The organism is Delftia tsuruhatensis, assembly GCF_903815225.1.
In the GTDB taxonomy this organism is placed as follows: Bacteria; Pseudomonadota; Gammaproteobacteria; order Burkholderiales; family Burkholderiaceae_C; genus Comamonas; species Comamonas tsuruhatensis_A.
This window is the reverse complement of sequence record NZ_LR813084.1, coordinates 4,408,713-4,464,809: the sequence shown is the minus strand read 5'-3', so window position 1 is coordinate 4,464,809 and position 56,097 is coordinate 4,408,713. Positions and strand designations below refer to the sequence as shown.

Here is a 56,097-nt window from a genome sequence, read left to right as displayed (position 1 = left end):
GACGGCTTGCGGGTCTTGCTTGAGCAGCAGCATCGTGGCCAGGGAGGATGCGGTCTCGATGGGGTGGCACGCCAGGCTCAGGCCCGCCTGCGCCAACTCGCGCTCCAGCAGATGTCGCAAGGGCATGCTGCCGGGGTAGAGCACCCAATGCGATTCGACCAGTTGCTCCAGCGTGACCTGCGGGGCCTGTGCGAGGGGGTGGTGCATGCCCACGGCAATGGCCACGTCTTCGTCCAGCAGCGGCTCGTAGTCGAAGTGCTCGGGGTGGCTTGAGACGCTGGTGCGGCACAGCGCCAGATCCAGGGTGCCCTGGTTGACCTGGTTCAGCAATTCGATGCTGATGCTCTCGCGCACATGGACCAGGATGGCGGGCTGCAATTGCCGCAGCTGGGCCAATGCCCCCATCAGCACCGAGTGCAGCGCGCCGGTGATGCAGCCGATGGCCAGGCGCCCGCCGCTGCCGCGCAGCACGCCGTCCATTTCCTCGCGCAGGTTGCCCAGGTCCGCGTGCATCAGCCTTGCGTAGCGGGTGATGCAGCGGCCCATTTCGTTGGGCTGCACGCCGTGGGGCGTGCGCACGAACAGCGCGGTGCCGAAGGTCGATTCGACCTCCTGCAAGGCCTTGGTCAGGCCCGGCTGCGTCATCGCCAGGCGTTGCGAGGCCTTGTGCAGGGAGCCGCATTCCTCCAGGGCCACCAGCAGGCTGAGCTGCCGAAACTTCAGGCGGGAAGCGATGGAGGCAAGACTGGGGAGCATGGCGATTCCCGTTGGTTATGGCGTGATCAACAGGTCTCACTATGCAGTAGCGGGGGCGCTGCCCACAATTTCAGGCATACCCATGCGGGAGGGATGCGGCACAGAAGGCGTTTCCTGGCGTGGGCTGTTCTCATTCCAACCAGGAGAGCTGAATGAAGTTGCTGCGCTACGGACTGGCGGGCCGCGAAAAGCCCGGTCTCATGGACACGGACGGACGCCTGAGGGACCTGTCCGCCCATGTGCCCGATATCGACGGCACGGTGCTGGACCCCGCAAGCCTGGACAGGCTCAGGGCGCTCGATGCCTCGAAGCTGCCGCTGGTCGAAGGCAGGCCGCGCCTGGGTGCCTGCGTGGCCGGCATCGGAAAGTTCGTTTGCATCGGGCTGAACTACGCGGACCACGCGGCCGAATCCGGCATGCCCGTGCCGGCGGAGCCGGTGGTCTTCGGCAAGTGGACGTCGGCCGTCGTCGGGCCGAACGACGATGTCGTGCTGCCGCGCGGCTCCATGAAGACGGACTGGGAGGTCGAGCTCGGCGTGGTCATCGGCACGGCCGCGCGCTATGTGGGCGAGGAGCAGGCCATGTCCCACGTGGCCGGCTATTGCGTGGTCAACGACGTGTCGGAGCGCAGCTACCAGCTTGAACGCGGCGGCACCTGGGACAAGGGCAAGGGCTGCGACACCTTCGGCCCCACCGGCCCCTGGCTGGTCACGGCCGATGAGGTGCCCGACCCGCATGCGCTGGGCCTGTGGCTGGAGGTGGACGGGCGCCGCTACCAGGATGGCAGCACGGCCACCATGATTTTTCGGATACCGCAGTTGATCGCCTATCTGAGCCGCTTCATGACCCTGCGGCCCGGGGATGTGATTTCCACCGGCACGCCGCCCGGCGTGGGCATGGGGTGCAAGCCCGAGCCGGTGTTTCTGCGGCCCGGACAGACCATGCGCCTGGGCATTGACGGGCTGGGCGTGCAGCAGCAGCGTGTCGTCGCGCATGGGGAGGCTTCGCATGGCCAGCCATCCGCTTGAAGGGCGAACCGCTGTCGTGACAGGCGGCGCGCAGGGCATCGGCCTGGCCGTGGCCAGGCGCCTGCTGGCCGAAGGCGCGCGGGTGTGTCTGTGGGACCAGGATGGCGATGCGCTTGCCGCGGCCACCCGGTCCCTGCAGGGCCTGGCCGTGCAGGCCGTGCATACCGTGCGGGTGGACGTCACGGACCTGCCGCAGGTCGAGCAGGCGGTGGCCGCCACGCAGGCGGGGTGCGGGCCCATCGATATTCTTGTGCATGGCGCCGGCATCGCCGGTGCCAATGCGACGGTGGCTGATTACTGCCCCGCCGAGTGGCGCCGGGTGATCGAGGTCAACCTGACCGGGGCCTTCCATGTCAATCGCGCCGTGGTCGCAGGCATGGCGGCGCGCAACTACGGGCGCATCGTCAACATCGCGTCGATCGCGGGCAAGGAGGGCAACCCGAACGCCGCCGCGTACAGCGCCGCGAAGGCCGGCGTCATTGCCTTGACGAAAAGCCTGGGCAAGGAGACAGCCCACCAGAACATCGCCGTGAACGCCATCACGCCCGCCGCCGCGCGCACGCGGATCTTCGAGCAGATGTCCGCATCGCACATCGAATACATGCTGTCGAAGATTCCGCGCGGGCGGTTTCTGGAGGTGCAGGAGGTCGCCTCCATGGTGGCCTGGCTGGTGTCCGAGGAAAACTCGTTCACGACTGCGGCGGTGTTCGACCTGTCGGGCGGCAGGGCGACCTATTGACCAGGCACTGAACCCGGCACTGGGCCGGGCACGGAGGAGGCAGACCATGACAATGACACGACGCGCGGCCCTCGTATCCGCATCCGCATCGGCCTGTGTGCTGGCCGCCACGGGCTGGCCCCGGGGCGCGCAGGCCGCCGGCGACTACCCTTCCAAGGCGATCGAGCTGATCGTTCCCGTGGCGGCGGGTGGCGGCACCGACCTGGTCGGCCGGGCCTTTGCCGAGGCCGCCAAGAAATACCTGCCCCAGCAGCCCATGCTGGTCATCAACCGGCCCGGGGCCAGTGGCGCGATCGGCATGTCGGAGCTGATCCAGGCCAGGCCCGATGGCTACAAGATCGGCATCATCATCTGCGAGATCACGATCATCCCCCACCTGGGTATCACCCGGTACACGGCCGCCGACCTGCGCCCGGTCGCGGGCCTGAATGCCGATCCTTCCGCCGTGACCGTGCGGGCCGATGCGCCCTGGCAGTCGATCCACGAGTTCCTGGCGCACGCCCGCCAGCAAAGCCATCCCGTCACCATCGGCAATGCGGGCATGGGGTCGATCTGGCACATGGCTGCGGCGGCCTTTGCCGAAAAAGCCGATGTGCCTGTCAACCATGTCCCGTTCCTGGGCGCCGCACCTGCCGTGGTGGCTTTGCTGGGAGGGCATGTGGATGCGATCGCCGTCAGCCCTGGCGAGGTCGCGCAGCATGTGGCGGCGGGAAAGCTGCGCACGCTGGCGGTGATGGCCGATCAGCGGGTCGGCGGCATGTTCGGGAAGGTGCCGACGCTGCGCGAAAGCGGCATCGATCTGTCCATCGGCGTGTGGCGCGGGCTGGCCGTGCCCCGGTCCACACCGGCCGAGGTCGTCGCCCGGCTCGGAGAGGTGGCGCGCAAGGCCGCCGATGACGCGGTGTTCCGCGATGCGCTCGGCAAGGCCCATCTGGGCTGGGCCTACATGGATGCCGCTGCGTTCCAGGCGGTCATCGACAGGGATGCCGCGTTCTACGCGGCGCTGGTGCCCAGGCTGGGCCTGGGGCCGCGCTGAATGTGATCTGTATCAGGCGCCGGGCTGCTGCCCGGGCTGGGCCGATTCCTCGGCATCGGCGTCGGCATCGGGGGCGGGCTGCTCGGCCGCCCGACCGTCCTCGGCCAGCGCCTGGCGCACGCCGGCCTTCTCGCCCGCCGTGGCGAACTTGCTGTACTTGCCAACGATGCCCACCAGCGCCCCATAGATGCGCGGATTGCCCGCCAGGCATTCCTTCTGCTCCAGGAAGTCGGCCTCACCCGTGAAATTGCCGACCAGGCCACCGGCCTCGGTCACCAGCAGGCTGCCGGCGGCCACGTCCCAGATCTGCAGCCCGCTTTCAAAGAAGCCATCGGCAAAGCCGGCTGCCACGTAGGCCAGGTCCAGCGCGGCGGCGCCGGGGCGGCGAACGCCGGCGGTTTCCTGCATCACGTCGCCCAGCATGTTCATGTACTGCTTGAAGTTGTCGCCACGGCGGAAGGGGAAGCCCGTGGAGATCAGGCTGTCCTTGAGCTGGATGCGCTTGGACACGCGGATGCGGCGGTCGTTCAGGTAGGCGCCACGGCCGCGCGTGGCCGTGAACAGGTCGTTGCGCGAGGGGTCATAGACCACGGCATGCTCGACCTTGCCCTTGAAGGCCAGCGCGATGCTCACGCAGTACACGGGGAAGCCGTGGATGAAGTTGGTGGTGCCGTCCAGCGGATCGATGATCCAGACGTAGTCGGAGTTCTTGGCGCCGAATTCCTTGCCCGATTCCTCGGCCAGGATGCCGTGGCCGGGGTAGGCGCCCAGCAGCGTCTCGATGATGGCCTGCTCGGCCGCCTTGTCCACCTCGGTCACGAAGTCGTTGACCTGCTTCTGTGCGACGCGCACGGATTCCACGTCCAGGGCCGCGCGGTTGATGATGGCGCCGGCGGCGCGTGCGGCCTTGATGGCCACGTTGAGCATGGGATGCAGGTTGGTCGACATAGATTGTGAAGCGTGGGCGGGGCAGCGGCTGCGCATGCGGTTGTGCCGCAGTGGCGAATAGCAGGCTGTTTGACGCGGATAAGAACGGAAAAAGCCGCGTCCGGCGATGCGGGGCGGCGACAATAGCGCGCAATTTTAACCGGCTTGCCCGATTTGTGCTGCGCGACCCGTTCCACCCTGGGGACTCTGCCCGGCGCGCGCCGGCTGCCAAGCCCGCCATGCCATGAAAACCCGATTCGTACTGATAGAGACCAGCCACGCCGGCAACGTCGGCGCCGCCGCCCGCGCCCTGAAGACCATGGGCTTCGACGACCTGGTGCTGGTGCGCCCGCGCTGGCCCAACGTGCTGCGCAAGGAAGAGACCATACAGCGCGCCAGCGGCGCCCTGGACGTGCTGGGCAATGCCCGCGTGGTCGAGACGCTGGAAGAAGCGCTGGACGGCATCAGCCACCTGTGCGCCACGGCCATGACGCCGCGCGACTTCGGCCCGCCCACGCGCACGCCGCGCCAGCATTTCGAGTTGCTGCTCAGCGGAGCGCTGGATGTGCCGGCTGCGCCCGATGAAGCCGCGCTGCCTTCGGATGCACCGGCTCCGCGCTGCAACCAGTCGGGCGTGGCCTTCCTGTTCGGCTGCGAGCGCTTCGGCATGAGCAACGAGGATGTCTATCGCAGCGATGTGGCGCTGTCGATTCCGTCCAATCCGCAGTTCGGCTCGCTGAACCTGGGGGCGGCCATCCAGGTCGTGGCCTATGAGTGGCGCCAGGCGCTGGGCGGCTTTCCCGTGGTGGAGCACACGCCCGCGCCGCAGCGCGCCGACGCGGCCCAGGTGGCCGGCATGCTGGGCCATTGGGAGCAGGCGCTGGCGCACATCGGCTTCCTCGATCCGGCAGCGCCCAAGAAGCTCATGCCGCGCCTGAACCAGCTTTTCAATCGCTCGCAACTGACCACCGAGGAAATCCACATCCTGCGCGGTGTCGCGAAGGCCATGCTGCAGAGCACCCCACCGAACCGCTAGACTGAGCGGTCTTGTCAACAATAACCAGCCCCTAGATGCTTGACCGCCTGCGCTCCGATATCCAGTGCATCCTCGACCGCGACCCCGCGGCACGCAGCACCTGGGAGGTCATCACCTGTTATCCGGGGCTGCATGCGATCTGGCTGCAGCGCCCGGCGCACTGGTGCTGGAACCATGGCCTCAAGTGGCTGGGGCGCTTCATCTCGCACATCGGCCGCTGGCTGACGGGCATCGAGATCCACCCCGGCGCCGTCATCGGCGAGCGCGTCTTCATCGACCATGGCATGGGCGTCGTCATCGGCGAGACGGCCGTGGTGGGCGACGGCTGCACCATCTACCACGGCGTGACCCTGGGCGGCACCTCGCTGTACAAGGGTGCCAAGCGCCATCCCACGCTGGGCCGCGACGTGGTGGTCAGCGCGGGCGCCAAGGTGCTGGGCGGCTTCGAGGTGGGCGACGGCGCCAAGATCGGCAGCAATGCCGTGGTCATCAAGCCCGTGCCTGCGGGCGCCACGGCCGTGGGCATTCCCGCGCGCATCATTCCCAGCAAGAACGGCCACAGCGCGGATGTGACCGAGCAGGAGCAGGCCGTTGCCGGGGCCGATGCCATCAAGGTGCCGGCTGCCGCCGCGCCCCAGCCGTTCACGGCCTATGGCATCACCCAGGAGGTGGACCCCGTGGCCCAGGCCATGCGCAGCCTCAGCGAAGGCGCGTCGGCCCACGAGCAGCAGATCGCGCTGCTGTGGGAGGCGATCGCCAAGCTCTCGGCCGGCAGCAAGGTGGGCGACTGCGTGCCCTGCGAGTCCGAGCGTCCGCAGGCCTTCCAGAAGGACAGGATCGACCAGATCCTGGGCAAGTGAGCCCGCAGCGAAGACGATTCTTTCAGGAGACAGAAGCCAGCATGAACGTTGAACAGGCCTTGCATGCGCGCCGCTCCGTGCGCGCCTTCCTGCCCCGGGTGCCCGATGCGGCCCTGGTGCGCAGTCTGATGGAACAGGCGGCCCAGGCGGCCTCGGGCGGCAACCTCCAGCCCTGGCGCGTGCTGGCGCTGACGGGCGAGCCGCTGCAGCAGTTGCTGGATGCCGTCGCAGCCGCCCAGCCCGACGACGCCCGGCCGGGCCTGTCCTACCCGCCCAACCTGTGGGAGCCCTACCGCAGCCGGCGCTTCGCCAACGGCGAGGAGCTGTACCAGTCGCTGGGCATCCCGCGCGAGGACAAGCCCGCGCGCCTGGAGCAACTGGCACGCAACGGCCGCTTCTTCGGCGCGCCCGTGGGCCTGATCGTGGCCGTGGACGAGCGCATGGGCCTGCCGCAGTGGACGGACCTGGGCATCTACCTGCAGTCCTTCATGCTGCTGGCCTGTGCCCATGGCCTGGCCACCTGCGCCCAGGGCTTCTGGCGCCGCTACAACGAGGCCGTGACCCGGGCGCTGCCCCTGCCCGAGGGCTACCACGTGGCCTTCGGCATCGCGCTGGGCTACGAGGACAGGAGCGCGCCCATCAACGGCTGGCGCGCCACGCGCGCACCGCTGGCCGAGTGGGGCGAGCTGCGCGGCTTCGCCTGAAGGCTGGCGCTGGCATCGGGCAAACCCGTAGCCGGGCGACGGCCTGCCATCGCCTATACTGGCCGCTGCTCCGGGGTGTGCTGATGCACTGAGATGCCAACCGGTCCATGCGCTGCATGGGCCAGGCGGCGAACCCGACGAACTTGATCCGGTTCATACCGGCGGAAGAAGAGCGGGACCCTGAAGCAGGGCCGAAACCAGAGGAAGACGTCCGCAGCCCCCGGCTCGCGGACACGGGCCGCAAGGCCCATCGTCCCTGCGCATCGGCCCTTGCCACCCAAGGATGCTCGCGCACCTTGGCGTGCGCGGCCATCAGGGGCCAAGGCCGACAGGCCCTGGCAGGCCCACACCGGCATCGGTGCGCGGCCGTGGCAAAGCCCAAGGAGTGTCCGGTTCCCGGAGCGTTGACAAGCAACGCTTTGACTGCAAGGAACCGACATGAACGCTCCCGATCCGATCTTCACCCCCGCCGCAGGCGCGGCTCCCGACGCGCAGCGCTTCGCCGAACTGCTGGCACAATCGCGCCAGCCCTTCCCGTCATCCACCAAGAGCTATCTGCAGGGCGCGCTGCACAGCGACCTGCGCGTGCCCGTGCGCGACATCCAGCTGACCAATGGCGAGCAGGTCAGCGTCTACGACACCTCGGGTCCCTACACCGACCCGAGCGTGGCCATCGACGTGCGCAGCGGCCTGCCGGGCGTGCGCAACGCCTGGATCGAGGCGCGCGGCGACAGCGAGTACTACGCCGGCCGCCTGCGCCAGGCCCTGGACGATGGCGGCAAGCGCGGCGAGGAGGACGAGCGCGTGGCCCGCCTGCGCGCCGAGGCCGCATCGCTGCAACGCCAGCCCCGCCGCGCGAAAAGCGGCGGCAACGTCACCCAGATGCACTACGCCAGGAAGGGCATCATCACGCCCGAGATGGAATACGTGGCCCTGCGCGAGAACGGCCGCCGCGAATGGATGGCCGAGTACCAGAAGGACGCCGCGCGCGAGCTGCGCCTGGCCGGCAACAGCCTGGGCGCGGCCATCCCCAGGATCATCACGCCCGAGTTCGTGCGCGACGAAGTGGCGCGCGGCCGCGCCATCATCCCGGCCAACATCAACCACCCCGAGATCGAGCCCATGGCCATCGGGCGCAACTTCAAGGTCAAGATCAACGCCAACATCGGCAACTCGGCCGTGACCTCCAGCATCGAGGAAGAGGTGGAAAAGCTGGTCTGGGCCATCCGCTGGGGCGCGGACAACGTCATGGACCTGTCCACGGGCAAGAACATCCACACCACGCGCGACTGGATCATCCGCAACTCGCCCGTGCCCATCGGCACCGTGCCCATCTACCAGGCGCTGGAGAAGGTCGGCGGCATCGCCGAGGACCTGACCTGGGAGATCTTCCGCGACACGCTGATCGAGCAGGCCGAGCAGGGCGTGGACTACTTCACCATCCACGCCGGGGTGCGCCTGGCCTACATCCACCTCACGGCCCAGCGCCGCACGGGCATCGTCTCGCGCGGTGGCTCCATCATGGCCAAGTGGTGCATGGCCCACCACCGCGAAAGCTTCCTGTACGAGCATTTCGAGGACATCTGCGACATCATGAAGCAGTACGACGTCAGCTTCTCGCTGGGCGACGGCCTGCGCCCCGGCTGCGCATCGGACGCCAATGACGAGGCCCAGTTCGCCGAACTGCAGACCCTGGGCGAGTTGACCCAGCTGGCCTGGAAGCACGACGTGCAGACCATGATCGAAGGCCCTGGCCACGTGCCCATGCACATGATCCAGGCCAACATGACCGAGCAGCTCAAGCACTGCCACGAGGCGCCGTTCTACACCTTGGGCCCGCTGACCATCGACATCGCCCCCGGCTACGACCACATCGCCAGCGCCATCGGCGCGGCCATGATCGGCTGGTTCGGCACGGCCATGCTGTGCTACGTCACGCCCAAGGAACACCTGGGCCTGCCCGACCGCGACGACGTCAAGCAGGGCATCATCGCCTACAAGATCGCCGCCCACGCCGCCGACGTCGCCAAGGGCCACCCCGGCGCCCGCGCCCGCGACGACGCGCTCAGCCAGGCGCGCTTCGACTTCCGCTGGGAAGACCAGTTCAACCTGGGCCTGGACCCCGACACTGCGCGCGCCTTCCACGACGAGACCCTGCCCAAGGACAGCGCCAAGGTCGCCCACTTCTGCTCCATGTGCGGCCCCAAGTTCTGCTCCATGAAGATCACCCAGGAAGTGCGCGAATTCGCCGCCGCCAAGGGTATTTCCGAACAGGACGGCATTGCCGCCGGAATGCAGGCCAAGGCCCAGGAATTCAATCGTGCGGGGGGAGAGTTCTATATACCGATTGCCAGCGATACCACGGCGCGCTGAAAGACCGCCCGATTGAGGCAGGAAATACCGGCAAGGCCGGTGTTTCTTCTATAGTCGATCCAGCCTTGGATTGACTCCCGGACACCGCAGGCGTTGATGCGCCTGCGGTGTTTCTGCTTGGGACAAATCCGAAATTTCGAGGGAATACAACAGAAAATCAGACCAGTCCTATGGGAGACTTCTTCGCGCATTCAACGTCCGACACGTCAAAGGGCAATTGGCAAAGCCTGCCGGATCACCTGAAAGGCGTGGGCGCGCTGGCCCGGCAGTTCGCCGACGCCTTTGGCGCAGGCGCGCTGGCCGAGGTGCAGGGGTGGCTGCATGACCTGGGCAAGTACACGCAGCCGTATCAGCTGCGCCTGCAGGGCAGCAGCGTGCGCGTGGACCATTCCACCTGGGGTGCGCGCATCGCGGCCAGGCACTATCCCGGCATAGGGCATTTGCTGGCCTACGGCATTGCAGGCCACCACGCGGGACTGGCCAATGGCGATGGAGAGGGCGAGCGCACGGCATTGCGCCAGCGTCTGGATGACGGCTATGAATTGCCCGCACTCGATGCCGCCTGGGAGGCTGATATCGCGCTGCCGCCGCAGCTCGCCATGCCGGACCTGAAGATCCACAGCCGTGAGCGCAGGAATTTCCAATTGGCATTCGCCACGCGCATGCTGTTTTCCTGCCTGGTCGATGCGGATTTCCTGGATACCGAGCGCTTCTATGGGAAGACCGAGAGCGGTGCCGATCACCGAAGTGGTGGTGAGCCAGCGCCCAGTCTGCAGGCGCTGCGGTCCCAACTGGACGCGTATCTGGCGGGCTTGCCATCCGGTGGGAGCGTCAACGCCACTCGCGCAGGCATCCTGCAGCATGTGCGCGGGCAGGCCGATCTGGCCCCAGGACTGTTCTCGTTGACCGTGCCCACGGGCGGGGGCAAGACGCTGGCCTCGCTGGCCTTTGCGCTGGACCATGCGATACGCCATGGCCTGCGCCGCGTGATCTTCGTGATCCCCTTCACCAGCATCGTGGAGCAGAACGCCGCCGTGTTCCGCAAGGCGCTGGGCCCGCTGGGCGATGCCGCCGTGCTGGAACACCACAGCGCCTTCGTGCCGTCCGAGCCGCCGCGCGACGATCCCGAAAAATACCAGTCGCAAAAGAAGCTGCAGCTGGCCATGGAGAACTGGGACGCGCCCATCGTCGTCACCACGGCCGTGCAGTTCTTCGAAAGCCTGTTTGCCGCCAAACCCTCGCAGTGCCGCAAGCTGCACCGCATCGCGGGCAGCGTGGTGGTGCTGGACGAAGCGCAGACCATGCCGCTCAAGCTGCTGCGGCCCTGTGTGGCGGCCATTGACGAGCTGGCACGCAACTACCGCAGCAGCTTGGTGCTGTGCACGGCCACGCAGCCGGCGCTGGCGGCTCCTGCGTTCGAAGGGGGCTTGCAGCAGGTGCGTGAACTGGCGCCAGCGCCCGAGCAACTGTTCAAGCAACTGGAGCGCGTGCGCGTGCGGCATCTGGGTGTGCTGGACGACGAGGCACTGGCCGAACACATGCGCTCGCGCGAGCAGGTGCTGTGCATCGTCAACAACCGCCGCCATGCGCGGGCCGTCTTCCAGGCCATGGCCGATCTGCCTGGGGCACGCCATCTGACCACGCTCATGTGTGCCAGGCACCGCAGCGCCGTGCTGGCCGAGGTGCGGCAACTGCTCAAGGATGGAAAGCCCTGCCGCCTTGTCTCGACGAGCCTGATCGAGGCCGGCGTGGATGTGGACTTTCCCACGGTGCTGCGTGCCGAGGCGGGCCTGGACTCCATCGCCCGCGGGCGCGTGGATTGAAACCGAGACCTGCTGCTGTCGATTGCTCGATCAGCAGTCGCGCCCTTCGCGGGCGCGCGGATTGAAACGCGGTTCTGACTTATTTTGAGATTCAGGAGTATTTTTTGAGAATTTGAAAAAATGAAATGATATTTATTGAAATGCTGCTGATTTGATAAATGTTGGTAACTTTTTCTTGATGGCTATTGATTTCGTGATTCTTATAGGGAAAATAATTTTTCAGGGGATAGATGCATGGCACGGCATCCTGTATGGACAACCTCGCCAGCAGGAGCTGCCCGCCATGCAGGCGCCGTCTGCCGCACTTTCAGATTCCAAGAAGGTATGGAAGTTTTCTTTTGCTTGATGTAGCATGAAACATCACAAGAGATGTTGCGACAATTTGGTTAGACTAGAAAATTTGAATTGATAATTGAATTCTGATTTTCAAGTAAATTGAAAATTTCACCTATTTGAAAACATGAAAATATGAATGGTATGGAAATTGAATCATCGCAAAAAAATAGGCCGTGGCGCATAGGTATTTTTGGAACCTTTGATGTTCAAAATTATGGTGATCTTCTTTTTCCAATAATCGCGAAGCTGGAGCTTTCGCTGCGGCTGGGGGCGGTGGAAGTGATTCCATTTTCCTATCATGCCAAGTCATCGCAGGATTGGCCATATGATGTCGTTTCTCTCGCCGACCTGCCTCGCATGGCGGGCGAGCTTGATGCCATTCTCATCGGTGGTGGCTTCATAGTTCGTTTTGACAAGTTCGTAGCACCAGGATATGTGCCAGCGGAAGATTGGATTCACCATCCCACTGGATATTGGTTGGCTCCTGCATTGATAGGTATCCAGCATGGAATTCCTGTCATATGGAATGCGCCGGGCATGCATTGCAACGACATCCCATTGTGGAGTCATCCATTGCTTTCGGTGATGTTGAAGTACAGTACCTATGTATCGGTTCGCGATGAACCGAGCAAGAAGGCGCTGGAGAAATTTCTGAATCCTGATCGTGTGAAAATGGTTCCTGATACGGCGTTCTCGTTGGGACGGTTCATCCCCCAGCATGCTGCCACCGAAAAGGCCAGGCTCATACGAGAGCAGTTGGGCTTGAAGAAGCCTTATGTAGTCATCCAGGCGACCCAGAACCTGGAAAGATTCACCGATCACATCCGAAGATTCCGTGATGAGCAGCCTGATGTCAGTTTTCTTCTTCTGCGTCTGGGTCCGGTGCTGTGTGATCATGAATCGTTCATCGATCGGGAATTGCCCGATACCTACAGCTTGCCTGAATGGCCATCTCCAATGGTTCTCGCGGCACTGATCGCGGAGTCGGAAGGTGTTGCCGGTCATAGCTATCATCTTGCAATCACTGCGTTGTGCGCAGGTGTTCCGGTTTTCACTCCAAGCGATCTTTCTATCGGAAAGTTTACTGCGCTGTCAAAGTTCGAAACGGTGTATCCATTGTCCACCTTGGCGGTTGATGATCCTCTATGGCTGAAAAACCGGCTTGGCAGAAAAATGCCACTGGATTTGATGGCCGGTGCCGAAAATGAATTGAGGCAGCATTGGGACCATGTGGCAGATTGTGTTGGGGTTCGTCATCCTCAGTCTATAGCTGCGATGAACGAGTTCATGATGTCATTGCCATTCCTGCTCGAGGGTTCCCATGGCGAATGAGAAAAAGACTGTTCGTGAGAAAAAAGCATTGATTCGATGCTGGATCGATAAATACTCGAGAGACGCCTTGAGAATCGGCAAGTCAGCTGCCAGAATTCAAGCCAACGCTATGGAACCCCATGAAAAGTAATACGGATGAGCAAAGAGCACTTCCATCTTCTGCAAGTATGCTGGATGTGAAATCTGACGAGATTGGAAACTCTCAGACGTCCAGGGGTGAAATTGCTGTCTTGCAGCAGAAAATTGAACAGCTTGAGAAAGAGTTGAAGCTCAGCAAAGATGTCGTTGCATCGCGTGACATGGGCATCGCCTGGCTCCGGAGTGAAGTTGATGCAGTAAAGCAGATGCTTGAACAGCGAAGGAGAAGTTTTCGATACCTCTTGGTTGATGGGCTGTACCTGATTGCGGAGCGCTCTCATCTGGCTCGGACGCTGGGAAATATGTTGCTACCCCATCGTTTGAAAAACCGGTTGTATTCAAATTCTCTCAATGGTCAGCGGGCAAGCCAGCAGCATGTCATTCATCACGAAAAAAGAGACGAGCAGCGGTTGCTGCCCGGGGTTTGCAACGGAAGAATGGATATAGTTTGCCTGGCCAACATTGAATGGTCTGCGCGCTATCAAAGGCCGCAGCATATGATGTCTCAATTTGCTGCCAATGGTCATCGTGTATTTTATATTGTACGATCCATAAATCCGGAGCAGGGCAGGCCTTACGTCATGCGACAAGTAGCTCCAAACGTCTATGAAGTAGGTCTGGGTTTTTTTTGTCATGAGGATTTCTATAAGAATGGAATGTCTCATGAAAATTTTCTTGCTGTCAACGGATCGTTTTCACGGTTGTCGTCGGATGCCGGAATCAGGGAGGCTCTGATTGTAGTTCATCTGTCCTACTGGACGAAGTTGGCAGTGGATCTTCAAGAGAAAAGATTTTGGCGCCTGCAGTATGACTGCATGGATGAGTGGGAAGATTTCCCAGATATCGGTCAGCAGCTTCTGATGGAGGAGGAAATCCTTATCGACAAGGCTGATCTGGTGACGGTTACTGCATCCATCCTGGAGAGAAAATGGGCGGCCAAGAGCAGAAAATGTGCCTTGGTTAGAAATGGGGTGGATTTTGAATTTTTCTCATCCAATTGTGTGAAAAATGAATTGCTTGCCCATTTGAAGAGGCCGGTCATAGGATTCTATGGGGCCTTGGCGCCTTGGATAGATTTCGCTCTGCTGAATTATCTGGCGACACGGCGTCCGGAATGGGATTTTGTTTTGGTGGGAGATTGTTTTGTCAAAGACGTCGAAGGCATTGATAGGCTGCCTAATGTGCATTTGTTGGGGAAGAAGGCCTACGATCATATGCCCCGTTACCTGCATGGATTTGATGTCTGCCTGATTCCATTCAAGTTGAACAAGGTCACTCACGCGGTGGACCCTGTCAAGTTCTATGAATACATCAGCGTGGGTAAGCCGGTTGTCAGTGTTCCATTGGAAGAGATGGCGATCTACGAGGACTATGTCTACTTTGCTGCGGAATATGGCGACTTTCTGTCCAGGATCGAGGCTGCGCTGAGGGAAGAGGATGCGGATCTGATCCATCGCAGGATTCAATTGGCAAAGGCCAATGACTGGAGGCATCGCTATGTTTCAACGGAAAAGGCGTTGAAATCCCTGTATGCAAAGTGCTCCATTGTCATCGTCAGTTATAATAATTCCGACTTGACCCGGCAATGCATCGAAAGCATTGTCACACGCACCACATATCCTCATTACGAAGTGATCGTCGTGGATAATGCCTCCCAGGATGATACTTGCGATATGTTGCTTGCCATGCAGCGCCACATCCCGAACCTGAAATTGATTCTCAATGATGAGAATCGTGGTTTTGCCGCGGCTAACAACCAAGGGATCGCGCAGGCCGAGGGGGCGTATGTAGTGCTTCTCAACAATGATACGGTGGTCACCAATGACTGGCTCGAAGCCATGCTGCGGCACTTGCGGGACAGTCGAATCGGCCTGGTTGGGCCGGTCACCAACTCAGTTGGCAACGAGGCGAAGATCGCTGTGGACTACACCAATCTGGAGCAGATGCACGAGTTTGCTGCCCGCCATACCGTCGCGAACGCCGGCCATCATTTTGATATCTCCGTGCTGGCCATGTTTTGTGTGGCAATGCGGCGCGAGGTATTCGAGGAGATCGGTGCCCTTGATGAAGGATTTGGCATTGGCATGTTTGAGGATGATGATTACTGCCGCCGGCTTCAGGCTGCCGGATATCGTACGGTGTGTGCGGAAGACTCTTTTGTGCACCACTACGGTCAGGCATCCTTCAAGAAATTGATCGACTCGGGTGAGTATCAGGTGATCTGGGAGCGAAATCAGGCATATTTCGAAAGCAAATGGGGTACATGGACACCACATTCCAATAGCCGATCTTCAGAAAGGTTTTCATGATTTCCGACGAAGAGATTACCGCGAATCATTGGTCAAAAAATGTGGCGAGTTCAGATGCCTTTTCGCCACAGGTTTACTGGCTGGCTGTTCCGGCCGTGCAGCGACGCTTTCAGCGAAAGGCTTGTGCCAACACTCCACATGAGTGGTGGGGAACCTATTGCATGAAGGAGTTTTTTGACAGATCCCCTGCCTCCTCAAGAATGCTGAGTATTGGCTGTGGCAGCGGATCTCTGGAGCGGGAACTGTTCCGGCTGAATGCCTTTGGTCATTTTGATGCAATTGATATTGCGAAGGGGGCCATTGACATTGCCCGTGCTGAGGCAGATGCGATTGGTGCTGGCAATATTAATTACATTGTCAAGGATGTTCAAAGCACGCCGCTTGGCAACGGAATCTACGATGCCGTTTGGTTTAACGGGTCCTTGCACCACATCAAGCAGCTTGAAAAGGTTTGCCAGTCTGTTCGTGCGGCACTGAAGCCCGGTGGCTGGGTTTTTTTCAATGAATATGTCGGTGCGAATCACTTTGCATTCAGTGATTTTCAACGCTCGATTATTTCTGGTGCATTTCAGTTGATTCCCCCGGAATATCGCCGATCTTTCCAGGTGGAGCATTTCGGTAAGGTGCAGCACGGGGTTCCGCTACCTGACCCTGCTGAAGTGGTGAAGGTTGACCCATCGGAGGCTATCAGATCCCAGGATATAAGAAGGGTATTGTCCGAGAATTTTTCTGAGTGTGCATTCAATGCCTGTGGCGGGAATATATTGCAATTCGCCCTGCATGGGATTGCGGGAAATTTCGTGGAAAGTGATCCTCGCTCAATGGAATTGCTTGAAATGTTGTTTCAGATTGAGGATACGATGATTTCTAATAATTTTCTTGAGACCGACTTTGCCATCGGTGTCATGAGGGCTGTTTGATATATTCAATTCGAATCGGTATTGGTGGGTGTGCTCAGTTCGATTCCAAGGTCTACAATACCGAGAAATGAATGATTGCGACTGGCTACCGTGTCGAAGCTTAGCAAGCCTACTTGCTTTTCAATCAATAGCGATGTTTCTTCGCTGTGTCCATTCATCAGCTTGATGGTAATGTGATATCGGCCTGGAGACAGCTTGGCCGGAAAACGAAAGACCAGGCTTGCGGAAATCCATCCGTTGTCTGCATCTTTGGAAGAGATTTGGAAATTCTGCCCGCCTACGACAAGAAGCCTTGCCTCCTGAACGGTAAGGCTGATATTGGGCCGGTGGACGGATTCATGAAATCGACAGTTGATTTCAATATCAATGTTTTCGCCAAATGCGAATGACGAGTAGAAGCCGCCTGTATTGGTGAAATGAGCGGAAGTGATTTCTCCTTCTTTGGTGCCGAACGCGAAGTGTGCATTATTCACAATTTTCTTCTGTGCTACAGGAGTTTTCCCGCTGCTGGCCCATTGGCGCTGCTCATCTCTCATGTCAAGCAGGTACATTTCTGCCATTTCTTCGGGCGAGCCGATGGATTTCAACCTCCCTGCACTGAGATAGATTGCCTTGTTGCAGAAGCGTTTCACCATGCTCATGTCGTGAGAAACAAACAGCAGTGTGGTTCCATTTTTCGCCAATGCTTCAAGCCTGCCGAGACATTTGAATTGAAAGGAGGCATCTCCGACCGCCAGCGCCTCATCGATGATCAGAATGTCCGGGTCAATGCATGCAGATACGGAAAATGCCAAGCGGACAAGCATTCCGCTTGAATAGGTCTTGGTGGGTTGTTCCATGAAGTCACCGATATTCGCAAAATCGGCGATCTCATCGAAACGGGAATTCATCTCTTCCCGGCTCATCCCAAGCAAAGCACCATTGAGATAGACATTCTCACGACCTGTAAAATCAGGGTTGAAGCCTGATCCCAGTTCCAGCAGGGCTGCGACTTTTCCTCGGGTCAGGCTGCTTCCCGTACTTGCATTCAGTGTTCGACAAATGATCTGCAACAGTGTCGATTTTCCACTTCCATTTCTGCCAATGATTCCTACGGACTCGCCCTTTGCGACGCGAAAAGAGATATCTCTCAGTGCCCAAAATTCACGAAACCGCTGTCTGCCGAAAAAAGGGAGCATCTGCATGAGCCGAGCCTGCGGGCTGTCATAGATCCGATAGCACTTGCTCAGAGACTCAACCTCAATTGAAAAATCAGAAGACATCGGAGAATCCTTCAAGGCTTTTCTAAAAAACGCAGATTTCCAGGAACGCGAAGTCGGATTGAGGTGGCTGGCGTACGGATTTTGTCATTTTGATGGGCTGCATGTCGAAGGAGTATGAATTCCTTGCATGGATGGAGTAGCCGGGTTTGCTTCAATCAGCAACATAGTCGTGTAGTTCCATTTCCGAGCCAGGTGGCCACATGGAGCTGATGGAGCCAGGTTGATAGAACGTCACGGTCACGCTGCGGCGCGATGCACGAACCCGTGCAGAAACCTTGGTTACTTCGTGCCAGGATTCATCCGAGCGTACGAAAGCCACGGAATTTCCTACATTCGGGCTGACAAGGGCTGCAACATCCTTGGCATTGGATGAATTGAGTATGGCAAGGCAGCCGCCATCTGCTGCAAGCCAGTTTTCATTGAAATAAAAGACATGCGTGACCTTTTTTTCCGGAAGATCGCGATGGGGTCCAAGCAATGCACCAGATCCATAATGGTACAGATTTGCCTCCATGGGGAAATGTGATAAATCGATTCCAGTCAATGATGACATGGCACTACGATAATCATCGGAAATCAGGTCTTGCGCGAATTCCATCCAGCCAGGGCTCAGGAATTCCGGTCGGGATATATTTTTTTCGCCCATTGGAATCAATGACCTGGCATCGTATCGGTAGTCCTTTTCTCCCCCGTAGGCTTCTACGGTGCGGAAGTGGTCGGTTGGGTAGGTTTGAGAAAGCAATGCACAATTTTCTGGTGAATACAGTCCGGATATTTCTGCCCAGCGAAAAGGGATTGTATTCAGTTGGCAATTCAGAATTTGGTTGAAATTGAGCATCGCATTGAATTATTAGGTGGTGCTGGATTGTACAATTTTCATGAAAACAATCAATATTTTGCTACGGACTCATTGCGATAAATCATGCGTGATGGGTTGGCATGGGGGCCGGCACTGCAGTGCAAAGAAAGAACACGCTGTCCATCACTGCCTTATTCGTGTGCCATGCCCTGAATGAAGCTCGGTCGCAACACTCGCCGGGCTCATGCAACGGGGACTCTGCCGCTTGATCCATGGCCAGCCAGGCCGCGTGTCCTTGGCCATGTGAGGGTGGAGCCCGCGAGCAAGCAAGCCGGGTTGGCGTCCGGCCCATGCGGCAGCAGTGCACCAAGGGAAAACACTTGGCCCATCACGCCGGATAACGATCACCGCACCGCTGAATCGTTTATCTGTTCGCCCGTGGGCCTTGGAGAATCTGACGACCAGCCACAGCCGGATCGGGTCCCGCGTTTCCCTCCCGGCATCCAAAGCAACAACAGGCTGGCGGCCCGGTTGCGCCCTTGTCCCCGGACGACGGCGTGCCTGGCGACGGGTTTCAGTGTGCCTCCGCACTGGTCGGGAATCCGGCGCGGGGGCGTTCGCCAACTGGCAATCCAGAGGAGGAGGGAGCATGCGACAGAAGACGATCCATTGGCTGGGCGCCGCGCTCATGCTGGCGGCGGCGGGCACGGTCCAGGCCCAGAGCACGGTCACGCTCTACGGGCGCGTATCGGGGGGCATCGACTACCAGACCAATGTGTACGACCCGGCCACCGGAAAGTCCGGCATCCTGTGGCGCGGAGGCGGCAACCAGTGGGGCACGAGCATGCTCGGCTTCAAGGGCCAGGAAGACCTGGGCGGAGGGCTCAAGGCGCTGTTCCTGCTCGAATCGGGCTTCAGCCTGGACGATGCGCGATTCAACGGTCCGGGCTTCTTCAATCGCCGCAGCTTCGTGGGCCTGCAAAGCGGGTGGGGCACCTTGAAGCTGGGCAAGGACATGCCGATCTCGGACGCGCACTGGGCGCTGGACCCCACGGGCCAGCAGTTCATCAGCTCGGCCACGCTGGTGCGCGGGCGCAACTGGGGCGGGCACGACAACATGGTGTCCTATGAAACGCCGAACTGGAACGGCTTGCGCGCGCTGGCCCTGACCAGCCTGGGCGAGCAGGCCCAGGGCGTGACACGGCTGCGCAAGGATGCGCTGTCCGTGGCCTATACGACGCCCACCTATGAGTTGCGCGCCATCTACGACGTGGCCCGCGATGCCAACGGCCGCTACAGCGATCTCTACACCCGCTCGCGCAACCTCACGCTGGGCGGCTCGGTGACGCTGGATGCGCTCAAGCTGTTCGCGGCCTACGAGCAGTTGTCCGCGCCGGACAGTGCGGCAGGCCAGCCCGACAAGGCCAGGCACTACTGGATGGGCGCGCGCTACCGGGCCACGGGGCCGTTGACGCTGATCGGCGCGGCCTATCGCACCACGGTGAACCGGGGCGGTGGCAGCGCCAACCTGTTCATGCTGGGGGCGGACTACGGTCTGTCCCGGCGCACCCTGCTGTATGCCAGCGTGGGCACGGTGCGCAATGGTGGCAACGCCAGCTTCTCGGTGCAAGCCACGAACAACAACCCGGCGCCGGGCCGCTCGCAGGCAGGGCTGTATCTGGGCATGGTGCATTCGTTCTAGCCTGGCGCCGTCAGTCCGCCGCCCAGCACCTTGTACAGGGTCAGCTGGTTCTGAAGCTGTTCCAGGTGCAGGGCGGACAGGGCCAGTTGTGCCGTGCGCTGGCGTTCCTGGGCATCCAGCCAGGAGCGCAGCGGGACCTGGCCAGCCCGGTAGCGGGCCTCATAGAGCCGCGTGATCTCCAGCGCTTCCTGCAGTGCGCGCTGCTGGGCGCCTTCCTGCTCCTGCAGCCGGGTGCGTGCCGACAGGGCTTTTTCGGTTTCGGACAGCGCGGCGTACAGCGACTTGCGGAAGCTGACCACGGCCTCTTCGTACTGGTTGCGCGCGATGGCCGTGTTCAGCCGCATCTCGCCCACGTTGAGGAAGGGCAGGGTCATGTTGGCGCCCAGTGCGGCGACGGGGTTGGCCAGCAGGTCGAGCAGCGCGTTGCTGGAGCCGCCCAGGCTGCCGGTCAGCGACAGCGTGGGGTAGTAGCGCGCGGCCGCCGCGTCGCTGCTGGCCAGCGCGGCACGCAGGCGCAATTCGGCGGCGCGCAGGTCCGGGCGTCGGCCCAGCAGCTCGGCCGGCAGGCCTGCCTGCACGGCGGGCAAAGCCAGCGTGGGCAAGGCCTGCGGCTCGCCGCCGGGGGGCTGGGCGCCCGCCAGCAGCTCGGCCAGGCTCTGGCGCAGTTCGGCGCGGGCCTGCAGGTACTGGCTTTGCAGCGCTTCCTGCTGGGCCAGCGATTGCCGGGCCTCGCGCAATTCCAGGCTGGAGACGGCGCCGCTGCGGTACTGGGCCTGCACCAGCTCCAGGGTGCGGCGCGCGTAGGCCAGGCTTTGGCCGGTGGAGTCCAGGCGCTCGTTGGCCTGCGCCAGTTGCCAGTAGAGGCCGGCGGCGGTGGTGGTGAGGGTCAGGCGCACGGCCTGCAGGTCCTGCGCGCTGGCCTCGGCCTCGAAGCGGGCGGCATCGCGCTGGGCTCCGAGGCGGTCGAACAGGTCCAGCTCCCAGGCCACGCTCAGCGATGCGCTGGAGGTCTCCAGCGTGCTGCGCGGGCTGCCCGACAGCGGGCGGCTGGCTCCGGTGCCGAGCGTGCCGCTGGGCTGGGGCAGCAGCGCGCGGCCGGCCAGTTGTGCCTGCAGCGCGGCGCGGCGCACGCGGATGCCGGCCGTGGCCAGGTCGGGGTTGCGCTCCAGGGCCAGGGCGATCCAGGCGTCGAGCCGTGGGTCGCCGAAGCGGTGCCACCAGGGGGCGGTCATGGGGTCGGCCATGGGCTGGGCCGTGGCGGGTTGCGCATGTTCGAACTGCGCGGGCAGCGCCACTGCGGGGGCCTCGTAGGGGGTGCGCGTGAGCGCGCCGCAGCCGGCAAGGGCTGCCGCGCAGGCCAGCACGCTGGTCTTCAGGAGTTGCATTGCAATTTCAATCTCTTGACAGGGCTTGCACCGGGTCCAGGCGCGCGGCGCTGCGCGCCGGCAGGAAGCCGAAGCTGATGCCGATGAGCGAGGAGCAGGCCACGGCCAGCACGATGGAGGCGGCCGAGAACGAGAGCTGGAAGCTGCTGCCCGACAGGCTGACCGCCAGGCCCAGCCCCAGGGCCAGCGAGACGCCCAGGATGCCGCCGACGATGCAGACCAGCACGGCCTCGATGAGGAACTGCTGCAGGATGTCCGACTGGCGCGCGCCGATGGCCATGCGCACGCCGATTTCGCGCGTGCGCTCGGTCACCGACACCAGCATGATGTTCATCACGCCGATGCCGCCCACCAGCAGCGCGATCATGGCGATGGCCGAGACCAGCAGCGTCAGCGTGGTGCTGGTGCGCGTGATGGCCTGCCGGATCTGGTCGGAGTTCCAGACGAAGAAGTCCTTGGTACCGTGGCGCTCCGTCAGCAGGGCGGTGGCGGCCTTCAGCGCGATCTCGGCGGGCACTTCGTCCTTGATGCGCAGCGTGATGCTGTCCAGGTGGTATTTGCCGACCAGGCGCGTGGCAGCCGCCGTGTAGGGCACGAAGAAGGTGGGGGTGGAGCCACCGAAGCTGTTTTGCGCCGGGCGCAGCACGCCGATGATCTCCACGGGCATCTCGCCCAGCATCACCACCTCGCCCAGCGGGCTGGGGGTGGAGGGGAAGAGCGCGGTGGCGGCCTTCTGGTCGATCACGGCGACCTGGGCATGCAGGTCCACGTCGCGCTGGTCGAAGAAACGCCCCGACGCCAGGCGCAGGCCGCGCACGCGGAAATGCTCGAAGCCCACGCCCGTGACCTGGGCCGTGGCGGCGTTCTCGCGGTACAGCGCGGTGACGCTGACCGAGACATTGGGCGTGGCGCTGTCCACATAGGGTTGCTCGGCCAGGGCCTGGGCGTCGGCGGCGACCAGGGTCTCGATGGCGGCGGCGCGCGTGTCGCCGAAGTCCTTGCCCGGGAAGATGTCCAGCGTGTTCGTGCCCAGCTCGCTGATCTGGCTCATCACCTGCTGCTGCGCGCCACGGCCCAGCGCCACTACCGAGACCACGGCGGAGATGCCGATGATGATGCCCAGCATGGTCAGGAAGGTGCGCAGGCGGTGCGCGTTCATGGCGCGCAGCGCCATGCGCAGGGCTTCGCCGAAGCGGTCGCCGAACTGGCGCCAGGAGGCCGCGCGCGGGGCGGCCTCGGGCTGGACGGCGGATGGGGTGGCCTGCGGTGCGCTGCGCCGGTCCGCGATGATGGCGCCGTCGCTGATCTCGATCACGCGCGAGGCATGCGCGGCCACGGCCATGTCGTGCGTGACCAGGATGATGGTGTGGCCCTCGGCGTGCAGCTCCTGCAGGATGCGCATGACCTGCTCGCCGCTGGCCTTGTCCAGCGCGCCCGTGGGCTCGTCGGCGAGGATGACGGCGCCGCCGTTCATCAGCGCGCGGGCGATGGACACGCGCTGCTGCTGCCCGCCCGACAACTGACCCGGGCGGTGCTGCATGCGGTCGGCCAGGCCCAGGCGTTCGAGCAGGGCGGCCGAGCGCGCATGCCGGTCTGCGGCCGCCGTGCCCGCGTAGACGGAGGGCAGCTCCACATTGCCCTGGGCCGTGAGGTCGGGCAGCAGGTGGTAGCGCTGGAAGATGAAGCCGAAGTGCTCGCGCCGCAGCGCGGCCAGCGCGTCGGGTTCCAGCTCGCCGGTCTCGCGCCCCGCGATGCGGTAGCTGCCCGAGGTGGGGCGGTCCAGGCAGCCCAGGATGTTCATCAGCGTGGACTTGCCCGAGCCCGAGGCGCCGACGATGGCGACCATCTCGCCGGCCGCTATGTCCAGGTCGATGTCCTTGAGCACCGCCACGGTGGTGTCGCCTGCGGGGAATTCGCGGCGCAGGCCCTGCATCTGCAGCAATGGCTGGCCCATGTTCACATTCCCATGGGGTCGGTGGTGGCGGGTGCGCCGGCCGGTCCGGCCTCGCCGATCACCACCTGCTCGCCGGCCTGAAGGCCCGACAGCACCTGGGCCTGGGCATTGGTGCGCAGGCCGATGCGTACCTTGCGCTCGGAGACCTTGCCTTCGCCGTCGCGCACCCGCACCGTGTAGCTGTCGTCTGCGCCGCGCGCGCCCAGCGCGGCCGCGGGCACCAGCACCGCCTTGTCGGCCTGCGCCACGCGCACCGTGACCTGGGCGGTCATGGAAGGGCGCAGCCGGCCTTCGGGGTTGGGCACGTCGAACTGGGCGTTGTAGTAGACGGCCTTGGCGGCCGGCGTGGCGCCGGTGGCCGCCGCGCCGCCGCCCGCGTCGTTGACGATGGAGGCGGGCGCGGGCTCGATGCGCTCGATCCTGGCCTCGTGCCTCTGGCGGCTGCTGCCCAGCGTGGTGAACCAGACGGGCTGGCCGACCTGGATCTTGTCCACGTCGGCCTCGGCGATCTCGGCGCGCACGGTCATCACATCGAGCTTGGCCAGCATGACGATGGTGGGCGTGGTCTGGAAGGAGTTCAGGGTCTGGCCCTGCTTGGTCACCACGGCCACGATGACGCCGTCCATGGGCGCGACGATGCGCGTGTAGCCCAGGTTGATGCGTTCGGTCTCGACCTGGGTGCGCGCCTGCTCTATCTGGGCCTGCAGGGCGCCGACCTCGGCCTGCGCCGTGTCCAGCGCTGCCTTGGCCGCTTCATGGTCGGCGCGCGATGTCGCATCGGCCTGCAGCAGCTCCTGCTGGCGCTGGAAAGTCAGCCGGGCCTGCACCAGCGATGCGCGGCGCGCGGCCAGCTGGGCCTGCAGCGCGGCCACCGAGGCTTCGGCGTTGCGCAGCTTGATGCGCTGGGGCTGGGCATCGACCTCGGCGATCAGGTCGCCGGCCTTGACCTGCTGGCCCAGCTCCACGTTGAGGCGCTTGACCTGGCCCGAGACCTGGGCACCCACCGAGACCAGCTCCTTGGCGTGCAGCCGGCCCACGGCCAGCACGGTCTGCTCCAGGTCGCCGACCGTGACGGGTGCGGTCGCATAGCGGGTGGCGGGCTTGGCATTGGCTTTCCACAGTGCAATGCCGGCGATCAGGCAGGCGCCGATCACGGCGCCCACGGTCCATTTGCGGTTGAACTTCATTCTTCCCCTGCCGCGCGTTGCGCCGCGGGGAAGACAGTCCCTGCCCAGCGCCGCGCCAGATACTGGAACTTACCAGTCTGGCGCGGCTCGGTGTCCTGGCATTGACGAAGGCGTGGAGATTCAATGGAGAACAGGCTGCGGCCAGGCCGCAGCCGGAATCATCTCCAGTACTGGCACTTGCTTTCCGCCTTGGTGGTCCAGACCTGCTCGGCGGGCAGCTTCTTGACCAGCTTGTAGTAGTCCCAGGTACCCTTGGACTCGGCGGGGGACTTGACCTCCATCAGGTACATGTCGTGCACGTAGCGACCATCCTCGCGCAGGTAGCCGCTGCCGAAGAAGTCGTCCATCTTCATGCCGCGCCAGGTGGCCATGACCTTGTCGGCGTCCAGCGTGCCGGCCTTTTCCACGGCCTTGAGCCAGTTCATGGTGGCCGAGTAGTCGGCCGCGTGGATCTCGCTGGGGCGGCGCTGGGTCTTGGCCATGAAGGCATCGGCGAACTTGCGCGAGGCGTCGTTCATGTCCCAGTACCAGCTGGTGGTGAACTGCATGCCCTGCGTGTTCTTCAGGCCCAGGCTGTGCACGTCGGTGAAGAACACCAGCAGGCCGGCCAGCTTCATGTCCTTGGTCACGCCGAACTCGCGCGCGGCCTTGATGGAGTTGATGGTGTCGCCGCCCGCATTGGCCAGGCCCAGGATCTGGGCCTTGGAGTTCTGGGCCTGCAGCATGAAGCTGGAGAAGTCGCTGGCGTTCAGCGGCGTCTTGACCGAGCCCAGCACCTTGCCGCCGCGCGCCTCGATGATCTTGGTGGTGTCCGCTTCCAGTGCGTGGCCGAAGGCATAGTCGGCCGTCACGAAGTACCAGCTCTTGCCGCCGGCCTCCACCACGGCCGCGCCCGTGCCCTTGGCCAGGGCCACGGTGTCGAAGGCATAGTGCACGGTGTAGGGGCTGCACTGCTCGTTGGTCAGCGCCGAGCTGCCTGCTCCGTTGTCGATGAAGACGCGCTTTTTCTCCTGCGCCACCTTGGCCATGGACAGCGCCGTGGCCGAGTTCGTGCCGCCGAACACCAGGCTGATGCCCTGGGTGTCGATCCATTCACGTGCCTTGCTGGCGGCGATGTCGGCCTTGTTCTGGTGGTCCGCCGTCAGCAGCTCGATGGGCTTGCCCAGCAGCTTGCCGCCGTAGTCGTCGATGGCCATCTGGATCGCCACCGCCCCGTTCTTGCCCTCGACATCGGCGTACAGGCTGGACATGTCGGTGATGAAACCGATCCGGACCTTGTCCTGCTGCGCCTGGGCCGGCGTTGCCAGTGCGGCGGCGCACAGTGCCAGGGCCAGCGGCGTCATCAACGATGTCTTGGGGCGTTGCTGCATGAAGTCTCCTTGTGTGGGATGGAAAAAGCCCGCTGCTGTCGTGCACGCAGGGGCCATGAGGTCGTTCCATGCTGTCAGGGAGGGGGGCAGACCGCATTGGGGCAAGCACGGGCTTGGTGGCCTGGGCGCGACAGTGCCACGGCATGAAAAAAGGCAGCCCTGGAGCTGCCTTTGTCAATGCGTGGACAAATCCTGAAGCTCAGTCGGCCGATCGGGGCACGCGTACCGCGCTCTTGGGCCTGAACGCCTTGCAGACGCCGTCATCCGTCTCCAGGTACGGGCCGCCGATCAGGTCGATGCAGTAGGGCACGGCCGCGAAGATGCCGTTGACCTTCTGCGTGCCGTCGGGGTTCTTCAGGCCCTCCAGCGTCTCGGCGATGGCCTTCGGTTGGCCCGGCAGGTTGATGATGAGGCTCTTGCCCCGGATCACGGCCACCTGGCGTGAAAGGATGGCCGTGGGCACGAAGGCCAGGCTGATCTGGCGCATCTGCTCGCCAAAGCCCGGCATTTCCTTGTCCGCCACGGCCAGCGTGGCCTCGGGCGTGACGTCGCGTGGCGCGGGGCCGGTGCCGCCGGTGGTCAGCACCAGCGAGCAGCCGGCGTCGACCAGCTCGACCAGCGCGGCGCTGATGACCGCCTGTTCGTCGGGGATCAGGCGGGGCTCGAAGGTGACGGGGTTCCTCAGGGCGCGGGTGAGCCAGTCCTGCAGGGCCGGCAGGCCCTTGTCCTCATAGACGCCGCTGCTGGCGCGGTCGCTGATGGAGACGATGCCGATGCGCACGGCGTCATGGAGGCCGTCACTCATCGTCCGTTTCCTCGTCCGTGTCGTCCCCGGCCTGGTCCTTGTCCGTGCCGCCCAGCTGTGCACGCACCAGCTGGAACAGCTCGCGGTAGGCGCGGCCCTTGCGCGGGGCCTGGCCCGTGGACTCCTGCACATTGGCCTCGTGCGCGCCGGGCATGTCCTTGCGGGCCTGGCGGATCAGGGCGCGCAACTGCTGGATGTCGGTATCGGGGAAATGGTCCAGCCAGATGGACAGGGCCGATTCCTCGGCGATCAGCCGGTCGCGCCATTGCTCGGCCGCGTGCAGGGCCATCTTCTCGGCGGCCGAGCCATTGTGCTGCTCGTCCAGCGCGGCGCGCACGGCGGCGATCTCGGCCTCGTCGAGCTTGCGCATGAGCTTGCCGACGTACTGCATCTGGCGGCGCTTGCCTTCGAAATTGGTGATGCGTTTGGCCTCGGCCAGGGCGTCGGCCAGCTGGTCGGGCAACTGCAGGCGCTTGAACAGGTCGGCGCGCAGCGTCAGCAGTTCCTTGCCGAGATCCTGCAGCGCATCCATTTCGCGCTTGAGGTCGGTCTTGCTGGAATCGGGCGTGCCTTTGAGTTCGGCCTTGAGCTGCAGGTCCAGTTCGCTGCCTTCGGCAACGAAATGGCCTTTGACGTAATAGCCTTTTTTGGGTTTGCGTGACATGGGGTAGGGGACAAATGCGGTGGCGGCACGGGGAGCGCCGCAGTGGCGGCTATCATAGCCGCCGCTATGAAAAAACCCCGTCCCCGCGCGGCAAGCACCGCCAAACCGCAGGCCGATTCCGGCTTTGCCTACAGCCAACCGTTTTTCGAGGACCTGGTGGACCGTGCCCTGGCCCATGCCAGGAAGCTCGGCGCCACCGACGCCGGAGCCGAGGCTTCGGAGGGCTGCGGCCTGAGCGTGAGCGTGCGCAAGGGGGCGCTGGAGACCGTGGAGCGCAACCGCGACAAGTCGCTGGGCGTGACCGTCTACCTGGGCAACCGCCGAGGCAATGCCAGCACCTCCGACTTTTCGGAGGCCGCCATCCAGCAGACCGTGCAGGCCGCCTACGACATCGCGCGCTTCACGGCCGAGGACCCCATGGCCGGACTGCCCGATGCGGCCGACATCGCCGAGCCCGGCACCCACCGCGACCTGCAGCTCTTTCATCCCTGGGACCTGACCAGCGAGGCCGCCGCCGAGCTGGCACTGCAGTGCGAGGACGCCGCGCTGCGCACGCACAAGCGCATCACCAACAGCGAAGGCGCGGGCGTCTCGGCCCAGCAAAGCCATTTCTTCAGCGCCCACACCAATGGTTTCCGCGGCGGCTATGCCAGCTCGCGCCACAGCCTGTCGGTGGCGCCCATTGCGTCGCTGCCGGGCCGCAATGGCGAGATGCAGCGCGATGCCTGGTACAGCTCCATGCGCAACGCGGCCGACCTGGCCTCGCCCGAGGCCGTGGGCCGCTACGCCGCGCAGCGCGCACTCAGCCGCCTGGGCAGCCGCAAGATCCCGACCACCGAATGCCCGGTGCTGTTCGAGTCCACGCTGGCCGCCGGCCTGCTGGGCAGCTTCGTGCAGGCCATCAGCGGCGGCGCGCTGTACCGCCGCAGCACCTTCCTGCTGGATTCGCTGGGCAAGCCGGTCTTTCCCAGGCACATCGACGTCACCGAAGACCCGTTCATCCTTGGCGGCAAGGGCAGCTCCCCCTTCGATGAGGAAGGCGTGCGCGTGCAGGCGCGCAAGGTGGTGGACGCGGGCCGTGTCGAAGGCTACTTCCTGTCCAGCTACTCGGCGCGCAAGCTGGGCATGAAGACCACCGGCAATGCGGGCGGATCGCACAACCTGGTGCTGACCTCGCGCAGCACCAAGGCCGGCGACGACCTGCCCGCCATGCTCAGGAAGCTGGGCACGGGCCTGTTCGTGGTCGAGCTCATGGGCCAGGGCGTGAACTACGTGACAGGCGACTACTCGCGCGGTGCCAGCGGCTTCTGGGTGGAAAACGGCGAGATCGCCTTTCCCGTGCACGAGATCACCATCGCAGGCAACCTCAAGGACATGCTCAAGGGCATCGAGGCCGTGGGCGCCGACGCCTACAACTACGGCGCCAAGACCGTGGGCTCGCTGCTGGTCAACCGCATGAAGGTGGCGGGCAGCTGAGCGGCCGGCGCTGCGCCTCGGTGAAAGCGGCCTACACCACACGCTGCCTCTGTACCCCCAGCCCCTCGATCCCCAGTTCCATCACGTCGCCTGCCTCGAGATAGCGCGGCGGACGCATGCCCATGCCCACGCCGGGCGGGGTGCCGGTGATGATGAGGTCGCCGGGCTCCAGGGTCATCACGCGGCTGCAGTGGCTGACGAGCTCGGCGCAGCCGAAGATCATGGTGCGCGTGCTGCCGGTCTGGCGGCGTTCGCCATTGACGTCCAGCCACAGTGACAGCGCCTGCGGGTCGGGGACCTCATCGCGCGTGACCAGCCAGGGGCCTATGGGGCCGAAGCGGTCGAAGCCCTTGCCCTTGCTCCACTGGCCGCCGCTGCGCTCTATCTGGTATTCACGCTCGGAGACATCGTTGGCGACGCAGTAGCCGGCCACATGGTCCAGCGCATCGGCCACGGGCACGTTGCGCGCGCGTTCGCCGATGACGATGCCCAGCTCCACCTCCCAGTCCATGCGCGTGCTGCCTTGCGGCAGGGGGATGTCGTCGTCGGGGCCGCAGGCGCAACTGGGCCACTTGGCGAACAGGATGGGCTCCTGCGGGATGGGCATGCCGGCTTCCTCGGCATGGTCGCGGTAGTTCAGGCCGATGGCGATGAACTTGGACATGCCGCTCCAGGGCATTCCGATGCGCACCGGACCCTGGACCAGGGGCAGTCTGCCCGGGTCGATGGCGGCCAGCGCGCGCTGTGCCGCGCGGCCCAGCAGGCGCGGCGTGTAGTCGTCCACCAGGGCGGACAGGTCGCGGATGTGGCCCTGGGCGTCGAGCAGGCCGGGTTTTTCCTGGCCTTCGGGGCCGAATCGCAGCAGTTTCATGGGGTCTCCTGTAAACACACGCTAGTCAACCTGGATGCCGGCCTGCCTGATCAGCTGGCTCCAGCGTGCCAGATCCGCCGAGGTCTGCTGGCGCAGCTCCTGGACCGTGGGCGCATGGACGCTGGCCCCCATTTTGCGGAACTTCTCGCGCAGCTCGGGCGATGCCTGGGCCTTGCCCACGGCCTGGCGCATGCGTTCCACCTCCCGGGGCTGTGTGGTCCTGGGGGCATACAGGGCGATCCACAGGTCGCCGACCAGGCCGGGAACGGTGTCCCGGGCCAGGGGCAGGTCGGGCAGGAATTCGCTGCGCTGTTCGGAGAACACGGCCAGGGCCTTGACGTCGCGGCTTTCAAGATATGGCATGGCCGAGGGCAGGGTGCTGATCAGCATCTGTATGCGCCCGGCCATCAGCTCGGTCATGGCCGGCGCCACGCCCCGGAACGGGACATGGGCGGCATCCACCTTTTCGGCCCGCTTGAGGAATTCCATGAGGATGTGCGAATAGGTGCCATTGCCGGCCGAGCCGAAGAAGTACTTTCCGGGTGCCTTGCGCAGGGTGGAGGGGGCGAAGTCCTTGTTGACCAGCAGCACATGGGGGACGCTGGCGATGCCCGCCACGGGCACGAAGTCGCGCAGCGTGTCGAAGCCCGGATTGGCGAACAGGCCGGGGTTCATGGTGATGATGCTGGCCGAGGTCAGCAGCCACAGGTTGCTGCCGGCCTCCGCGCGTGCCACATGGGCGGCGCCCACGTTGCCGCCACCGCCGCCCCGGTTCTCGACCACCACCGGGCTGCCGAGTTCGACGCGCAGCAGCGGCTCCATGACGCGCGCCACGATGTCGTTGGCGCCGCCCGGGGCCGCGGGGACGACCAGGGTGACCAGTTGTGCAGGCGCGGCATGGGCAGGCGCGGCAGCCAGCGTGGCGGCCACGGCTGCTGCGGTCGCACGGATGAGGCATGTGCCGAGGAAGGTGCTGGCAAAGGTGCTGAGAAGGGCCATGGTGTGTCTCCGTCGTTGTATGGGCATGCCTTCAGTCGGCGCTGTCGGCGGGCGGCACCAGGTCCTGGTGTTCTCCCAGTGCGGGGCCCAGGCTGCGTATGGAGCCCGGCGTGCGCGACAGGCGCGGAAAGACGTTGTGCATGGGCAGGGGGCGGCCTTCGGCATCGGGGAGGTCGGTGATGCAGCCCCTGGAGCGCACATGCTCGTCGTCCAGCAATTGCGCCACGTCGAGCACCGGGCCCACGGTCACTTCCCATTGGGCGAAGTGCCGCAGGTTGTCCGGCAGGCTGCGCCGGGCCACGAAGCCGCCGATCAGTGTGTCCAGCGCATCGGCATTCCGCAGTCGTGCGGCATTGGTGGCGAAACGGGGATCGGCGCCAAGCTCCTTGCGGCCGATGGCCTCGAAGATGCGCTCGGCCATGCGCTGGGTGGAGCCGGACATCACCAGCCAGCGGCCATCGGCGCAAGGGTAGGCGTTGCGTGGCGCGGCGATCTCGGCGCGATTGCCCATGCGCCTGGGCAGCCGCCCCGTGCGGCGGAAAATGGCGGGATCGGGGCCCAGCACGGCCAGCAGGGGCTCCAGCAGCGACAGGTCCACGACCTGGCCCTGGCCGCCATTGGTTTCCACCTCCCTGAGGGCGAACATGGCGGCGCCCACGCCGGCCAGGCCTGCGATCATGTCGGCCAGGCCGAGGTTGGGCAGGGCGGGGGGCTTGTCGGGAAAGCCGTTCTTCTCGGCGAAGCCGGAAAAGGCCTCGACCAGGGTGCCGAAGCCGGGGCGCCGGGCATAGGGCCCCGTCTGGCCCCAGCCCGAGATGCGCACGATCACCAGGCGGGGGTTGCGTTCGAGCAGGACATCCGGCCCCAGGCCGAATTTCTCCAGGGCACCGTGGCGAAAGCTTTCGACGAGGATCTGGGCGGATTCGGCCAGCCGCAGCAGGCTTTGAACGTCGGCGCCTTCGCGCAGGTCCAGGCAGATGCTTTTCTTGTTGCGCGCGTAGATCTGCCACCACAGTGGCTGGCCGTCGCTCGTCCAGTCGCGTAAGGTGTCGCCGCCGGGCGCCTCGACCTTGATGACTTCGGCGCCGAAGTCGGCCAGCTGCAGTGTGAGCATGTTGCCCGCGGCCAGGCGCGAGAGGTCCAGCACCCGGATGCCGTGCAGGGGCAGGGCGGGGGCGCTCATGCCTGTTCTCCGGCATCGCGCAGCAGGCGGCGCGCGCGTTCGGCGATGGGCGCATCGACCATGTGGCCCGCGACGGCCACGGCGCCCTGGCCCCGTGCCTGGGCATGCTCGTGGGCCCGCACGATTTCGCGCGCCTGTTGCAACTGCTCTTCGCTGGCGCCGAAGGCCAGGTGCAGCACCGGCAACTGGGCCGGGTGGATGCAGGCGGCGCCGCGCATGCCCAGGGCGCGAGAGAGCCGGGCCAGGGCCTCGAATGCCTCCAGGTCGCCATAGCCGCCTATGGTGCCGGCCAGGCCCATGGGGTGCAGTCCGGCCGCCACGGCCGCGATGGCCACGGCCTGCGCCGGCATGGACAGCGCGCAAGGCAGGGGCGCCACGTCCAGCGCCGTGGCGAAGTCCTCGCCGCCGAAGGCCAGTGACGTCAGGCGGGGCGAGGCGTGGGCGATCTCGCCCAGGTGCAGCAGCGCCCGGGGCGTCTCCACGATGGCTTGCAGATGCAGTGCGCGCGCGCCGCGGGCCTCGGCCAGTGCGGCGACGCGTTGCACATCGGCGGCCGACTCCACCTTGGGAATCACCAGGCCATCGCAGCCCGCCGACAGCGCGGCCCCGGTGTCCTCGCGCCACAGGGCCTCGTCGGCATTGATGCGCACGAGCACGGGGCAGGCCTTTTTCAGGCCGGCGATGGCCGGCGCCAGCAGCGCGCGGGCCTGCGCCTTGTGCGCGGGGGCGACGGCATCCTCGAGGTCGAGCACGATGGCATCGGCCCCGCGCTGCGCGGCGCGGGCCATGAAGCGCGTTGCCGTGGCCGGGATGTAGAGCAGGGATCGGGGGCGGAAGGTCATGGGGCGGGCGTGGTCGCTGGCGATGGTGGTGAGCACAATGTAGGCAGCACCCTCGTGCCCGTGGCTGAGGAATTCAGAACCCGCCTTCTCGCAAACCGAATCCCAGGGGATCCGCATGGAACTGCGCCAGCTCCGATACCTCGTGGCCGTGATCGATGCCCAGAGCATCACGCGCGCCTGCGATGCGCTGCATGTGGTGCCCTCCGCCGTGAGCCACCAGCTCAAGCTGCTGGAGCAGGAACTGCACAGCACCCTGCTGGTCCGCGGCCCGCTGGGCGTGCAGCCCACGGCCACGGGCCGGCTGCTCTATGGCCAGGCCCAGGCCATACTGCGCCAGGTGGCCGATGCCAGGGCTCTGGTGCAGGTCGAGGAGTCCCAGGTGGCCGGCGCGGTGTCCGTGGCCATCGCGGGCAGCATCGCCCAGGCGCTGGCCGTGCCATTGCTGGCCGCCTGCCGAGAGCGCTGGCCGGCGGTCGTCCTGTCCCTGCATGAGGGGCTCAGCGGCCATCTGGTGGAAGGCGTGCACAGCGGCCGCTTCGACATGGCCGTGCTCTATGCCTCGCAGGCCACGGCCAGGCTGGAGACCCAGGCCGTCGCGCGTGAGCCCTTCTTCTTCGGCTGCGCCCGTGCCCTGACCAGCGAAGGCGATGGCAAGCCCATGCCGCTGCCCGAACTCGCGCGGCATCTCCTGCTGTTGCCCAGCCTGCCCAATGCCACGCGCGGCGCGCTGGACCGGGCCTTCGCGCCGCTGGACACCGGCTACCAGGTGGCTGGCGAGGTCAACTCCACCACCACCCAGGTGGCCGCGGTGCTCGCCGGCCTGGGCGCCAGCGTGTTTCCCTGGATCAGCCTGCGCCTGCTGCGGCCACGCCGCCAGTTGCTGATCCGCCCCCTGGATGCCGACCGCATGTACCGCGACGTGGTCCTGGCCATCAAGCCCGAGGCCGTGCGCAGCCGGGCGGCCATGGCAGTCCATGACCTGGTGAGGGAATTGCTCCGGGGTCTTTATGGTCCGCTGCGGACAGGTCTCTGAGGAATGCTGCTGGTGGTTGCTGCGCGAGCGGACGCAAGCCACTGCGCATTCACGCAATGCCTTGGTCAGGCCGCCTGGAGGATTGGCTTTTGCGACGCCATACTGGCGAAGTAATTTTCAATCGAGGCGGAGATTCAATGATTTTGTTCTATTGACCAGGGCCCGTATGCGGCTCCAACGGTGGCAGGCCCGTGGATGCGGGGACCAACGGTTCTTCATGCAGCCAGCCACCGTCCCAGGGTGGCCGTGGCATCGAGGACTCCGAACCCATGTATGTGGGTGACCAGTGGAACCCCAGGTACGACCCCGCCGCCATCCATAAAACCACGCCCAGGAATGGCAGCCGGCCTCTGACCTTTGGAGAGCGGCACATCGTCCGGCAGATCTTCGGCGACTCGGTGGACTGCTCCATGGTCAGAATCTACAGGGGCCGGTTCATTCCGTTCCAGCCAAGCCATACGGCCATGGCACCTGCGGGGATATATTTTTTCCTCCCGAGATATTTTCGGAGGATTACTCGATGGAAATTGAGTCTTCAATGAAATATATTTTTTGTTCATGAGATGACTCATATTTGGCAATATCAGCAGGGATATCCTGTTATGGCGCGAGGAGCCATACGGCTGGGTCTGAGCTATGAATATATATTGGATGCTGATAAAAAACTGTCTGACTACAATATGGAGGCGCAAGGTAATATCGTTGCTGACTATTTTGTTCTGAAGTATTTGAAGAAAAAAAAAGAAGCGATCAGTAACGATGAATATTTTGGTGAAGAATGGATACCAATCTATGAGAGTTTACTTGCAGATTTTCTTGAGAATCCGTGTGATAAAAAAAATAATCTTCCCTAGTACCTTGCTTGCTTTGCTATTGTCAGGATGCTTTTGGTATGAAGACCCCTGGTTCGGTGAAGCACTAGTGACTCAATATTCTGGAGTACCATGCTTTGGGCTTCCGAAAAAGGAGATCGCCGACTATGAAACAACCAAAATTTCCTTTGTGGTGCTGAGTCAAGGTGAAAATGAGCTATGGAGTTACAGCGAGAAAGATTATGGAAAGATGCGACTCGCCGCAAGTTCATGTATTCCTTACACAGTAGAGGCGTTAAGTGAAAAATCCCCCCGCGCGAAGAATATCGGAGAAATACATGGGTTGAAGGCGGGTACTGTCTACAGGGTGCTTGTCAGATCAAGAAGGGAAAATGATGGTTTTGATAGAACGTTTTATCGTGCAAATTTCTGCTTCAGACGCCAGGTGGACGGGGAATAATTGTTATGCAGCTTGCAAGTGCCAAGGAGTATGTCTGCCCTGAGAAGTAGCGATTCAAGAAGCGGTTGCGGTTATGGAATATACGGAACGCTAGGGTCTGGGAGGAGATGGGTTGCCGTGGTCTTTGAGGTGAAGAAATACACAGGAATCTGCGCTGTTTTGCTGCCTGCCATGCTGATGGCAGGGTGCTTCTGGTTTGAGGACCCCTGGTTTGGTGATGCATCTGTAGCTCAGGTAGATGGGGTGCCTTGTTTTGGTATGCCAAATAAGGAAATTTCTGATCCGAAGAAAACAAAGATATCTCTGATTCTTGTGATGAAGGGAAATTATAATTTATGGAAATATGACGAAAATAATTATAAGCAAATGATACTTGCTAATAATACTTGCACCCCGTATGGAACAGATGTGTTTCACGAACCTTCTTCAGAAAATCGTGTTGGGAATATATCTGAATTGACGCCAGGGGATGTATATCGAGTTCTCATCAGAACAACACAGGCGCAGAATAGTTTTAATAGAACGTTTTATTATGCAAATTTTTTGCTATCGACGTCGTGCAGGGGCGAAATGGTTGTTTATCAGCTTGAGAGTGTTGAAGGTATTTCCTGTCCGGAAGGCGAATGAAGATTGAGCGCGAGTTGCAACAGGATGCTATAAGCTACTGCCCCCATTCTTGAGAAGTGATTGTGGAAATTCGGAATTGCGCGAGGTCTTGATGTCTTTCGAATGGCGATGACCATGCCTGTCCCCAAGGCGGGCCATGGGAATAGCCCGTCCGAAGCGCCTGGGCGCCGCCACCGCCCGGAAGGACCGGTCCGGCGGCTGGATCCGGCTGAGTCCCGGGCGCTCAGTGTCCCTGGGGCGCGGGCGTGATGCCCTGCGGTGCCGCAGGCGCCGGCACATCGCGCACATGCAGGTCCAGCTGGGGAAGGCGACGGTGATGCCTGCGGCCTTGAGCCGGTCGTTGACACGCTGGTTCAGCTCGTGGCGCACGGGCAGTCGGTCTTCCACCTTGCCCACGTAGGCGCGCAGCTCGAAGCGCTGGCCGCTGCCCTCCAGCGCCATGAACCAGCAGTTGGGTTCGGGCTCGCGCAGCACCTTGGGTGCTCCAGGGCGACGTTCAGCAGCATGTCGCGCACCTGGCCGGGGTCGTTGCCATGGGCCACGGCCACGTCGATCACCAGGCGTGTCACGTCATCGCTCAGGGTCCAGTTCGTCACCTGGCCCGTGATGAAGGTCTTGTTGGGGATGACGATTTCCTTGTTGTCGAAGTCCAGCACCGTGGTGGCGCGCGTGCGGATGCGTGTCACGGTGCCGGTGAGGGTGTCGATGGTGATGACGTCGCCCACGCGGAAGGGGCGCTCGACCAGCAGGATCAGGCCGGAGACGAAGTTGGCGAAGATTTCCTGGAGGCCGAAACCCAGGCCCACGGTCAGCGCGGCCACCATCCATTGCAGCTGGCCCCAGCGCAGCCCCAGCAGCGTGACGGCACTGACCGTGCCCGCGATGGTGATGGCGTAGCGCGCCAGCGTGGCAATGGTGTAGCGCGCGGAGCTGCTGATGCGCGTGGACGCCGACAGCGTCACCTCCACCAGGCCGGGCAGGTTGCGTGCGAAGCTGATGGTCAGCAGCAGGATCATCACGCCCAGCAGTGCGTCCATCAGGCTCACGGGCGCGGCATGCGCAATGCCGTCGGCACCGGTGTTGGTGGTGTACCAGAGGACCACCCCTCGGAGCGCAGCAGCGCGGGCAGCACGGGCAGCCAGGCATAGACCAGGGTCAGCACGACGAGCACCTGCTGCAGCAGGCCCAGCAGCCGGTGGGCCTGCGTGCCCACGGTCACCAGGGCCATCTGGCTGGCTTCGTCGGTCGGGGCCTTGCCGGTGTCGGCGGCCATGCCGGCCTGGGCCAGTCTTGCGGCCTCGCGCAGGCGGTTCAGCGCCAGGCGCCGCTCGCCCAGCAGCAGCCAGCGGCGCAGCAGGCTGACCAGGACCTCGACGGCGCCCAGGAACACGAAGCTGGCCATCAGCGCCTGGATGAATTCGGTGGCCGTGTAGACATAGCCCAGCACGATGCCGACCGCCAGGGCGCTGAGCATGAGCATCAGCACCACGCTGACGATCTGGCCCCAGTGGATGCGCGTGCGCTTTGCTGGTGCGCGCGGCGGAAGTAGAGCCAGGCCATCCAGGCCAGGCCCAGCGACAGCATCAGGATGGAGATGCGCCCCCAGGTGCTGATGGCGTGGTTGTCATGGCTGTAGAAGGCAATGCCACCCAGCAGTTCGGCCGGCACGATCAGCCAGGCGGCACGGCGCACCATCTGGCGCAGCATCTGCACGCGCTCGGCTGGCCAGCCGAAGTGGGCCAGCGCCAGTCCGCCGGGGCAGAACAGCGCATTGAGCAGGGTGGCGACGAAGATGAAGTCGCTGAGCTGCACCAGGGCGGATCCCAGGGGTTCCAGCGCCGTGCCCACGGTCTCCGGCCCCTGCAGCAGTCCGCCCAGCGCTGCGGCCGCAAAGCTCCAGGGCAGGGTGTAGAGCAGGCTCCAGCCGAGGGCGAGCAGGCTCAGGCCGAAGTGGTCCCGCGTGAAGTCGCCCACGCGCACGGCAATGGACTGCAACTGGCGCAGCGCATGGCGGCGCAGGCCCAGCAGCAGGGCCACGATCAGGCCGACAGCGCCGAAGGCCCAGGGTCGTTCCAGATGCTGGCGGCCAGTGCGCGTGCCGTCTTCCAGGGGAGGTGCTGCCTTCGATGTCCTGCTCCAGCGCCCGCCATTCGCCGAGCCAGGCGCGGTCCATGGGACGGTGGCTGGGGAACCACAGCAGTTCCTTGTCCAGCACCTGCCGCAACTCGCCGCCGCTGCGCAGCGCAGCCCGCAGGGCATCGTCGGTCTGCTCCAGCACCGCGATGCGGCGCAGCAGCACGGGCTGGAGCTGGTCGGTCAACGCCACCTGCCGGGCCAGCAGCGCGGCCTGGCGGGCCGAGGTGGCGGCGTCGGCCGGCTGTGCGGGGCTGGCGGAGGGCATGCCTGCGTCCACGGTGCCGTGCGCCGCACCGGAGCCAGGGTTCAGGCGCAGTTTGCTGGAGTTGAACAGTGTCAGCCGCAGCTCGGCCAGCTGGCGCTGCACGGCCCGGTGGCGTGCCTGCGTGGCGCTGGCGGACGACAGTTCCACGCGCTGCTGCCACAGCCACTGGCCCACGGCGGCGCTGCCCCGCCCAGGCGCAGCCTCGCCTGGGTGTCGCGCAGCGTGGCGCTCAATTGGTCGCGGACATATTCGTCATTGGCCAGGGTCTGGCGCTCCTGGGCCAGCGCATTGGAGTTCTTCAGGATCTGGGCCGCCAGGGCCGCGTTTTGCTGCGCCAGATCGCGGATGGCCGGGTCGGCCGCCGAGGCATGGGCGGCGGCCAGCTCCATTTCCTGCACCTGCTGCTCCAGCTTCTGGCGGCTGCGATCGGCGATACGCTGGGTCAGCCATGCCGCGCGCGGCATGCGCTCCTGCAATTCGCGGCGCTGGGCCTGCAACTGGGTGGCCAGCAGGCGCTGGCGGGCCTCGATGGTGGATTGCTCCTCCTGGCGCAGCGCCAGCTCCAGCTGGGCGCGGCGGTGTTCGGCGCTGCGCCGCGCCTGGCGCGCCTGGGTGAGCTCGGCCGGCTCCCCGGCTCGGCCGTCACGGGCTGCGCGCTTTCCTGCACGCGCTGCTGCAGGATGGACAGGTCCACGCGCCCCGGGCCGGGCTGGGATACCAGGTTGGCCTGGTCGGCGGCGGATTTGTCGATGCCGGCCTTGAGCGTGGCGATGGCATCGCGCTCGTCGGCCAGCAGGCGCTCCAGCACTTCCTGGCTGGCGTTGGCGGGAATGCGCTCCTTCCAGCGGTCGAACAGGCTGCCCAGTTGCTCGTCGCTGAGCGGCGCAGGCTGGGCGGGGACGGCGCTCGCGGCTCTGGCGCGCAGGCGGTCCAGCTCCTGTGCCAGGGCATCGGCTTCCTTGCCGGCCGATGCCGCTGCATCCAGCTGGGCCTGGATGGCGTTGCGCCGTTCCTGGTCCGACGCGGAGTTGCTGCCGCCCAGCGTGCCTTGCAAGGCGCCCAAAGGGCCTGCTGCCGGTGCGGTCATGGCGGGGGTCGGCAGCAGCAGCGACAGTGCCAGGCAGAGCACGGACAGCAGCCACACGGCCCTGAAGGCAGGCCTTGCACGGGCGGGGAAGGGGGGCGGGAGAAGATCGGTCTCGGCGGGGGGGCATCTTTGCTGAATTCAGGCCTGTGGCATGGTGTGAGTGCAAACTATCATGCCTCAAAAACAGGAGCGTCCGAAGCTTTGTCCACAGGCGTTGCTGCGCACCCTGGGGGCCAGGGTTCCTGCGCCGCAGGGGCGGAAAATGCAGTAGTCCTGGAGCCTGACATTGTGACCCCGCCAGCGGCGCGGCCGTGTGGGACGTATGTGCTATTCAAACCGGATGCAAGGTGCTACAACAGTTCCACACGGTAGCGAATGCCTTGCAACTTCGCGGCACTGTTCGCCCTCGGGTGCCGCCGGGAGAGGTCGTATGGATGTCATCAGCAACTCGGCTGCACGTTACGTTCGTTTTCGCGAGGAGGAGATGTCGCTGGACGAGTATCTCGCCCTCTGCCAGCGCGATCCCATGGTCTACGAAGGCGCCGCCCAGCGCATGCTGGCGGCCATAGGCGAGCCCGAGATGGTGGACACGCGCAACGATCCTCGCCTGTCGCGGCTGTTTGCGAACAAGGTCATCCGTCGCTATCCGGCCTTTGCCGAGTTCTACGGCATGGAAGACTCCATCGAGCAGGTGGTGAGCTTCTTCCGCCACGCGGCCCAGGGCCTGGAGGAACGCAAGCAGATCCTGTACCTGCTGGGCCCAGTGGGCGGGGGCAAGAGCTCCATCGCCGAGCGCCTGAAGTACCTGATGCAGAAGGTGCCGTTCTATGCACTCAAGGGCTCGCCCGTGAATGAATCGCCGCTGGGCCTGTTCGACCCCGTGGAGGACGGCCCGGTGCTGGAGGAGCAGTTCGGCATTCCCCGCCGCTGCCTGAACCACGTGCTTTCGCCCTGGGCGGTCAAGCGCCTGGAGGAGCTGGGCGGCGACATCCGCCAGTTCCGCGTGGTCAAGCGATATCCCAGCATCTCGCGCCAGGTGGCCATCGCCAAGACCGAGCCCGGTGACGAGAACAACCAGGACATCTCCAGCCTGGTGGGGAAGGTGGACATCCGCAAGCTGGAGAACTTCGCCCAGGACGATACCGATGCCTACAGCTACTCGGGCGGCCTGTGCCTGGCCAACCAGGGCCTGCTGGAGTTCGTCGAGATGTTCAAGGCGCCCATCAAGGTGCTGCACCCGCTGCTGACCGCCACGCAGGAGGGCAACTACAAGGGCACCGAGGGCTTTGGCGCCATTCCCTTCGACGGCATGGTGCTGGCCCACAGCAACGAGAGCGAGTGGAAGGCGTTTCGCAACAACCGCAACAACGAGGCCTTCCTGGACCGCGTCTACATCGTCAAGGTGCCCTACTGCCTGCGCGTGTCGGAGGAGGTGAGGATCTACGAGAAGCTGATCCGCGAGTCCTCCCTGGCCAGCGCCGTGTGCGCGCCAGGCACGCTCAAGATGATGGCCCAGTTCGCGGTGCTCACGCGCCTGAAGGAGCCCGAGAACTCCAGCATCTTCAGCAAGATGCAGGTCTATGACGGCGAAAGTCTCAAGGACACGGACCCGCGTGCCAAGAGCTACCAGGAGTACCGCGACTATGCGGGCGTGGACGAGGGCATGTCGGGCATCTCCACGCGTTTCGCCTTCAAGATCCTGTCCAAGGTCTTCAACTACGACAGCACCGAGGTGGCGGCCAACCCGGTCCACCTGATGTATGTGCTGGAGCAGCAGATCGAGCGCGAGCAGTTCCCCTCCGAACTGGAGACCAAGTACACCAGCTACATCAAGGAGTACCTGTCGCCGCACTATGCCGAGTTCATCGGCAAGGAGATCCAGACCGCCTACCTGGAAAGCTACAGCGAGTACGGCCAGAACATCTTCGACCGCTACGTCACCTACGCGGACTACTGGATCCAGGACAGCGAGTACCGCGACAACGACACCGGCGAGGCCTTCGACCGCAATGCGCTCAATGCCGAGATGGAGAAGATCGAGAAGCCGGCCGGCATCGCCAATGCCAAGGACTTCCGCAACGAGATCGTCAACTTCGTGTTGCGCGCGCGTGCCAACAACCAGGGCAAGAACCCGAGCTGGACCAGCTACGAGAAACTGCGCGTGGTGATCGAGAAGAAGATGTTCTCCAACACCGAGGAACTGCTGCCCGTGATCAGCTTCAATGCCAAGGCCAGCGCCGAGGATGCCCGCAAGCACGAGGACTTCGTCACCCGCATGGAGGCCAAGGGCTACACCTCCAAGCAGGTGCGCCTGCTGTGCGAGTGGTACCTGCGCGTGCGCAAGAGCAACTGACGGACGGGCGCGCCGCTTTTCTGCGCGCCCAGGCAGGGCAGGGGGGAACAGATGGCATTGCAAATCATCGACCGCAGGCTGGCCGGCAAGAACAAGTCGGTGGGCAACCGCGAGCGCTTCGTGCGCCGCTACAAGGACCAGATCGCCGAGGCGGTGCGCCGTGCCGTGAACAAGCGCGACATCCGCCACATCGATGAGGCCGAGAACGTCACCATTCCCCGCAAGGACATCCGCGAACCCGTGTTCCACCATGGGCAGGGCGGCATCCATGACACGGTGCATCCGGGCAACAGCGAGCATGTGCGCGGCGACCGCATCGCGCGGCCCCAGGGCGGTGGCGGCGGCGGGGGCTCGCAGGCCAGCGACAGCGGGGAAGGGGAGGATGATTTCACCTTCACCCTGACCAGGGAGGAGTTCATGGAGCTCTTCTTCGAGGACCTGGCCCTGCCGCGCCTGCTGCGCACCCACATCGGCAACACCATGCAGTACAAGACGCGCCGCGCGGGCTACAGCCATGACGGCACGCCGCACAATCTGGCCCTGTTGCGCACCATGCGCGGGGCCCTGGGCAGGCGGATCGCCCTGACCAAGGCGCCCCACCGGGAGCTCAAGGCGCTGGAAGATGAACTGCAAGCCCTGCTGGCACAGGACGATGGCACGAGCGAGGCGGTGGCCGAGCTGCAGCAGCGCATCGACGCCCTGAAGCTGCGCATGGGCACGGTGGCCTTCCTGGACCCTCTGGACCTGCGCTTTCGCAACCGCACGCGCGTGCCGGCACCCATCAGCCAGGCCGTGATGTTCTGCGTGATGGACGTTTCCGGCTCCATGGACCAGGACCGCAAGGACCTGGCCAAGCGTTTCTTCATCCTGCTGTACCTGTTCCTCACGCGGCACTACGAGAAGATCGACATCGTCTTCATCCGCCACCACACCCAGGCGGCCGAGGTCAGCGAGGACGAGTTCTTCCACTCCCAGGAAAGCGGCGGCACCGTGGTCAGCAGCGCGCTGGTGCTGCTCGACCAGATCATCTGCGCGCGCTACCCCGCAGGCGACTGGAACATCTACGTGGCCCAGGCCAGCGACGGCGACAACTTCGGCGAAGACGGCTCCAACTGCCGCAACCTGCTGGCCGACAAGATACTGCCGCTGGTGCGCTACTTCGCCTATGTGCAGGTGGTGCAGGAGGAGCAGAGCCTTTGGGAGGAATACAGCCAGCTGCTGGCGCTGTTCCCGCATTTCGCCATGCGCAAGGTGTCCGAGGCCAGCGAGATCTATCCTGTTTTCCGCGATCTGTTCAAGAAGGAAGGGGTGGCGGTATGAGCGTGAACCTCTCCCAGTATCCGGTGCTGGCGCCTCGCCATGCCTCCCCACAGTGGAGGGCCGTCCCGGGGCCGTGGGCACAGCGTGTCGTGCCCACTGCCCCGTTGCCGGCCGGCCAGCGCCCGGCCCAGCCCCTGCCGGACCCCAGCGACTGGACCTTCGAGCTGATCGAGCGCTACCACGCGGCGATTGCGGCCACGGCCGAGCGTTTCGGCCTGGACACCTATCCCAACCAGCTGGAGGTGATCTCGGCCGAGCAGATGATGGATGCCTACGCCAGCGTGGGCATGCCCGTGGGCTACCGCCACTGGAGCTACGGCAAGGAATACATCGCCACCGAGCGGCGCTACCGGCGCGGCCACATGGGCCTGGCCTACGAGATCGTCATCAACTCCAACCCCTGCATCAGCTACCTGATGGAGGAGAACACCACGGCCATGCAGGCACTGGTGATCGCCCATGCGGCCTACGGGCACAACAGCTTCTTCAAGAACAACTACCTGTTCGGCATGTGGACCGATGCGGGCAGCATCATCGACTATCTGGTCTATGCCCGCGACTTCATCTCTCAGTGCGAGGAGCGGCACGGCCTGACCACGGTGGAGCAATGGCTGGATTCCTGCCACGCCCTGGCCAACCTGGGCGTGGACCGCTACCGCCGCCCCTCCAAGAAAAGCCTGGCGCGCGAACGCGCCGAGCGCGAACAGCGCGAGGCCTATGCCCAGCAGCAGGTCAACGAGCTGTGGCGCACCCTGCCGGCCCGCCCCGGCAAGGACAGCGCGGCGCAGGCCAGCGAGCGATTTCCCAAGGAGCCCGAGGAAAACCTGCTGTACTTCATCGAGAAGAACGCCCCGTTGCTGGAGCCCTGGCAGCGCGAGATCGTGCGCATCGTGCGCAAGATCGCCCAGTACTTCTACCCGCAGCGCCAGACCCAGGTGATGAACGAGGGCTGGGCCACCTTCTGGCACTACACCCTGCTCAATACCATGTACGACGAGGGCTGGCTGACCGACGGCGTGATGATCGAGTGGCTTTCCTCGCACACCAACGTGATCTACCAGCCCCCGGCAGGGCACCGCGCCTACAGCGGCATCAATCCCTACGCGCTGGGCTTTGCCATGTACCGCGACATCCGGCGCATCTGCCAGGATCCCACGGAGGAGGACCGGCGCTGGTTTCCCGACCTGGCGGGCACGCCCTGGCTTCCGGCGCTGCACCATGCCATGCAGAACTTCAAGGACGAGAGCTTCGTCGGCCAGTACCTGAGCCCGCAGCTGATGCGCGACATGCGCCTGTTCGCCATCCACGACGACGCCAGCCAGCGCGAGCTGCTGGTCAGCGCCATCCATGACGAGGACGGCTACCGCGCCCTGCGCCAGACCTTGTCGCAGCAGTACGACCTGGGCGCGCGCGAGCCCAACATCCAGGTCTGGAACGTGAACCTGCGTGGCGATCGCTGCCTGACCCTGCGCCATACGCGCTATCAGGGCCGGCCGCTGTCCGACGATGCGCTGGAGGTGCTCAAGCACGCCGCGCGCCTGTGGGGCTTCGGCGTGCAGCTGGAGAGCGTCGGTGGTGATGGCCAGGCGCCGGTGCTGCTGCATTCCGTGCCGCCACCGCCCGCCTGACGCGGCCGGCGCAGGGGCAGGGGCTAGCGCAGCGTCCCGATGTACTTGCGGCCCTCCGCGCGCTGGCGGATCAGTTCGCCGGCGCGCTGCATGAGCGGTGAGCGCTCGGCAGGCCCGGACAGGGCGGCATTCCAGGCGGCTTCGAAGCGGTCGGTCCAGTCCAGCAACTGCGGCGTGCTGCGCTCGCCCTCCTGGGCCCGCGCGAAGCGGATGATCTCGGCCGCGTACTCGGCATTGGCGGCCAGCCATTCGGTATCGGTCACGCGGCCGCAGCTTCTGCGCAAGAGCACGTGCAGATGGGCGGCGATGGCCAGGAGCTCGCTTTCGGACATGTCGGGCACTCCTTCATTCGATGATCGTGCAGGCTGTGCAGGCGCCTGGCGGCGCTTCGTGCTCAGCCGCTCAGCCGTTCGCGGTGCAGGGCCAGGTCCAGCCCCTGCCATTCACTGTCCTCGTCCACGCGCAGGCCGAACAGCATGTCCAGCAGCCACAGCAGCACGGCCGTGGCCACCAGCGTGAAGCCGGCCACCGCCAGCACGCTCAGGGCCTGGGTGGCGACGCTGGCCTGCACGCCGCCGATCTGGGGACTGGCGAATACACCGGTCAGCAGCGAGCCGACGATGCCGCCCACCCCGTGCACGCCGAACACGTCCAGCGAATCGTCGGCGCGCAGCAGGCGCTTGAGCCCTGTCGCGCCCCAGTAGCAGGCCACGCCGGCCATCAGACCGATGTACAGCGCCGACAGCGGCGTCACGAAACCGGCCGCAGGCGTGATCGCCACCAGCCCCGCCACCAGGCCCGAGCACAGCCCCAGCAGCGAGGCCTTGCCGCGCACCACATACTCGGCCAGCGCCCAGGCCAGGGCGCCAGCGCTGGCCGCGATGTGGGTGACGGCCAGGGCCAGGGCGGCGCGACTGTCGGCCGCCAGCGACGAGCCGGCGTTGAAGCCGAACCAGCCCATCCATAGCAGGGCGGCACCCATCATCGTCAGGGCCAGGCTGTAGGGCTCGAAGGCTTCCTGTCCATGGCCCCGGCGTGGCTTGAGGAACCAGGCGCACACCAGGCCTGCCACGCCCGCATTGACATGCACCACGGTACCACCCGCGAAATCGAGCGCCCCCATGCGTGCCAGCCAGCCGCCGGGCTCCCAGACCCAGTGCGCCACGGGCGCGTAGACCAGCAGGCTCCACAGCCCCACGAACACCAGCATGGCGCCGAAGCGCATGCGCTCCACCCAGGCGCCCACCAGCAGCGCGGCGGTGATCACGGCAAAAGCCAGCTGGAACATCGCGTAGGCGGCTTCCGGCACATGCGGCGCCAGATGGCTCACCGCCACCAGGCCCCTGGTGGTGTGGAGGTCCAGCCCCGCGAACCAGGCGCGGGAGTCGGAACCTATCCAGGCATTGCCCGGCGTGAAGGCCAGCGAATACCCCAGGGCGAACCACAGGATGCTGACCACGGCGGCGATGGCGGTCACGCTTGCCATGGTGTTGAGCACGTTCTTGCGACGGACCATGCCTGCGTAGAACAGCGCGATACCGGGCAGCGTCATGAGCAGGACCAGCACCGTGGCCGTCATCAGCCAGGCGGTGTCCACGGCGCTGATGGCCTCCAGCGCCACCACCGAGGGGCGCCTGATCACCTGGGGCGCAGCCTGCTCCACCACCTGGGCCAGCGCGGCGCCTGCCGGCACGGCCATGGCCGCGATCGCCGCTGCTCCTGTCCCAAATGCCCTTGTTCCAGCTGCTGCCCGTGCGCACCTGTGCATTGAAACTCCCCCTTGTCGATATGCGTATCTGACCTTGCCCGATGGCAGTGACCCCTGCACAAGTCGTGCCAGCCCCGGGGCGGGACCAGGCATGCCGCGGCACACCAAACAAGCCCATCGGGCGTGTCAAAACAGGGCGCGACGGGTGGCAATGCACCACCGGTGTGCGGCCAGCGCGGGTCCATGCGGCTTTTAAACTACCGGCATGAATCGACGACATCTGATGCTCTCCCTCCTGGCCGCCTGCCTGGCGCAGCCGGCCATGGCGGGGCCGCAACCCCAGGAAAAGCCCGAATGGGCCCGCTTCTTCACGGACGCCGATGCCAAGGGCAGCATCGTCGTGCTCGACGCCCGTGGAGCGCAGGAGACGGCCTATGCCCACGACCTGGCGCGTGCCCAGAGACGCTACTCGCCGGCCTCCACCTTCAAGATCCCGCACAGCCTCTTCGCGCTCGATGCCGGCCTGGTGCGCGACGAATTCCAGCGGTTCGCATGGGATGGCGTGAGCCGGACCTTGCCCGCCTGGAATGCCGACCAGGACCTGCGCTCCGCCATGAGGAACTCCACCGTCTGGGTGTACGAGCGGTTCGCCAGGGAGCTTGGCCCGGCGCGCGAGACCGCCTACCTGCGCAAGATCGGGTACGGCAATGCCCTGGCCACGGGCGCGCAACCCTTCTGGGTGGACGGCGACCTGGCCATCTCCGCAATCGAACAGGTGGAGTTCCTGCGGCGCCTGTTCCGCAACCAGCTGCCCCTGCCGGTGGAGCACCAGCGGCTGGTGAAGGACGTGATGATCAACGAGGCCGGGCCGGACTGGATACTGCGCGCCAAGACGGGCTGGACCGGGCAGATCGGCTGGTGGGTGGGCTGGGTGGAGTGGCCCGCCGGCCCCGTGTACTTCGCCATGAACATGGATACGCCGAACCGCCAGGGCGACCTGCCCAAACGCCTGAGCATCACGCGCGCCATCCTGCGGTCCATCGATGCCCTGCCTGCCAGGCACGCGCGCGGCCAGTAGCCTGCGCCCTCATGGGTTCCCATGGCCTTGCCTTGCGCGATACCGGGACGGGCGTGCTGGAGACCTTGCACTACCGCCCCCCGAACCTGGCGGGCTTTCGCCTGAGGGCGGAGATTTCCAGCGTTGCCGGCCTCCGGGTGCTCGCGGCGAGGAGGCCTGCCTGAGCCTGGGGACGGTCTGGCGCGACCTCATCGCCCGCCGAGGTCAGGCGGGGTCGACCGGGCTCAGCCTGCCGTTGCGAAGTTCCAGCACCTCGGCGGCGGACAGGCAAAGATCCTCGCGCATGAGGCCTGCGACCAGTTGGACGCCCGTGGGCATGCCTGCCGGTGAAGGCAGGGGAACGGCCAGGCCGGGCAGGCCCAGGGCCGCCACGGCCAGCAAAGGGCTTTGCGCGTCGAACAAGGCCTGTGCCTGCGGGAATGGAACCTGATCGGCATCCACCGGGAACGGCCGTTTGAAGGAGACAGGCATGAGCACCAGTGGGTACTGCTCCATGAACAGCGACCAGGCGCGGCGCAGCGTGGTGCGCTGGCTGAGCAGGGCCAGGTAGCCGGGAAGATCCAGGGGCTGCGGCACGCGCGAGGCCATGGCGCGATAGGCGTGGCGGATGGCATCGTCCCCATCGCGCATCAGGGCCTGTTCCAGGGTCAGCCGTGTATCGTTGATCGTCAGCTCGAACCAGAGGCGTGCACAGTCCGCGAATCGGGGCAGCTCGGCGGGCTCCACGCGGTAGCCAGCGTCTTCGAGCAAGCTGGCCGCCTGCTCCAGCGCCAGTACGACCTCGGGATCCACGGTGAAACCGGGCTGGCCGGTGTACAGCGCGACGCGAATGGGCTGCCTGTCAGGCCTCCCCTCCAGTGGCGCAGGAACCCACCAGGGGTCGCGCGGATCACGTGCCGACATGGCGGCCAGGGCCAAACGGAGATCGGCCACGCTGCGGGCCAGCGGACCCTGGACCGACGTCAGCTCGAAGGCCAGGGCGCGCGAGGGCATGCTGGGATTGAAGGCCGGTACACGCTGCGCGCTGGGTCGCAGGCCATAGACGCCGCAGGCATGGGCCGGATAGCGGATGGAGCCTCCCTGGTCATTTCCATGGGCGATGGGGCCGAGGCCGCAGGCCACGGCGGCGGCGGCTCCGCCACTGGACCCGCCGGGAGTCAGTTGTGCATTGTGCGGATTGAAGGTGCGGCCATGGGCATCGTTGTCGGTGAACCAGCGCATGGAGAAGGCCGGTGTATTGGTACGGCCCAGCGGTACGGCGCCGGCCTTGCGCAGATTGGCGACCACGGGGCTGTCGGCCGATGCGATGTCGCCGCGCCTGGCGGCGATGCCGTTGGTGGTGGCCCAGCCGCGCTGGTCCACATTGATCTTGATGGTCACCGGCACGCCGTGCAGCGGTCCTGCCGGTTCGCCACGGGCCAGGGCTTCGTCGGCCGCACGGGCTTCTGCCAGGGCCGCTTCGGGGCGGCAGTCGACGACGGCGTTGATGCGCGGGTTGACCGCGTCGAGCCGGTGCAGGCAGCTTTGCATGGCCTCGTGGCAGGAGATGTCGCGCCGGCGTATGCGCTGCGCCAGCTCGGTTGCGTCCAGCATCCAGGGTTCGTTGTTCATCGAGGGGGTCCTTGAGGGAGGCATTGGGGCGTCCACCGGGAAAGTCATTGCGGCGAGATACCTGCGCGGCGCGCGGCTTCGGCCCAGCGGCGTGTCTCGCGCTGCGCCAGTTCCTGCATTTCCTGCGGGCTGGAAGGCAGGGCTTCCAGGGACAGTGCCTCGTTGGCGCGTATGACGGCAGGGTCCGTCAGCGCGGCGCGCAGGGCGGCGTTGAGCCTGGCGATGACGGCCGCCGGAGTCTGGCGCGGCGCGACCACGCCGCCCCAGGCCACGACATCGAAGCCCGGCACGCCGCTCTCGGCCAGCGTGGGTACATCGGGCAGCACGGGTACGCGCTGCGCGCTGGTCACGGCGATGGCCCTGACCTGGCCGTCACGGACGAAGGGCAGCACGGCGGCGATGTTGTCCAGGGCGATGTCCAGCTGGCCGTTGACCATGTCGCCCACCATCTGTACGCCCGACTTGTAGGGAACGGGCTCCGAGGCCAGGCCGGCATCGACCCGGAGCATTTCCCCCGCGAGCTGGCTGATGCTGCCCACACCCGAGGTGCCCAGCGACAGCGGGCGCGCCGCAGCCTTGCTGTGGGCGACCAGTTGCTGGAAGCTGGTAGCGGGCAAGGCCTTGCGGGCGACCAGCACATAGGCATTGCGCGAGATCAGTCCCACGGTGGAGAAATCCCTGGCCGGATCGTAGGGCAGCCTGGCGAAGATCGAGGGGTTGAGGCTCAGGGTCACGATGTTGCCGTAGCCCAGGGTATAGCCATCGGCGGCGGCCCTGGCGACGAGCTGCGAGCCGATGATGCCCCCGGCGCTGGGCCGGTTGTCGACCGCCACAGCCTGGCCCAGCTGGCGGGCCATGCCGTCGATGACGGGGCGCATGGACACGTCCACACCCGAGCCCGCCGCATAGGGGATGATGAATCTCAGGGGCTTGTCCGGCCACGTCTCGCGCGCCTGGACCGGCGCCGGCGCCAAGGCGAGCAGGAGGGGGAGGGCGGTGCCTGGCAGCCACAGGCATAAGGCAAAAGGCGGTTTCACAGGCATGTCTCCTCAGGCTTTGTCGATAGGCGAAAACGAATGACTTCACTCTAGGGTTCGCCGCGCCCGCGCAGAAGACAATCTGTTCGTCCGGGTGATAACTGCGGGTTGTCTGCGATGAAGAACTCTCAACTGAATGCTTTCCTGCGCGTGGCCGAGACGGGGGGCATACGCGCGGCGGCGCGCGCGCTGGGCCTGAGCCAGCCGGCCGTGACCAAGGCCATCCGCGAGCTGGAGGCGGCGCTGGATGCCAGCCTGGTCACGCGCAGCCCGCGCGGCATCGCCTTGACCGAGTGTGGGCAGCAACTGGCCATGCGCGCACGCCTGGCCGAGGAGCAACTGGCGCTGGCACGGCAGGACATACGCCTTTTGCAGGGTGGCAGCCGCGCACGCGTGGCGGCGGCCGTGACCCCCGTGGTCTTCATGGGCGAGCTGAACGCGGTGCTCAAGGACTTCCGGCGTGACATGCCCTATGCGCAGCTCAAGCTCTATGAAGGGCTGATGCCGGCCGTGCTGCCCCTGTTGCGCGAGGGCAGCATCGACTTTGCCGTGGCCGGTGCCATGGAGGGATCACTCGATGCCGATCTCGTGATGCAGTCCATGGGCGAGATGGAAATGATGGTGGCCTGCCGTCCCGGCCATCCACTGGCCCGCGCCCGGCAGTGGAGCGAAGTGGTGGACGCGGACTGGGTGGTGCACCTGGGGCCGGGCACCCACCACAGCGCCGTGAACCGTTTTTTGCGGGAGCGCGGGCTGGCCTTGCCCGGCCGGGTGACCGAGGTCAACAGCTTCGGCGTGAGCTGGGCCATGGTCACGCGCGGCGATGCCCTGCTGATACTGCCGGAGCGCTTCACGCGCATCGCACCCTATGACCAGCAGATCGTGCGGGTGCCGGTGGACCTGGCGCTGCCCTCGATCACGCTGGGCATCTTGCAATTGCGGGCCACGCCGCTGTCGCTGGCGGCGTCCCGACTGGCGACGCTGTTCCTGCGCCACGTGCGCTGAGCGGCTGGCGGAACGGCCGGCCCCGCCATGCTTCAGGAAAACCCTGACGTTCCTGGGAAACGCTTATCAAGAATAGAACGAAGATTCGTTCTACCATGTCCCCATGCAAGACGAGGCCTGGACCTTCTTTCCGCACGGCGGCTCGCGCCACGTGCAGACGCTGCGCGTGGCGCTGCGGCTGTTCGTGCAAAAGGGCTTCTTCAACACGGCCATCCAGGACCTGTGCGCGGAGGCCGGTGTCTCCATCGGCTTCTTCTACAACCACTTCGCCGACAAGGAAGGCATTGCGCGCGAACTGTACCGGCACCTGCTGGCGCGCATGAATGTGCTGCTCGACGAGATCGAGGAGCAGCATGCGGGCAGCGAGCAGCGCTGCCGGGCCGTGCTGCGGATGCTGTTCGGGCTGACCGAGGCCGAACCCGAGGCCATGGGCTTCGTGGTCAATGCGCGCCACCGGGAATTCCTGCCCGAGGAGCCGGCGATCTGCTCGGCGTCTGCCTTCGTGCGCATGCGCGGCTTCGTGTTCGCGGGCATGGCCGATGGCGAGATCCGCGAGATGGAGCCCATGGTGGCGGCCAGCCTGATGTATGGCGCGGCGATCCGCATGATCTGCCTGCGCCTGGACGGCATCATCGAGGCGTCCATCGATCCGTTGTTCGACGCGCTGTGGGACGGCGTGTGGCGTTCGCTGCAGCCTGACTGAGCTGCGTTTTCCGGGGCCGGCGCCGGGCGGCGCCGGCTGTTGTTCCACTGAGGGGAAATCAGAAGGAGTAGCAGGGATGGCGCATCACATTTTGATCATCGGCGGCGGCATCGGCGGGACCATGACCGCCAATCATCTGGTCGCCAAGCTGTATCCGGAGGTGGTGACCGGCAAGGTCCGCATCACCGTGCTGTCGAACTCGCCCTGGCACTACTACAAGCCGGCCTTCATGTACGTGGCCTTCAATGCCTTTTTCCGCGACGAGCTGAGGCGCAGGCAGCGCGGCCTGCTGCGGCCCGAGATCGACTTCCAGGTGGAAGAGGTCGAGGGCTTCGACTTCACGCTGCAATCCGTGCACTGCAAGAGCGGCAGGCGCTTCGGCTACGACCACCTGGTGATCTCCACGGGCTGCGTGCCCTGCCCGGAGCGCATCGAGGGGCTGGCCGAGGCCGGAGACCATTTCTACCAGCACGCGCCCGCGCGCCAGCTGGCCGACAAGCTGGCGCGCATCGAAAAAGGCCGCATCTTCGTCACCGTGACCTTTCCGAAGACGCCCAATGTGCCGCACCAGTGCGGTATCGCGCCTATCGAGACCACGCTCATGCTCGATGACCTGCTGCGCCGGCGCGGCGTGCGCGACAAGGTGGAGATCGTCTACACCTACCCCACGGTGTCGCAACTGCTTCGCAACTGCCTGTTCCTGCAAAAGGACACCTGCGAGATCCTGCCCACGGTGTTCGAGCAGCGCGGCATACGCCATCAGCGCGGCTTCACGCTGGCGCGCGTCGACCCCGAGGCCCGGGTGGCGTATTCGGAGGAGGGGCAGGCCGAGGACTTCGACATCCTCATGGCCACGCCCCCCATACGCGCCGTGCAGGCCGTGCGTGACTGCGGCCTGTCCCAGGCGCAGGATGGCGAGGGCTGGCTGCCCACGGACCACGAGACCCTCCAGGTGCTGGGCCAGCGCCATGTCTATGTGCTGGGCGACACGGTGGACCTGCCCGTGAGCAAGGCCGGCGGCTCCTGCCACAGCCAGTCGCCCGTGGTGGTGAACAACATCGCCTCGCAGATCCGCTTCGGCCGCACCAGCGACGCCTATGACGGTCGCGTGGTGGCCATCGCCCAGATGGGGCTGGAGGCCGGCATGCCGCTGTGGTACGACTACCAGGTCGACGTCAAGCCCACGCCGCCGACCAAGGTCGGCTCGATGATGCGCAAGGGCTTCAACCGCGGAATTTACTGGGCCGTGGCCCGCGCCCTGGTCTGAGGCCCGGCAGCCGAACAGTCTTCCCAAGCACGCATGCAAGGAGCACCGAGATGAACATCGCTTCCGACATTCCCCTGGCGCAGCCCGCTGCCGCCGGCCTGCTGCAGGATGCTGCTGCGCTGGAGGGCCTGGCCGAGCTGATGGGCAAACTGGAGCCGCTGCTCGCGGGCCGGCGCCTGAACCGCGTGGTGGACCTGCTGTCGGCCACCGCCGATCTGGTGGACATGGGCGACGACTACATGGTCGAGAAGCTCGCCAAGGCCTTCGAGGAGGGCGTGGGCGCGGCCTGGGCCACGGGCAATGCCGCGCGCATGGCAGCGGCCCGGGTACAGGCCATGCAGGAGACTCCGACCCTGATCGGCCTGATGCGCATGGCGCGCGAGCCCGAAGTCCGGCGTGGACTGGCCTTCCTGCTGGCCATGGCGGGCGCGCTGGGGCGCCAGCATGCCTATGATCCCATCGACTGCACGGCGGATTGAAGCGCAGGGACGCGCAGGGCCTGGCCACGGCCGTCCGGCAGCCACTGGCGCGCGGTGGTACAAACGCCGGGGGCGGATGCGAGCCGCCCCTTTTTCTTGCAAGCCCCCGCCATGCCTTCCTCCTGTCTTTCGCCGGTGCTGCCGGCCCCTGTCTTCCATCGTTCGCGCCCTTGCCGCGCGGGGGCGTTCGCATGAACGCCCAGCACCTGAGCCGGGGCGACTGGGCACGCGCGTTGCTGGTCATCGTCATCTGGGGAACCAATTTCGTGGCCATGAAGTTCGGGCTGCAGACGCTCTCGCCCATGCTGCTGAGCGCGTTGCGCTTCGTGGCCGCCTCGTTGCCTTTCCTGTTGTTCGTGCGGCCACCGAAATCCGTGGGATGGCGCTACCTGGCGGCCTATGGCGTGGTGCAGGGCGTGGGCCAGTTCGGCCTGCTGTTCCTTGGGCTCAAGCTGGGCATGCCGGCGGGCATGGCATCCGTGGTGCTGCAGACGCAGGCCTTCGTCACGCTGCTGCTGGCGGCCTTCTTCCTGAAGGAGCCCGCGCGCATCTGGCACTGGCTGGGACTGTTGGTTTCATTGGCCGGTCTGGTGGCCATCGGCAGCGCCCATGGCGAGGGCGGCGACGCCATGACGCTGGCGGGTTTCCTGCTGACCGTGGGCTCGGCCTGCATGTGGGCCGTGTCCAACCTCATCACGCGCTATGCGGCGCACAACGGGCCCTATGAACCATTTCCGTTCATCGTCTGGAGCAGCATCTTTCCCATCGTGCCGCTGCTGGCGCTGGCGGCCTGGACCGATGGCACCGATGCGGTCGTGCAGCAGGTGCGGGGCATCGACCTGACGGCCCTGGCTTCCATCCTGTACCTGGCGCTGCTGGCCACGCTACTGGGCTACGGCCTGTGGACGCGGCTGCTGCAGCGCTACGCGGCCGGCACGGTGGCCCCGCTGTCGCTGATGGTGCCGGTGGTGGGCCTGGTCTCGGCCATGCTGCTGCTGGGCGAGCGGCCCACGCCCATGCAGTGGCTGGGCACGCTGGCCGTGCTGGCCGGCATGTGCATCAACCAGTTCGGCGGGCGCTGGCTGGCGCGGCGCTGAGGGCGGGGCGGCTGTGCCGCCCCGCTTTGCATTTCTTCAAGTGACCAATGTAATAAAAATCATTATCATTGCCGTTCTTTGAAGAGTGGCGGGCCCTGATGCCTGCTCTCCTGTTCTGGCGCCGCGCAGGCCAGGCCTGTGGCGGCGCCTTGTCCGTCCGGAGCAAGCCGCAGCGAAGCTGGTCGCGCGCGCGGTGGCAGTGGCGGAACCGAGAAAGGCCATCCTCATGCAATCCTCCGCCCCTGGAGGCACTCCTTCCCTGCTGCGCTACCGCGCAGCCGTGGCCTCGCGGGCCGTGGCCGCCATCGGCGGCGGCTACCTGCTGTCGGCCGCCAGCGCAGCCGTGGGCGCGCGCGTCCTGGTCTGGTTGGGCGTGGCCCGCGCCGACGCGGCGCTGGGCACGACCATGCTGGCCTTCATCGTCTATGCCGTGGCGGCCATGTGGGCCTTCGGCTGCGCCAGCGCCTGGCGCGCCTGGGCCGTGATCTGCCTGCCGGGCGCGGGCCTTGCCCTGCTGGCCTGGGTGCTGGCCGGCGGAGCGGCGGCATGAGGGTCGACGGCAAACCCGAGGGACTGCGCCAGTCCATGTCCTGGCTGCACACTTGGAGCGGCCTGCTGCTGGGCTGGCTGCTGTATGCGGTGTTCTTCACGGGCACGCTCAGCTATTTCCGCGACGAGATCAACGACTGGATGCGGCCCGAGCTGCACGGCTCGGTGCAAGGCCCCGAGACCGCGCAGCGCGCGCTGGCCACCATGCGGCGACTCGCCCCCGAGGCAGCGACCTGGACGCTGAGCCTGCCCGGCCCGCGCCAGGTGGCCGTCGAGGCCTCGTGGCGCGACAAGGGCGCGCCCGCCGGACGCGCCGGCACCAGGCGTGCCGAGCTGGACGCGGCCACGGGCGAGAAGCTGGAGCCGCGCGAGACGCGCGGCGGCAACTTCTTCTACCGCTTCCATTTCGAGCTGCACGCCATGCCGCGCATCTGGGGCCGCTGGATCGTGGGCTTCGCGACCATGATGATGTTCGTGGCCATCATCAGCGGCGTGATCACGCACAAGAAGATCTTCAGCGACTTCTTCACCTTCCGCCCGCGCAAGGGCCAGCGCTCGTGGCTGGATGCGCACAACGCCACGGCGGTGCTGGCGCTGCCCTTTCATATCGTCATCACCTTCAGCGGCCTGGTGCTGCTGATGTTCATGCTCATGCCCTGGGGCATACAGGCCGCCTACGACGGCGACACCAATGCCTACTTCGCCGACGTGCGCGCCTCGCGCGGGCTGCCGCCGGCCCTGGGGCAGGGCGGTGGGCGCAAGGAAGGGGGCGAGGCACCCCGGGCAGCGGAGCTGGCCGACATCGCGCCCATGATGGCCGAGGCCCGCCGCCGCTGGCCCGAGCATGGCGTGGGCAGCATCACGGTCAACGCGCCGGGCACCTCGCACGCCACCATCGAGCTGCGCGAAGGCGGAGCGGACAGCCTGGTCAACCGGGGCCTGCCCGACAGCCTGCTGTTCGACGGCATCACGGGCCAGATGCGCGAGCGGCCGCAGCCACAGCCCATTTCCTGGGTGCGGGCCACG

General features: G+C 65.0%; 51 protein-coding genes, 1 pseudogene and 1 riboswitch (2 of these 53 running past the window's edge). Of the genes and pseudogenes, 29 read left to right on the top strand and 23 right to left on the bottom strand.

Going from position 1 to position 56,097, the window contains the following annotated elements; all coding sequences use genetic code 11:
• A protein-coding gene (locus tag L1Z78_RS20325; protein ID WP_234638156.1) for a LysR family transcriptional regulator crosses the window boundary here: on the bottom strand, positions 1-756 show its 5' portion. 189 nt of this gene lie to the left of the window's left edge; only the first 756 of its 945 coding nucleotides appear in the window; its start codon is at positions 754-756; its stop codon lies off the left edge, out of view.
• Positions 757-908: 152 nt separating this feature from the next.
• On the opposite strand from L1Z78_RS20325, the gene L1Z78_RS20320 reads away from it, so the two are divergent.
• From L1Z78_RS20320 to L1Z78_RS20310, 3 genes are read left to right on the top strand one after another with little or no spacing between them, the layout of a single operon-like run.
• Positions 909-1,784 (top strand): ureidoglycolate lyase, encoded by an 876-nt coding sequence (locus tag L1Z78_RS20320; protein WP_234638155.1) that lies wholly within the window; start codon positions 909-911, stop codon positions 1,782-1,784.
• Positions 1,765-2,523 carry an SDR family NAD(P)-dependent oxidoreductase gene (locus L1Z78_RS20315; protein WP_234638154.1) on the top strand — a complete coding sequence of 253 codons (759 nt, stop codon included), beginning with the start codon at positions 1,765-1,767 and terminating at the stop codon, positions 2,521-2,523. Before L1Z78_RS20320 ends, L1Z78_RS20315 begins: the two co-directional genes overlap by 20 nt.
• A 46-nt stretch (positions 2,524-2,569) precedes the next feature.
• Positions 2,570-3,559: a tripartite tricarboxylate transporter substrate binding protein gene (locus L1Z78_RS20310; protein WP_234638153.1), complete on the top strand. Its 990-nt coding sequence runs from the start codon at positions 2,570-2,572 to the stop codon at positions 3,557-3,559.
• Between the two features lie 12 nt (positions 3,560-3,571).
• Here L1Z78_RS20310 and L1Z78_RS20305 read toward each other — a convergent pair whose 3' ends face one another.
• On the bottom strand, positions 3,572-4,507 hold the full coding sequence (locus L1Z78_RS20305) for an inositol monophosphatase family protein (protein ID WP_234638152.1): 936 nt from the start codon (positions 4,505-4,507) through the stop codon (positions 3,572-3,574).
• Positions 4,508-4,730: 223 nt separating this feature from the next.
• Between L1Z78_RS20305 and L1Z78_RS20300 the strand changes: the two genes are divergently transcribed.
• The 9 genes from L1Z78_RS20300 to L1Z78_RS20260 all read left to right on the top strand — a co-directional run bounded on the left by L1Z78_RS20300 (position 4,731) and on the right by L1Z78_RS20260 (position 16,317).
• Complete coding sequence (locus L1Z78_RS20300; protein ID WP_234638151.1) at positions 4,731-5,522, top strand: RNA methyltransferase; 792 nt, start codon at positions 4,731-4,733, stop codon at positions 5,520-5,522.
• A 35-nt stretch (positions 5,523-5,557) separates the two neighbouring features.
• Positions 5,558-6,382, top strand: coding sequence for a serine O-acetyltransferase (gene cysE, locus L1Z78_RS20295; RefSeq protein ID WP_234638150.1), 825 nt, complete (start codon positions 5,558-5,560; stop codon positions 6,380-6,382).
• A 41-nt stretch (positions 6,383-6,423) separates the two neighbouring features.
• Positions 6,424-7,086, top strand: coding sequence for a nitroreductase (locus L1Z78_RS20290; RefSeq protein WP_234638149.1), 663 nt, complete (start codon positions 6,424-6,426; stop codon positions 7,084-7,086).
• A 61-nt stretch (positions 7,087-7,147) separates the two neighbouring features.
• Positions 7,148-7,273: riboswitch (TPP riboswitch) on the top strand.
• A 251-nt stretch (positions 7,274-7,524) separates the two neighbouring features.
• The gene (gene thiC, locus L1Z78_RS20285; protein WP_234638148.1) at positions 7,525-9,459 is read left to right on the top strand and encodes a phosphomethylpyrimidine synthase ThiC; all 1,935 of its coding nucleotides are present in this window, start codon (positions 7,525-7,527) and stop codon (positions 9,457-9,459) included.
• A gap of 170 nt (positions 9,460-9,629) precedes the next feature.
• Positions 9,630-11,282: a CRISPR-associated endonuclease Cas3'' gene (locus L1Z78_RS20280; RefSeq protein WP_234638147.1), complete on the top strand. Its 1,653-nt coding sequence runs from the start codon at positions 9,630-9,632 to the stop codon at positions 11,280-11,282.
• Between the two features lie 178 nt (positions 11,283-11,460).
• Positions 11,461-11,628 carry a hypothetical protein gene (locus tag L1Z78_RS20275; RefSeq protein WP_234638146.1) on the top strand — a complete coding sequence of 56 codons (168 nt, stop codon included), beginning with the start codon at positions 11,461-11,463 and terminating at the stop codon, positions 11,626-11,628.
• Between the two features lie 122 nt (positions 11,629-11,750).
• Positions 11,751-12,950 carry a polysaccharide pyruvyl transferase family protein gene (locus L1Z78_RS20270; protein ID WP_234638145.1) on the top strand — a complete coding sequence of 400 codons (1,200 nt, stop codon included), beginning with the start codon at positions 11,751-11,753 and terminating at the stop codon, positions 12,948-12,950.
• Between the two features lie 119 nt (positions 12,951-13,069).
• Positions 13,070-15,397 (top strand): glycosyltransferase, encoded by a 2,328-nt coding sequence (locus tag L1Z78_RS20265; protein WP_234638144.1) that lies wholly within the window; start codon positions 13,070-13,072, stop codon positions 15,395-15,397.
• Positions 15,394-16,317, top strand: coding sequence for a class I SAM-dependent methyltransferase (locus tag L1Z78_RS20260; protein WP_234638143.1), 924 nt, complete (start codon positions 15,394-15,396; stop codon positions 16,315-16,317). Before L1Z78_RS20265 ends, L1Z78_RS20260 begins: the two co-directional genes overlap by 4 nt.
• A 5-nt stretch (positions 16,318-16,322) precedes the next feature.
• Here the strand turns inward: L1Z78_RS20260 and L1Z78_RS20255 are convergent, their stop codons facing one another.
• A complete protein-coding gene (locus L1Z78_RS20255; RefSeq protein ID WP_234638142.1) occupies positions 16,323-17,579 on the bottom strand; it encodes an ABC transporter ATP-binding protein in 1,257 nt (418 codons plus the stop codon).
• A 151-nt stretch (positions 17,580-17,730) separates the two neighbouring features.
• Positions 17,731-18,417 carry a 2OG-Fe(II) oxygenase gene (locus tag L1Z78_RS20250; RefSeq protein ID WP_234638141.1) on the bottom strand — a complete coding sequence of 229 codons (687 nt, stop codon included), beginning with the start codon at positions 18,415-18,417 and terminating at the stop codon, positions 17,731-17,733.
• A gap of 649 nt (positions 18,418-19,066) precedes the next feature.
• Here L1Z78_RS20250 and L1Z78_RS20245 point away from each other — a divergent pair.
• A complete protein-coding gene (locus L1Z78_RS20245) occupies positions 19,067-20,080 on the top strand; it encodes a porin (RefSeq protein WP_418921714.1) in 1,014 nt (337 codons plus the stop codon).
• On the opposite strand, the gene L1Z78_RS20240 is transcribed toward L1Z78_RS20245, so the two are convergent.
• The 6 genes from L1Z78_RS20240 to yjgA all read right to left on the bottom strand — a co-directional run bounded on the left by L1Z78_RS20240 (position 20,077) and on the right by yjgA (position 27,445).
• Positions 20,077-21,465, bottom strand: a complete 1,389-nt coding sequence (locus L1Z78_RS20240) for an efflux transporter outer membrane subunit (protein ID WP_234638139.1) — start codon at positions 21,463-21,465, stop codon at positions 20,077-20,079. The genes L1Z78_RS20245 and L1Z78_RS20240 overlap by 4 nt on opposite strands.
• Before the next feature lie 7 nt (positions 21,466-21,472).
• Entirely contained in the window at positions 21,473-23,419 is a 1,947-nt protein-coding gene (locus tag L1Z78_RS20235) for a MacB family efflux pump subunit (protein WP_234638138.1), read from the bottom strand.
• Between the two features lie 2 nt (positions 23,420-23,421).
• Positions 23,422-24,606: an efflux RND transporter periplasmic adaptor subunit gene (locus L1Z78_RS20230; protein WP_234638137.1), complete on the bottom strand. Its 1,185-nt coding sequence runs from the start codon at positions 24,604-24,606 to the stop codon at positions 23,422-23,424.
• Positions 24,607-24,764: 158 nt separating this feature from the next.
• Positions 24,765-25,976: an ABC transporter substrate-binding protein gene (locus L1Z78_RS20225; RefSeq protein WP_234638136.1), complete on the bottom strand. Its 1,212-nt coding sequence runs from the start codon at positions 25,974-25,976 to the stop codon at positions 24,765-24,767.
• A gap of 199 nt (positions 25,977-26,175) precedes the next feature.
• Complete coding sequence (mog, locus tag L1Z78_RS20220; protein WP_234638135.1) at positions 26,176-26,781, bottom strand: molybdopterin adenylyltransferase; 606 nt, start codon at positions 26,779-26,781, stop codon at positions 26,176-26,178.
• Positions 26,774-27,445 carry a ribosome biogenesis factor YjgA gene (gene yjgA, locus L1Z78_RS20215; protein ID WP_234638134.1) on the bottom strand — a complete coding sequence of 224 codons (672 nt, stop codon included), beginning with the start codon at positions 27,443-27,445 and terminating at the stop codon, positions 26,774-26,776. The genes mog and yjgA overlap by 8 nt, the downstream gene beginning before the upstream one ends.
• A gap of 66 nt (positions 27,446-27,511) precedes the next feature.
• On the opposite strand from yjgA, the gene pmbA reads away from it, so the two are divergent.
• Positions 27,512-28,921, top strand: a complete 1,410-nt coding sequence (gene pmbA, locus L1Z78_RS20210; protein ID WP_234638133.1) for a metalloprotease PmbA — start codon at positions 27,512-27,514, stop codon at positions 28,919-28,921.
• 31 nt (positions 28,922-28,952) lie between these two features.
• On the opposite strand, the gene L1Z78_RS20205 is transcribed toward pmbA, so the two are convergent.
• From L1Z78_RS20205 to L1Z78_RS20190, 4 genes are read right to left on the bottom strand one after another with little or no spacing between them, the layout of a single operon-like run.
• Positions 28,953-29,792, bottom strand: a complete 840-nt coding sequence (locus L1Z78_RS20205) for a fumarylacetoacetate hydrolase family protein (RefSeq protein WP_234638132.1) — start codon at positions 29,790-29,792, stop codon at positions 28,953-28,955.
• A gap of 21 nt (positions 29,793-29,813) precedes the next feature.
• Positions 29,814-30,791 (bottom strand): Bug family tripartite tricarboxylate transporter substrate binding protein, encoded by a 978-nt coding sequence (locus L1Z78_RS20200; protein ID WP_234638131.1) that lies wholly within the window; start codon positions 30,789-30,791, stop codon positions 29,814-29,816.
• Between the two features lie 31 nt (positions 30,792-30,822).
• The gene (locus L1Z78_RS20195) at positions 30,823-31,974 is read right to left on the bottom strand and encodes a CaiB/BaiF CoA transferase family protein (RefSeq protein WP_234638130.1); all 1,152 of its coding nucleotides are present in this window, start codon (positions 31,972-31,974) and stop codon (positions 30,823-30,825) included.
• Positions 31,971-32,852, bottom strand: a complete 882-nt coding sequence (locus tag L1Z78_RS20190; protein ID WP_234638129.1) for an HpcH/HpaI aldolase/citrate lyase family protein — start codon at positions 32,850-32,852, stop codon at positions 31,971-31,973. Before L1Z78_RS20190 ends, L1Z78_RS20195 begins: the two co-directional genes overlap by 4 nt.
• A 79-nt stretch (positions 32,853-32,931) precedes the next feature.
• On the opposite strand from L1Z78_RS20190, the gene L1Z78_RS20185 reads away from it, so the two are divergent.
• The 4 genes from L1Z78_RS20185 to L1Z78_RS20170 all read left to right on the top strand — a co-directional run bounded on the left by L1Z78_RS20185 (position 32,932) and on the right by L1Z78_RS20170 (position 35,748).
• Entirely contained in the window at positions 32,932-33,849 is a 918-nt protein-coding gene (locus L1Z78_RS20185; protein WP_234638128.1) for a LysR substrate-binding domain-containing protein, read from the top strand.
• A gap of 563 nt (positions 33,850-34,412) precedes the next feature.
• Positions 34,413-34,703, top strand: coding sequence for a hypothetical protein (locus L1Z78_RS20180; protein ID WP_234638127.1), 291 nt, complete (start codon positions 34,413-34,415; stop codon positions 34,701-34,703).
• Positions 34,654-35,121 carry a hypothetical protein gene (locus tag L1Z78_RS20175; RefSeq protein WP_234638126.1) on the top strand — a complete coding sequence of 156 codons (468 nt, stop codon included), beginning with the start codon at positions 34,654-34,656 and terminating at the stop codon, positions 35,119-35,121. The genes L1Z78_RS20180 and L1Z78_RS20175 overlap by 50 nt, the downstream gene beginning before the upstream one ends.
• Before the next feature lie 117 nt (positions 35,122-35,238).
• Complete coding sequence (locus L1Z78_RS20170; protein WP_234638125.1) at positions 35,239-35,748, top strand: hypothetical protein; 510 nt, start codon at positions 35,239-35,241, stop codon at positions 35,746-35,748.
• Positions 35,749-35,775: 27 nt separating this feature from the next.
• Here L1Z78_RS20170 and L1Z78_RS28100 read toward each other — a convergent pair whose 3' ends face one another.
• The 5 genes and pseudogenes from L1Z78_RS28100 to L1Z78_RS20150 all read right to left on the bottom strand — a co-directional run bounded on the left by L1Z78_RS28100 (position 35,776) and on the right by L1Z78_RS20150 (position 39,293).
• Positions 35,776-36,189, bottom strand: a complete 414-nt coding sequence (locus tag L1Z78_RS28100) for a hypothetical protein (RefSeq protein WP_326491954.1) — start codon at positions 36,187-36,189, stop codon at positions 35,776-35,778.
• Positions 36,102-36,851 (bottom strand): mechanosensitive ion channel domain-containing protein, encoded by a 750-nt coding sequence (locus L1Z78_RS28095; protein ID WP_326491953.1) that lies wholly within the window; start codon positions 36,849-36,851, stop codon positions 36,102-36,104. The genes L1Z78_RS28100 and L1Z78_RS28095 overlap by 88 nt, the downstream gene beginning before the upstream one ends.
• Positions 36,791-38,007: pseudogene (locus L1Z78_RS20160) on the bottom strand (hypothetical protein). The gene L1Z78_RS28095 and the pseudogene L1Z78_RS20160 overlap by 61 nt, the downstream one beginning before the upstream one ends.
• A gap of 213 nt (positions 38,008-38,220) precedes the next feature.
• Complete coding sequence (locus L1Z78_RS20155) at positions 38,221-38,613, bottom strand: hypothetical protein (protein WP_234638124.1); 393 nt, start codon at positions 38,611-38,613, stop codon at positions 38,221-38,223.
• Positions 38,592-39,293, bottom strand: coding sequence for a hypothetical protein (locus L1Z78_RS20150; protein WP_234638123.1), 702 nt, complete (start codon positions 39,291-39,293; stop codon positions 38,592-38,594). Before L1Z78_RS20150 ends, L1Z78_RS20155 begins: the two co-directional genes overlap by 22 nt.
• 373 nt (positions 39,294-39,666) lie before the next feature.
• On the opposite strand from L1Z78_RS20150, the gene L1Z78_RS20145 reads away from it, so the two are divergent.
• The 3 genes from L1Z78_RS20145 to L1Z78_RS20135 are packed head-to-tail and all read left to right on the top strand — an operon-like array spanning position 39,667 to position 44,537.
• On the top strand, positions 39,667-41,589 hold the full coding sequence (locus tag L1Z78_RS20145; protein ID WP_234638122.1) for a PrkA family serine protein kinase: 1,923 nt from the start codon (positions 39,667-39,669) through the stop codon (positions 41,587-41,589).
• 51 nt (positions 41,590-41,640) lie between these two features.
• Positions 41,641-42,909 (top strand): YeaH/YhbH family protein, encoded by a 1,269-nt coding sequence (locus L1Z78_RS20140; protein WP_234638121.1) that lies wholly within the window; start codon positions 41,641-41,643, stop codon positions 42,907-42,909.
• A 2-nt stretch (positions 42,910-42,911) separates the two neighbouring features.
• Entirely contained in the window at positions 42,912-44,537 is a 1,626-nt protein-coding gene (locus L1Z78_RS20135; protein WP_234642225.1) for a SpoVR family protein, read from the top strand.
• Between the two features lie 23 nt (positions 44,538-44,560).
• On the opposite strand, the gene L1Z78_RS20130 is transcribed toward L1Z78_RS20135, so the two are convergent.
• Complete coding sequence (locus tag L1Z78_RS20130; protein ID WP_234638120.1) at positions 44,561-44,869, bottom strand: hypothetical protein; 309 nt, start codon at positions 44,867-44,869, stop codon at positions 44,561-44,563.
• Positions 44,870-44,931: 62 nt separating this feature from the next.
• Positions 44,932-46,305, bottom strand: coding sequence for an ammonium transporter (locus tag L1Z78_RS20125; protein ID WP_418921640.1), 1,374 nt, complete (start codon positions 46,303-46,305; stop codon positions 44,932-44,934).
• A gap of 205 nt (positions 46,306-46,510) precedes the next feature.
• Here L1Z78_RS20125 and blaOXA point away from each other — a divergent pair, with 205 nt between their 5' ends.
• A complete protein-coding gene (gene blaOXA, locus L1Z78_RS20120; protein WP_418921639.1) occupies positions 46,511-47,323 on the top strand; it encodes a class D beta-lactamase in 813 nt (270 codons plus the stop codon).
• Between the two features lie 204 nt (positions 47,324-47,527).
• On the opposite strand, the gene L1Z78_RS20115 is transcribed toward blaOXA, so the two are convergent.
• Positions 47,528-48,934, bottom strand: coding sequence for an amidase family protein (locus tag L1Z78_RS20115; protein ID WP_234638117.1), 1,407 nt, complete (start codon positions 48,932-48,934; stop codon positions 47,528-47,530).
• 44 nt (positions 48,935-48,978) lie between these two features.
• Complete coding sequence (locus tag L1Z78_RS20110) at positions 48,979-49,971, bottom strand: Bug family tripartite tricarboxylate transporter substrate binding protein (RefSeq protein ID WP_234638116.1); 993 nt, start codon at positions 49,969-49,971, stop codon at positions 48,979-48,981.
• A gap of 117 nt (positions 49,972-50,088) precedes the next feature.
• Here L1Z78_RS20110 and L1Z78_RS20105 point away from each other — a divergent pair, with 117 nt between their 5' ends.
• From L1Z78_RS20105 to L1Z78_RS20075, 7 genes are all read left to right on the top strand, one after another.
• A complete protein-coding gene (locus tag L1Z78_RS20105; RefSeq protein ID WP_234638115.1) occupies positions 50,089-50,976 on the top strand; it encodes a LysR substrate-binding domain-containing protein in 888 nt (295 codons plus the stop codon).
• A gap of 103 nt (positions 50,977-51,079) precedes the next feature.
• Complete coding sequence (locus L1Z78_RS20100; RefSeq protein ID WP_234638114.1) at positions 51,080-51,679, top strand: TetR/AcrR family transcriptional regulator; 600 nt, start codon at positions 51,080-51,082, stop codon at positions 51,677-51,679.
• A 76-nt stretch (positions 51,680-51,755) separates the two neighbouring features.
• Entirely contained in the window at positions 51,756-52,946 is a 1,191-nt protein-coding gene (locus L1Z78_RS20095) for an NAD(P)/FAD-dependent oxidoreductase (RefSeq protein ID WP_234638113.1), read from the top strand.
• Positions 52,947-52,996: 50 nt separating this feature from the next.
• Positions 52,997-53,425 (top strand): DUF1641 domain-containing protein, encoded by a 429-nt coding sequence (locus tag L1Z78_RS20090; RefSeq protein WP_234638112.1) that lies wholly within the window; start codon positions 52,997-52,999, stop codon positions 53,423-53,425.
• 191 nt (positions 53,426-53,616) lie between these two features.
• Positions 53,617-54,522, top strand: coding sequence for an EamA family transporter (locus L1Z78_RS20085; RefSeq protein WP_234638111.1), 906 nt, complete (start codon positions 53,617-53,619; stop codon positions 54,520-54,522).
• A 226-nt stretch (positions 54,523-54,748) separates the two neighbouring features.
• Complete coding sequence (locus L1Z78_RS20080; protein WP_234638110.1) at positions 54,749-55,072, top strand: iron transporter; 324 nt, start codon at positions 54,749-54,751, stop codon at positions 55,070-55,072.
• Positions 55,069-56,097 carry the 5' portion of a PepSY-associated TM helix domain-containing protein gene (locus L1Z78_RS20075; protein WP_234638109.1) on the top strand. Its footprint extends 633 nt past the window's final position, so the window shows 1,029 of its 1,662 coding nt (coding positions 1-1,029); it begins with the start codon at positions 55,069-55,071; its stop codon lies off the right edge, out of view. Before L1Z78_RS20080 ends, L1Z78_RS20075 begins: the two co-directional genes overlap by 4 nt.

What these genes read in the sequence shown, in the direction of transcription:
- L1Z78_RS20305 (WP_234638152.1), bottom strand. Translation starts at nt 4,507, where the DNA reads ATGTCGACCAACCTGCATCCCATGCTCAACGTGGCCATCAAGGCCGCA.
- L1Z78_RS20125 (WP_418921640.1), bottom strand. Translation starts at nt 46,305, where the DNA reads ATGCACAGGTGCGCACGGGCAGCAGCTGGAACAAGGGCATTTGGGACA.
- L1Z78_RS20245 (WP_418921714.1), top strand. Translation starts at nt 19,067, where the DNA reads ATGCTGGCGGCGGCGGGCACGGTCCAGGCCCAGAGCACGGTCACGCTC.
- L1Z78_RS20275 (WP_234638146.1), top strand. Translation starts at nt 11,461, where the DNA reads ATGGCTATTGATTTCGTGATTCTTATAGGGAAAATAATTTTTCAGGGG.
- thiC (WP_234638148.1), top strand. Translation starts at nt 7,525, where the DNA reads ATGAACGCTCCCGATCCGATCTTCACCCCCGCCGCAGGCGCGGCTCCC.
- L1Z78_RS20085 (WP_234638111.1), top strand. Translation starts at nt 53,617, where the DNA reads ATGAACGCCCAGCACCTGAGCCGGGGCGACTGGGCACGCGCGTTGCTG.
- L1Z78_RS20185 (WP_234638128.1), top strand. Translation starts at nt 32,932, where the DNA reads ATGGAACTGCGCCAGCTCCGATACCTCGTGGCCGTGATCGATGCCCAG.
- L1Z78_RS20270 (WP_234638145.1), top strand. Translation starts at nt 11,751, where the DNA reads ATGAATGGTATGGAAATTGAATCATCGCAAAAAAATAGGCCGTGGCGC.
- blaOXA (WP_418921639.1), top strand. Translation starts at nt 46,511, where the DNA reads ATGAATCGACGACATCTGATGCTCTCCCTCCTGGCCGCCTGCCTGGCG.
- L1Z78_RS20195 (WP_234638130.1), bottom strand. Translation starts at nt 31,974, where the DNA reads ATGAGCGCCCCCGCCCTGCCCCTGCACGGCATCCGGGTGCTGGACCTC.
- L1Z78_RS20310 (WP_234638153.1), top strand. Translation starts at nt 2,570, where the DNA reads ATGACAATGACACGACGCGCGGCCCTCGTATCCGCATCCGCATCGGCC.
- L1Z78_RS20180 (WP_234638127.1), top strand. Translation starts at nt 34,413, where the DNA reads ATGACTCATATTTGGCAATATCAGCAGGGATATCCTGTTATGGCGCGA.
- L1Z78_RS20100 (WP_234638114.1), top strand. Translation starts at nt 51,080, where the DNA reads ATGCAAGACGAGGCCTGGACCTTCTTTCCGCACGGCGGCTCGCGCCAC.
- mog (WP_234638135.1), bottom strand. Translation starts at nt 26,781, where the DNA reads ATGAGTGACGGCCTCCATGACGCCGTGCGCATCGGCATCGTCTCCATC.
- L1Z78_RS20090 (WP_234638112.1), top strand. Translation starts at nt 52,997, where the DNA reads ATGAACATCGCTTCCGACATTCCCCTGGCGCAGCCCGCTGCCGCCGGC.
- L1Z78_RS20235 (WP_234638138.1), bottom strand. Translation starts at nt 23,419, where the DNA reads ATGGGCCAGCCATTGCTGCAGATGCAGGGCCTGCGCCGCGAATTCCCC.
- L1Z78_RS20290 (WP_234638149.1), top strand. Translation starts at nt 6,424, where the DNA reads ATGAACGTTGAACAGGCCTTGCATGCGCGCCGCTCCGTGCGCGCCTTC.
- L1Z78_RS20230 (WP_234638137.1), bottom strand. Translation starts at nt 24,606, where the DNA reads ATGAAGTTCAACCGCAAATGGACCGTGGGCGCCGTGATCGGCGCCTGC.
- L1Z78_RS20155 (WP_234638124.1), bottom strand. Translation starts at nt 38,613, where the DNA reads ATGCCGCGCGCGGCATGGCTGACCCAGCGTATCGCCGATCGCAGCCGC.
- L1Z78_RS28100 (WP_326491954.1), bottom strand. Translation starts at nt 36,189, where the DNA reads ATGGCGCTGGAGGGCAGCGGCCAGCGCTTCGAGCTGCGCGCCTACGTG.
- L1Z78_RS20255 (WP_234638142.1), bottom strand. Translation starts at nt 17,579, where the DNA reads ATGTCTTCTGATTTTTCAATTGAGGTTGAGTCTCTGAGCAAGTGCTAT.
- L1Z78_RS20300 (WP_234638151.1), top strand. Translation starts at nt 4,731, where the DNA reads ATGAAAACCCGATTCGTACTGATAGAGACCAGCCACGCCGGCAACGTC.
- cysE (WP_234638150.1), top strand. Translation starts at nt 5,558, where the DNA reads ATGCTTGACCGCCTGCGCTCCGATATCCAGTGCATCCTCGACCGCGAC.
- L1Z78_RS20260 (WP_234638143.1), top strand. Translation starts at nt 15,394, where the DNA reads ATGATTTCCGACGAAGAGATTACCGCGAATCATTGGTCAAAAAATGTG.
- L1Z78_RS20315 (WP_234638154.1), top strand. Translation starts at nt 1,765, where the DNA reads ATGGCCAGCCATCCGCTTGAAGGGCGAACCGCTGTCGTGACAGGCGGC.
- yjgA (WP_234638134.1), bottom strand. Translation starts at nt 27,445, where the DNA reads ATGTCACGCAAACCCAAAAAAGGCTATTACGTCAAAGGCCATTTCGTT.
- L1Z78_RS20205 (WP_234638132.1), bottom strand. Translation starts at nt 29,792, where the DNA reads ATGAAACTGCTGCGATTCGGCCCCGAAGGCCAGGAAAAACCCGGCCTG.
- L1Z78_RS20130 (WP_234638120.1), bottom strand. Translation starts at nt 44,869, where the DNA reads ATGTCCGAAAGCGAGCTCCTGGCCATCGCCGCCCATCTGCACGTGCTC.
- L1Z78_RS20200 (WP_234638131.1), bottom strand. Translation starts at nt 30,791, where the DNA reads ATGGCCCTTCTCAGCACCTTTGCCAGCACCTTCCTCGGCACATGCCTC.
- L1Z78_RS20145 (WP_234638122.1), top strand. Translation starts at nt 39,667, where the DNA reads ATGGATGTCATCAGCAACTCGGCTGCACGTTACGTTCGTTTTCGCGAG.
- L1Z78_RS20225 (WP_234638136.1), bottom strand. Translation starts at nt 25,976, where the DNA reads ATGCAGCAACGCCCCAAGACATCGTTGATGACGCCGCTGGCCCTGGCA.
- L1Z78_RS20115 (WP_234638117.1), bottom strand. Translation starts at nt 48,934, where the DNA reads ATGAACAACGAACCCTGGATGCTGGACGCAACCGAGCTGGCGCAGCGC.
- L1Z78_RS20320 (WP_234638155.1), top strand. Translation starts at nt 909, where the DNA reads ATGAAGTTGCTGCGCTACGGACTGGCGGGCCGCGAAAAGCCCGGTCTC.
- pmbA (WP_234638133.1), top strand. Translation starts at nt 27,512, where the DNA reads ATGAAAAAACCCCGTCCCCGCGCGGCAAGCACCGCCAAACCGCAGGCC.
- L1Z78_RS20080 (WP_234638110.1), top strand. Translation starts at nt 54,749, where the DNA reads ATGCAATCCTCCGCCCCTGGAGGCACTCCTTCCCTGCTGCGCTACCGC.
- L1Z78_RS20105 (WP_234638115.1), top strand. Translation starts at nt 50,089, where the DNA reads ATGAAGAACTCTCAACTGAATGCTTTCCTGCGCGTGGCCGAGACGGGG.
- L1Z78_RS20095 (WP_234638113.1), top strand. Translation starts at nt 51,756, where the DNA reads ATGGCGCATCACATTTTGATCATCGGCGGCGGCATCGGCGGGACCATG.
- L1Z78_RS20265 (WP_234638144.1), top strand. Translation starts at nt 13,070, where the DNA reads ATGAAAAGTAATACGGATGAGCAAAGAGCACTTCCATCTTCTGCAAGT.
- L1Z78_RS20250 (WP_234638141.1), bottom strand. Translation starts at nt 18,417, where the DNA reads ATGCTCAATTTCAACCAAATTCTGAATTGCCAACTGAATACAATCCCT.
- L1Z78_RS20280 (WP_234638147.1), top strand. Translation starts at nt 9,630, where the DNA reads ATGGGAGACTTCTTCGCGCATTCAACGTCCGACACGTCAAAGGGCAAT.
- L1Z78_RS20140 (WP_234638121.1), top strand. Translation starts at nt 41,641, where the DNA reads ATGGCATTGCAAATCATCGACCGCAGGCTGGCCGGCAAGAACAAGTCG.
- L1Z78_RS20240 (WP_234638139.1), bottom strand. Translation starts at nt 21,465, where the DNA reads ATGCAACTCCTGAAGACCAGCGTGCTGGCCTGCGCGGCAGCCCTTGCC.